The sequence below is a fragment of the Methanococcus vannielii SB genome, assembly GCF_000017165.1.
GTDB lineage: Archaea > AGJL01 > Methanococci > Methanococcales > Methanococcaceae > Methanococcus > Methanococcus vannielii.
The window spans coordinates 922747-979721 of the sequence record NC_009634.1; the positions used below are offsets into that span (position 1 = coordinate 922747).

Annotated in this window: 62 protein-coding genes and 6 tRNA genes (1 of these 68 running past the window's edge); 28 read left to right on the forward strand and 40 right to left on the reverse strand. The window is 30.7% G+C overall.

The features are described 5' to 3' along the window. Positions 1-64: 64 nt before the first annotated feature. Positions 65-853 carry an ExsB family transcriptional regulator gene (locus MEVAN_RS04600; RefSeq protein WP_011972708.1) on the forward strand — a complete coding sequence of 263 codons (789 nt, stop codon included), beginning with the start codon at positions 65-67 and terminating at the stop codon, positions 851-853. Here the strand turns inward: MEVAN_RS04600 and MEVAN_RS04605 are convergent. The 6 genes from MEVAN_RS04605 to MEVAN_RS04630 all read right to left on the reverse strand — a co-directional run bounded on the left by MEVAN_RS04605 (position 850) and on the right by MEVAN_RS04630 (position 6903). Beyond that, positions 850-1821 (reverse strand): cobalamin biosynthesis protein, encoded by a 972-nt coding sequence (locus MEVAN_RS04605; RefSeq protein ID WP_011972709.1) that lies wholly within the window; start codon positions 1819-1821, stop codon positions 850-852. The two genes, MEVAN_RS04600 and MEVAN_RS04605, sit on opposite strands and share 4 nt — an antisense overlap. 22 nt (positions 1822-1843) lie before the next feature. Further along, positions 1844-2920 (reverse strand): tryptophan--tRNA ligase, encoded by a 1077-nt coding sequence (locus MEVAN_RS04610; RefSeq protein ID WP_011972710.1) that lies wholly within the window; start codon positions 2918-2920, stop codon positions 1844-1846. 104 nt (positions 2921-3024) lie between these two features. Then, positions 3025-3930 carry a methanogenesis marker protein 11 gene (gene mmp11 / locus MEVAN_RS04615; RefSeq protein ID WP_011972711.1) on the reverse strand — a complete coding sequence of 302 codons (906 nt, stop codon included), beginning with the start codon at positions 3928-3930 and terminating at the stop codon, positions 3025-3027. Between the two features lie 35 nt (positions 3931-3965). Next, positions 3966-4529 (reverse strand): hypothetical protein, encoded by a 564-nt coding sequence (locus tag MEVAN_RS04620; protein ID WP_011972712.1) that lies wholly within the window; start codon positions 4527-4529, stop codon positions 3966-3968. 79 nt (positions 4530-4608) lie between these two features. Further along, positions 4609-6228 (reverse strand): archaeosine synthase subunit alpha, encoded by a 1620-nt coding sequence (gene arcS, locus MEVAN_RS04625; RefSeq protein ID WP_011972713.1) that lies wholly within the window; start codon positions 6226-6228, stop codon positions 4609-4611. A gap of 84 nt (positions 6229-6312) precedes the next feature. Next, positions 6313-6903, reverse strand: coding sequence for a stage II sporulation protein M (locus MEVAN_RS04630; protein ID WP_011972714.1), 591 nt, complete (start codon positions 6901-6903; stop codon positions 6313-6315). 19 nt (positions 6904-6922) lie between these two features. On the opposite strand from MEVAN_RS04630, the gene MEVAN_RS04635 reads away from it, so the two are divergent. The 3 genes from MEVAN_RS04635 to MEVAN_RS04645 all read left to right on the forward strand — a co-directional run bounded on the left by MEVAN_RS04635 (position 6923) and on the right by MEVAN_RS04645 (position 8753). Continuing rightward, a complete protein-coding gene (locus MEVAN_RS04635) occupies positions 6923-7411 on the forward strand; it encodes a phosphatidylglycerophosphatase A (RefSeq protein ID WP_011972715.1) in 489 nt (162 codons plus the stop codon). A 94-nt stretch (positions 7412-7505) separates the two neighbouring features. Next, positions 7506-8060, forward strand: coding sequence for a DUF483 domain-containing protein (locus tag MEVAN_RS04640; RefSeq protein WP_011972716.1), 555 nt, complete (start codon positions 7506-7508; stop codon positions 8058-8060). 27 nt (positions 8061-8087) lie between these two features. Continuing rightward, positions 8088-8753, forward strand: a complete 666-nt coding sequence (locus tag MEVAN_RS04645) for a potassium channel family protein (protein ID WP_011972717.1) — start codon at positions 8088-8090, stop codon at positions 8751-8753. 33 nt (positions 8754-8786) lie between these two features. On the opposite strand, the gene MEVAN_RS04650 is transcribed toward MEVAN_RS04645, so the two are convergent. Together MEVAN_RS04650 and MEVAN_RS04655 are read right to left on the reverse strand one after the other, a co-directional pair. After that, on the reverse strand, positions 8787-9602 hold the full coding sequence (locus tag MEVAN_RS04650) for an ATP-grasp domain-containing protein (protein ID WP_011972718.1): 816 nt from the start codon (positions 9600-9602) through the stop codon (positions 8787-8789). A gap of 8 nt (positions 9603-9610) precedes the next feature. Then, entirely contained in the window at positions 9611-10393 is a 783-nt protein-coding gene (locus MEVAN_RS04655; RefSeq protein WP_011972719.1) for a 50S ribosomal protein L11 methyltransferase, read from the reverse strand. Between the two features lie 123 nt (positions 10394-10516). Between MEVAN_RS04655 and MEVAN_RS04660 the strand changes: the two genes are divergently transcribed. Continuing rightward, the gene (locus tag MEVAN_RS04660; protein WP_011972720.1) at positions 10517-11683 is read left to right on the forward strand and encodes a methanogenesis marker 16 metalloprotein; all 1167 of its coding nucleotides are present in this window, start codon (positions 10517-10519) and stop codon (positions 11681-11683) included. A gap of 1 nt (position 11684) precedes the next feature. On the opposite strand, the gene MEVAN_RS04665 is transcribed toward MEVAN_RS04660, so the two are convergent. After that, on the reverse strand, positions 11685-12518 hold the full coding sequence (locus MEVAN_RS04665; RefSeq protein WP_011972721.1) for a DUF4013 domain-containing protein: 834 nt from the start codon (positions 12516-12518) through the stop codon (positions 11685-11687). Between the two features lie 111 nt (positions 12519-12629). On the opposite strand from MEVAN_RS04665, the gene pyk reads away from it, so the two are divergent. The 5 genes from pyk to MEVAN_RS04685 all read left to right on the forward strand — a co-directional run bounded on the left by pyk (position 12630) and on the right by MEVAN_RS04685 (position 17351). Next, positions 12630-13973, forward strand: coding sequence for a pyruvate kinase (pyk, locus tag MEVAN_RS04670; protein ID WP_011972722.1), 1344 nt, complete (start codon positions 12630-12632; stop codon positions 13971-13973). A gap of 27 nt (positions 13974-14000) precedes the next feature. Next, positions 14001-15197 (forward strand): bifunctional phosphopantothenoylcysteine decarboxylase/phosphopantothenate--cysteine ligase CoaBC, encoded by a 1197-nt coding sequence (gene coaBC / locus MEVAN_RS04675; RefSeq protein WP_011972723.1) that lies wholly within the window; start codon positions 14001-14003, stop codon positions 15195-15197. 178 nt (positions 15198-15375) lie between these two features. Then, complete coding sequence (locus tag MEVAN_RS09040; RefSeq protein ID WP_232179322.1) at positions 15376-15546, forward strand: endonuclease dU; 171 nt, start codon at positions 15376-15378, stop codon at positions 15544-15546. Positions 15547-15697: 151 nt separating this feature from the next. After that, positions 15698-16606 carry a formylmethanofuran--tetrahydromethanopterin N-formyltransferase gene (gene fhcD, locus MEVAN_RS04680; RefSeq protein WP_011972724.1) on the forward strand — a complete coding sequence of 303 codons (909 nt, stop codon included), beginning with the start codon at positions 15698-15700 and terminating at the stop codon, positions 16604-16606. 67 nt (positions 16607-16673) lie between these two features. Further along, the gene (locus MEVAN_RS04685) at positions 16674-17351 is read left to right on the forward strand and encodes a hypothetical protein (RefSeq protein ID WP_011972725.1); all 678 of its coding nucleotides are present in this window, start codon (positions 16674-16676) and stop codon (positions 17349-17351) included. Between the two features lie 35 nt (positions 17352-17386). Here MEVAN_RS04685 and MEVAN_RS04690 read toward each other — a convergent pair whose 3' ends face one another. Both MEVAN_RS04690 and MEVAN_RS04695 read right to left on the reverse strand, forming a co-directional pair. Further along, positions 17387-18142 (reverse strand): proteasome assembly chaperone family protein, encoded by a 756-nt coding sequence (locus MEVAN_RS04690; protein ID WP_012065754.1) that lies wholly within the window; start codon positions 18140-18142, stop codon positions 17387-17389. A 21-nt stretch (positions 18143-18163) separates the two neighbouring features. Beyond that, on the reverse strand, positions 18164-18841 hold the full coding sequence (locus MEVAN_RS04695) for an RIO1 family regulatory kinase/ATPase domain-containing protein (RefSeq protein WP_012065755.1): 678 nt from the start codon (positions 18839-18841) through the stop codon (positions 18164-18166). 115 nt (positions 18842-18956) lie between these two features. Between MEVAN_RS04695 and albA the strand changes: the two genes are divergently transcribed. Beyond that, on the forward strand, positions 18957-19226 hold the full coding sequence (albA, locus tag MEVAN_RS04700) for a DNA-binding protein Alba (protein WP_012065756.1): 270 nt from the start codon (positions 18957-18959) through the stop codon (positions 19224-19226). A 37-nt stretch (positions 19227-19263) separates the two neighbouring features. Here the strand turns inward: albA and hisS are convergent, their stop codons facing one another. The 4 genes from hisS to mtnA all read right to left on the reverse strand — a co-directional run bounded on the left by hisS (position 19264) and on the right by mtnA (position 23725). Then, a complete protein-coding gene (gene hisS / locus MEVAN_RS04705; protein WP_012065757.1) occupies positions 19264-20520 on the reverse strand; it encodes a histidine--tRNA ligase in 1257 nt (418 codons plus the stop codon). A 56-nt stretch (positions 20521-20576) separates the two neighbouring features. After that, complete coding sequence (locus tag MEVAN_RS04710; protein WP_012065758.1) at positions 20577-20876, reverse strand: metal-sulfur cluster assembly factor; 300 nt, start codon at positions 20874-20876, stop codon at positions 20577-20579. A gap of 126 nt (positions 20877-21002) precedes the next feature. Further along, positions 21003-22319, reverse strand: coding sequence for an aspartate--tRNA(Asn) ligase (gene aspS / locus MEVAN_RS04715; RefSeq protein WP_012065759.1), 1317 nt, complete (start codon positions 22317-22319; stop codon positions 21003-21005). A 434-nt stretch (positions 22320-22753) separates the two neighbouring features. Then, on the reverse strand, positions 22754-23725 hold the full coding sequence (gene mtnA / locus MEVAN_RS04720; protein WP_012065760.1) for an S-methyl-5-thioribose-1-phosphate isomerase: 972 nt from the start codon (positions 23723-23725) through the stop codon (positions 22754-22756). A 150-nt stretch (positions 23726-23875) separates the two neighbouring features. Here mtnA and MEVAN_RS04725 point away from each other — a divergent pair, with 150 nt between their 5' ends. Both MEVAN_RS04725 and MEVAN_RS04730 read left to right on the forward strand, forming a co-directional pair. Further along, complete coding sequence (locus MEVAN_RS04725) at positions 23876-25084, forward strand: molybdopterin molybdotransferase MoeA (RefSeq protein WP_012065761.1); 1209 nt, start codon at positions 23876-23878, stop codon at positions 25082-25084. A 13-nt stretch (positions 25085-25097) separates the two neighbouring features. Further along, complete coding sequence (locus MEVAN_RS04730) at positions 25098-25400, forward strand: hypothetical protein (protein WP_012065762.1); 303 nt, start codon at positions 25098-25100, stop codon at positions 25398-25400. A 55-nt stretch (positions 25401-25455) separates the two neighbouring features. On the opposite strand, the gene MEVAN_RS04735 is transcribed toward MEVAN_RS04730, so the two are convergent. From MEVAN_RS04735 to MEVAN_RS09060, 10 genes are all read right to left on the reverse strand, one after another. Continuing rightward, the gene (locus tag MEVAN_RS04735) at positions 25456-26451 is read right to left on the reverse strand and encodes a respiratory chain complex I subunit 1 family protein (protein WP_012065763.1); all 996 of its coding nucleotides are present in this window, start codon (positions 26449-26451) and stop codon (positions 25456-25458) included. Between the two features lie 10 nt (positions 26452-26461). Further along, positions 26462-26905: an NADH-quinone oxidoreductase subunit B family protein gene (locus MEVAN_RS04740; RefSeq protein WP_012065764.1), complete on the reverse strand. Its 444-nt coding sequence runs from the start codon at positions 26903-26905 to the stop codon at positions 26462-26464. 12 nt (positions 26906-26917) lie between these two features. Beyond that, positions 26918-27430: a 4Fe-4S binding protein gene (locus MEVAN_RS04745; protein WP_012065765.1), complete on the reverse strand. Its 513-nt coding sequence runs from the start codon at positions 27428-27430 to the stop codon at positions 26918-26920. 21 nt (positions 27431-27451) lie between these two features. Continuing rightward, positions 27452-28900 carry a 4Fe-4S binding protein gene (locus MEVAN_RS04750; RefSeq protein ID WP_012065766.1) on the reverse strand — a complete coding sequence of 483 codons (1449 nt, stop codon included), beginning with the start codon at positions 28898-28900 and terminating at the stop codon, positions 27452-27454. Position 28901: 1 nt separating this feature from the next. Further along, positions 28902-29162 carry a hypothetical protein gene (locus MEVAN_RS04755; protein ID WP_012065767.1) on the reverse strand — a complete coding sequence of 87 codons (261 nt, stop codon included), beginning with the start codon at positions 29160-29162 and terminating at the stop codon, positions 28902-28904. 11 nt (positions 29163-29173) lie between these two features. Continuing rightward, the gene (locus MEVAN_RS04760) at positions 29174-29938 is read right to left on the reverse strand and encodes a Na(+)/H(+) antiporter subunit B (RefSeq protein WP_012065768.1); all 765 of its coding nucleotides are present in this window, start codon (positions 29936-29938) and stop codon (positions 29174-29176) included. A gap of 9 nt (positions 29939-29947) precedes the next feature. Next, a complete protein-coding gene (locus MEVAN_RS04765; protein WP_012065769.1) occupies positions 29948-30256 on the reverse strand; it encodes a hypothetical protein in 309 nt (102 codons plus the stop codon). A gap of 16 nt (positions 30257-30272) precedes the next feature. Continuing rightward, positions 30273-31721 (reverse strand): energy conserving hydrogenase EhbF, encoded by a 1449-nt coding sequence (ehbF, locus tag MEVAN_RS04770; protein ID WP_012065770.1) that lies wholly within the window; start codon positions 31719-31721, stop codon positions 30273-30275. Between the two features lie 26 nt (positions 31722-31747). Continuing rightward, entirely contained in the window at positions 31748-32104 is a 357-nt protein-coding gene (locus MEVAN_RS04775) for a cation:proton antiporter subunit C (protein ID WP_012065771.1), read from the reverse strand. A gap of 227 nt (positions 32105-32331) precedes the next feature. Beyond that, the gene (locus MEVAN_RS09060; RefSeq protein WP_269479005.1) at positions 32332-32463 is read right to left on the reverse strand and encodes a hypothetical protein; all 132 of its coding nucleotides are present in this window, start codon (positions 32461-32463) and stop codon (positions 32332-32334) included. 225 nt (positions 32464-32688) lie between these two features. Here MEVAN_RS09060 and MEVAN_RS04780 point away from each other — a divergent pair, with 225 nt between their 5' ends. Beyond that, complete coding sequence (locus MEVAN_RS04780) at positions 32689-34338, forward strand: ATP-binding cassette domain-containing protein (protein ID WP_012065772.1); 1650 nt, start codon at positions 32689-32691, stop codon at positions 34336-34338. Between the two features lie 371 nt (positions 34339-34709). Here the strand turns inward: MEVAN_RS04780 and MEVAN_RS09115 are convergent, their stop codons facing one another. From MEVAN_RS09115 to MEVAN_RS04795, 3 genes are all read right to left on the reverse strand, one after another. Further along, complete coding sequence (locus MEVAN_RS09115; RefSeq protein WP_394295941.1) at positions 34710-34874, reverse strand: hypothetical protein; 165 nt, start codon at positions 34872-34874, stop codon at positions 34710-34712. Positions 34875-35324: 450 nt separating this feature from the next. Beyond that, positions 35325-35567, reverse strand: a complete 243-nt coding sequence (locus MEVAN_RS04790) for an MJ0307 family thioredoxin (protein ID WP_012065773.1) — start codon at positions 35565-35567, stop codon at positions 35325-35327. Positions 35568-35674: 107 nt separating this feature from the next. Then, positions 35675-36367, reverse strand: coding sequence for a DUF169 domain-containing protein (locus MEVAN_RS04795; protein WP_012065774.1), 693 nt, complete (start codon positions 36365-36367; stop codon positions 35675-35677). Positions 36368-36589: 222 nt separating this feature from the next. Here MEVAN_RS04795 and MEVAN_RS04800 point away from each other — a divergent pair, with 222 nt between their 5' ends. The 3 genes from MEVAN_RS04800 to MEVAN_RS04810 all read left to right on the forward strand — a co-directional run bounded on the left by MEVAN_RS04800 (position 36590) and on the right by MEVAN_RS04810 (position 40114). After that, a complete protein-coding gene (locus MEVAN_RS04800; protein ID WP_012065775.1) occupies positions 36590-37453 on the forward strand; it encodes a radical SAM protein in 864 nt (287 codons plus the stop codon). A 9-nt stretch (positions 37454-37462) separates the two neighbouring features. Further along, positions 37463-38770, forward strand: coding sequence for a bifunctional hydroxymethylpyrimidine kinase/phosphomethylpyrimidine kinase (locus MEVAN_RS04805; protein ID WP_012065776.1), 1308 nt, complete (start codon positions 37463-37465; stop codon positions 38768-38770). A gap of 129 nt (positions 38771-38899) precedes the next feature. Next, the gene (locus MEVAN_RS04810; protein ID WP_012065777.1) at positions 38900-40114 is read left to right on the forward strand and encodes a methionine adenosyltransferase; all 1215 of its coding nucleotides are present in this window, start codon (positions 38900-38902) and stop codon (positions 40112-40114) included. Here the strand turns inward: MEVAN_RS04810 and MEVAN_RS04815 are convergent. Then, positions 40104-40934 carry an HAD family hydrolase gene (locus MEVAN_RS04815; RefSeq protein ID WP_012065778.1) on the reverse strand — a complete coding sequence of 277 codons (831 nt, stop codon included), beginning with the start codon at positions 40932-40934 and terminating at the stop codon, positions 40104-40106. The two genes, MEVAN_RS04810 and MEVAN_RS04815, sit on opposite strands and share 11 nt — an antisense overlap. Before the next feature lie 110 nt (positions 40935-41044). Here MEVAN_RS04815 and MEVAN_RS04820 point away from each other — a divergent pair, with 110 nt between their 5' ends. Genes MEVAN_RS04820 through MEVAN_RS04835 form a run of 4 tightly spaced genes read left to right on the forward strand, consistent with a single transcriptional unit; the run spans position 41045 to position 43657 of the window. After that, a complete protein-coding gene (locus tag MEVAN_RS04820; RefSeq protein WP_012065779.1) occupies positions 41045-41599 on the forward strand; it encodes an Era-like GTP-binding protein in 555 nt (184 codons plus the stop codon). A 5-nt stretch (positions 41600-41604) separates the two neighbouring features. Next, on the forward strand, positions 41605-41988 hold the full coding sequence (locus MEVAN_RS04825; RefSeq protein WP_012065780.1) for a cell division protein SepF: 384 nt from the start codon (positions 41605-41607) through the stop codon (positions 41986-41988). 42 nt (positions 41989-42030) lie between these two features. Then, positions 42031-42861 carry a methanogenesis marker 8 protein gene (locus tag MEVAN_RS04830; RefSeq protein ID WP_048059240.1) on the forward strand — a complete coding sequence of 277 codons (831 nt, stop codon included), beginning with the start codon at positions 42031-42033 and terminating at the stop codon, positions 42859-42861. A gap of 22 nt (positions 42862-42883) precedes the next feature. Beyond that, complete coding sequence (locus MEVAN_RS04835; protein ID WP_012065782.1) at positions 42884-43657, forward strand: isopentenyl phosphate kinase; 774 nt, start codon at positions 42884-42886, stop codon at positions 43655-43657. A 16-nt stretch (positions 43658-43673) separates the two neighbouring features. On the opposite strand, the gene MEVAN_RS04840 is transcribed toward MEVAN_RS04835, so the two are convergent. Further along, positions 43674-44153, reverse strand: a complete 480-nt coding sequence (locus MEVAN_RS04840) for a multiprotein bridging factor aMBF1 (RefSeq protein WP_012065783.1) — start codon at positions 44151-44153, stop codon at positions 43674-43676. 280 nt (positions 44154-44433) lie between these two features. Between MEVAN_RS04840 and MEVAN_RS04845 the strand changes: the two genes are divergently transcribed. Together MEVAN_RS04845 and MEVAN_RS04850 are read left to right on the forward strand one after the other, a co-directional pair. Next, positions 44434-45657: a proteasome-activating nucleotidase gene (locus MEVAN_RS04845; RefSeq protein ID WP_012065784.1), complete on the forward strand. Its 1224-nt coding sequence runs from the start codon at positions 44434-44436 to the stop codon at positions 45655-45657. Positions 45658-45706: 49 nt separating this feature from the next. Continuing rightward, positions 45707-46906, forward strand: coding sequence for an NAD(P)-binding protein (locus tag MEVAN_RS04850; protein ID WP_012065785.1), 1200 nt, complete (start codon positions 45707-45709; stop codon positions 46904-46906). 24 nt (positions 46907-46930) lie between these two features. Here MEVAN_RS04850 and wtpA read toward each other — a convergent pair whose 3' ends face one another. Beyond that, positions 46931-47923, reverse strand: coding sequence for a tungstate ABC transporter substrate-binding protein WtpA (gene wtpA, locus MEVAN_RS04855; RefSeq protein ID WP_012065786.1), 993 nt, complete (start codon positions 47921-47923; stop codon positions 46931-46933). Positions 47924-48406: 483 nt separating this feature from the next. On the opposite strand from wtpA, the gene MEVAN_RS04860 reads away from it, so the two are divergent. After that, positions 48407-51490, forward strand: coding sequence for a hypothetical protein (locus MEVAN_RS04860; protein ID WP_012065787.1), 3084 nt, complete (start codon positions 48407-48409; stop codon positions 51488-51490). 11 nt (positions 51491-51501) lie between these two features. Here MEVAN_RS04860 and pdxT read toward each other — a convergent pair whose 3' ends face one another. From pdxT to MEVAN_RS04890, 6 genes are all read right to left on the reverse strand, one after another. Then, positions 51502-52065 (reverse strand): pyridoxal 5'-phosphate synthase glutaminase subunit PdxT, encoded by a 564-nt coding sequence (gene pdxT / locus MEVAN_RS04865; protein WP_012065788.1) that lies wholly within the window; start codon positions 52063-52065, stop codon positions 51502-51504. A gap of 262 nt (positions 52066-52327) precedes the next feature. Next, positions 52328-52402, reverse strand: a tRNA-His gene (locus MEVAN_RS04870). A gap of 51 nt (positions 52403-52453) precedes the next feature. Beyond that, positions 52454-52538 (reverse strand) — tRNA-Leu (locus MEVAN_RS04875). A gap of 14 nt (positions 52539-52552) precedes the next feature. After that, positions 52553-52627: transfer RNA gene (locus MEVAN_RS04880), tRNA-Glu, on the reverse strand. Positions 52628-52651: 24 nt separating this feature from the next. Continuing rightward, positions 52652-52726, reverse strand: a tRNA-Ile gene (locus tag MEVAN_RS04885). A 36-nt stretch (positions 52727-52762) separates the two neighbouring features. After that, positions 52763-52839 (reverse strand) — tRNA-Asn (locus MEVAN_RS04890). Positions 52840-52955: 116 nt separating this feature from the next. Between MEVAN_RS04890 and MEVAN_RS04895 the strand changes: the two genes are divergently transcribed. Together MEVAN_RS04895 and MEVAN_RS04900 are read left to right on the forward strand one after the other, a co-directional pair. Continuing rightward, positions 52956-53029 (forward strand) — tRNA-Phe (locus tag MEVAN_RS04895). A 180-nt stretch (positions 53030-53209) separates the two neighbouring features. Next, positions 53210-54400 (forward strand): bis-aminopropyl spermidine synthase family protein, encoded by a 1191-nt coding sequence (locus MEVAN_RS04900; protein ID WP_012065789.1) that lies wholly within the window; start codon positions 53210-53212, stop codon positions 54398-54400. A 112-nt stretch (positions 54401-54512) separates the two neighbouring features. On the opposite strand, the gene MEVAN_RS04905 is transcribed toward MEVAN_RS04900, so the two are convergent. Beyond that, complete coding sequence (locus MEVAN_RS04905) at positions 54513-54899, reverse strand: 30S ribosomal protein S8e (RefSeq protein ID WP_012065790.1); 387 nt, start codon at positions 54897-54899, stop codon at positions 54513-54515. 164 nt (positions 54900-55063) lie between these two features. Further along, entirely contained in the window at positions 55064-55972 is a 909-nt protein-coding gene (pyrB, locus tag MEVAN_RS04910) for an aspartate carbamoyltransferase (RefSeq protein WP_012065791.1), read from the reverse strand. An 81-nt stretch (positions 55973-56053) separates the two neighbouring features. Here pyrB and MEVAN_RS04915 point away from each other — a divergent pair, with 81 nt between their 5' ends. Continuing rightward, the gene (locus MEVAN_RS04915) at positions 56054-56407 is read left to right on the forward strand and encodes a DUF2304 domain-containing protein (RefSeq protein WP_012065792.1); all 354 of its coding nucleotides are present in this window, start codon (positions 56054-56056) and stop codon (positions 56405-56407) included. An 86-nt stretch (positions 56408-56493) separates the two neighbouring features. Then, entirely contained in the window at positions 56494-56694 is a 201-nt protein-coding gene (locus MEVAN_RS04920) for a hypothetical protein (protein ID WP_012065793.1), read from the forward strand. A 12-nt stretch (positions 56695-56706) separates the two neighbouring features. Here the strand turns inward: MEVAN_RS04920 and cobM are convergent, their stop codons facing one another. Beyond that, on the reverse strand, positions 56707-56975 hold the 3' end of the coding sequence (cobM, locus tag MEVAN_RS04925; RefSeq protein WP_012065794.1) for a precorrin-4 C(11)-methyltransferase. 496 nt of this gene lie beyond the right edge of the window; 269 of the gene's 765 nt are visible here — the last part of the coding sequence; the start codon falls outside the window, past its right edge — the gene reads right to left on this strand; its stop codon occupies positions 56707-56709.

Below are 56975 nucleotides of genomic sequence, written 5' to 3' on the forward strand. Positions count from 1 at the left end.
ATATCCAAATTTAAAATTTAATATGTTTAAAAAAATTTAAAGAGTTAAATACTGGGGAAAAACTGTGGATGAACAAATCAAATCTTCAGGAATGAACGCATCAAAAAATGCTCTTGATGGTCTTTTTAATGACGGTAGTATTTCAAAAGAAATTTATGAAAAATTATTGGAATTACATTTTGCTAAAAATAAGTGTTTTGATGAATTTATTCAGTACATAAAAAACAGTTTAATGAATGGAAATTATAAAAAAGAAAAAGCGCTAGTTGCATTTAGTGGTGGTGTCGATAGCACTGCCTCATCAATTATTGGAAGTGCGATTTTTCAAATAACGAGCGTTTCTGCACATTCTCCACATATTATAACTGATGAAACTAAAAAGAATATTATAAATCTCTCTGAAAAATTAAAAATTACGCACGAGTTTTTAGATGTTGACCTTGAAGACGTTTTAAATGACACTATTTCTGCAAAGTATCACCCTTGTGGAAGATGCCATGGTGCAGTTGAAGAAGTAATTTTAAATTATGCTAAAAAAAATAACATAAAATACATAATTTATGGCGACATGCTCTCTATTGGCCATTTGTCCATTAGAAAAGTAGATGAAAAAATAGTTAGAGTTAACATTCCTTCTTTTTTAACAATGACAAAAAATGAAAGTAGAGCTGTTTTAAGTGAATTTAATATAGATATAAGGCAGTCTTACGGATGTAAACTTCTTAAAAAAGCCCATAAACATGAACACATGCAAAAATACACCATACAGAGAATTTTAAGAGAAGTTCGAGCACAAGTAATTACTGCAGAAGAGGGCTTTAAAAATATTCTTGATGTTGTAAAAATAAATTAAACTATTGCAATTGAAACTGAAACTCCATTTTTTTTCATTTTCTTTAGAATTAAATCCACTTTATCGATATTTTTTTCATTTTTAAAACTTAGTGCACCTAAAATTGCACAAGGCTCTGAAACACCGTAAGCACCTATTGTATTATAGACAAATTCGGACTTTTTAAGTGGAAATTTAGAGTAAAGTTCATTTATTTCATTATTTTCAAAAATAATGATATTTTTTTTAAATTTTTCAGTTGTTTTTAAAATTCCATCCTCATTTTTCTTTGCATCTACTGTTGAAAATATATCTATCCTCCAAGAAGGAATATCCCTTAAATAAAGGGCTTTTTTTACTGCCCAGTATACTTTATTTTTTTCAATATTTCGTTTTGAGCCTATTCCTATACTAACAGTTTTTTGGAACAATTCAACGTTATCAACTAAAATGCTATTTTTATCGTGAAATGAAATGTTATAAGACTTATCCAAATTATTAATAGGTTTAAATGTGTTTGGAAGTACTAACTCAGGCTTATCAGATAGAAGTTTTTTGTTGATTAATAGTATGTCTTTTCGTTTTGGCACTTCTAAAAAATATATCCTTGAAAGTTCGTCAACCCCGACTTTGTTATTGGAATCTGTTGCAGTCGTTTTTACGATATTCAAACCCAATGAATTTCCGATTAACTCCGAAAAATAGTTACCTTTTCCAATGTGGTTTGAAAGAAGGGGAACTATATTATTTTTAGCCTCATCCATGATAATTACAAATGGGTCTTTTAATTTATCATTTTTTATTTCATCGATAAATTTTCTTAAAACAATTCCTGAGGCCATTATAAAGATATATCCGGATTCATTGCCGTCTTTTTTAAAATCAGATAATTTAACTAGTTTACTATCATACAAATAATAATCTAAAATAGTTTTAACATTTTCTGCAAGATTTTCAGCATTTTTAGTAAGATATACTATTTTTATCATAATTTCCCGAAAAATAAAAAAATTAAATGAGTTTTGATGCAATTTCTTTTGCTTGTTCACGTTTTTCATGAAGTTCTTTAAGGAATACTGACAATTTTTCAAAACATTCTTTTTTACATGTTCCACACGTTAATTCCCCACTTTTACAGCGTTCATAAAGTTTTTTAAGTTCGCTATCATCGTCTATCAGGTGGTACGTGTAAATTTCATAGACAACACATTCTTCGGGTTTTCCGCCAAATTGCTTCTGTTCTTCGAGAGTTTCCCTGCCCCCAGTTTTACATGACATAATTTTCTTTTTAAATGATTTATTGGGTTCATCAGAAAGGTAAATTGCAGTTTCAGGCTTTGAAGAGCTCATTTTCCCACCTAAAAGCCCAGTAATAAATCGATGGTATGTTGATGAAGGAGGGATAAATCCAAAATCCTTGTATCTTCCAGATATATCTCTTGTAAGCCGTATATGTGGGTCTTGGTCAATCCCAACTGGAACCAATACTGGAACTTTCTTTTCAAGTTGAGGATGAAGTATGTCTGCAACCTGAACTATGGGTGCAAAAACGTGTCCAATGTTTGTTTCACCGCTAAAACCGTAAATTCCCTTCATTTCCGAAAAATTAACCTTTTTTGAAAGAAACATTGCAAGGTCTTTTACTTTTTCATTTTTTGATTGAAGATATACGTTAATTTTTTCAGGGTCTAGCCCAAGTGCAATGTAATTTGTAATATATTCTTCGATTGCAATCTTTCTTGTCGCTTCAAAGGCCATACCTCTTGCCCAATAAGCTTCCAAATCTGCAATAGGAATATATATATCTGCACCTAATTTCTGATAATATAAAAGCTGGTCTACAACCATTTTATGCCCAAAATGCATTTTTCCAGAAGGCATCATTCCAGAAACTACGGTAAAATCTTTTCCATTGTTTATGGCATCTAAAATCCTTTGAAAGTCCCGATGTCCAAATACTATTCCCCGATTCATAAAATTATGAGGCTTTTTCAAATTTTTTACAACATCAAAAATGGAATTTACTCCAAATTGCTCCATTGTCTTTTTATAGTCGATGTCCTCTGAAACTTCCCAAGGAGTAATCAATATTTCACCCTTATTAATTAAATTTCATTAATGATAAAATCTAGCATAAAGTTTAAAGTGTAAATAAATTAAATAAATTAAATAAATATTAAAGGTTATTTTAATTATTCAAAGCTTTCATGGAGTTTTCCAGCTATTTTGTGACATTCTGAAAAACCAAGTGCTGCAACTGCACCAATAATTCCGCCTTCACCTGTAACTTCCATTATTTCAATATTATTTCTCATTGCAACCATTTTAGCATCGTGAATTGACACCATCTCTCTTTTAGCTTTTGAAGTGTAAATTTTCATACTCTGTGATGGAGTCAGCCCCTGATAAATTGCAATTGCCGTTTTTTTAGAAAGTGTTTTTTCTTTTAAAAGCTTTTTAATCGCTTTTCCAATTTCATATTTATATTTTGGATAAACTGCAAAGGTTAGTGCAATTGAAACGCAATTTTGTGTTTTATTCGGGTTTCCAGGGTATAACTGAGTTATAGTATGATCAATATAATATCCCATTTTGGTTTCTTCGATTAAGTGGCCTATTTCATTAGCCAAAACCCACGTAGCCCCTTCTTCCTTTGTATCAGTATCATCAATTCCAACGGTTATTTTTTCCATTTTTGGCGTTACAACTTTTCCTCGACCAAGTTTTGAACCGCCACCTTTTTCAAGTAATTCCACATTTAAAACGTTTTCAGCATTTCTTCTAAGTTCAATTCCAACACCTGCTCCCGCAAGTCCTGCATAAATAATACTTACATTACTTTCTTCAACATATAATTCCTCAATTCCTGCCGCAGAAAGTGAAGGAACTAGATTTAACTCGTGTTTTCCCGTTTTTAAAATAAAATGATGTTTATTTCCATTTCTCCACGCAGAAATTATTTTTGGAGAGGTTCTTTTGTACTGGTATATAAGCCATTCTGAACCGTTAGGGCACGGGTGTTCTTCAATAAGTTCAGTTAAACCAAGCTGTTCATCGACCATTGCAATAATTTTCTTGTAGGATACGTAATCATTCATATTTTCAAACCTTACTAGATTTTAACATTCTATATCTATTTTAAATTTTCAGCTTTATTTTCATTTTTTATTTCAAGATAGTTAATAACTTCTTCATAAATTAAATCAAAAAGATCTTTTTCATAAGCAGATATCTTTTTATCAATTTCAGTATTTGAAAGAGCATAGTTTAGTATTATAAACTCCAAATCCCGCTCAATTCTTCTTAATTTCCTGTCAAGGCCGACCATTCTATTATAGATATCCCATTTTAGGGAATTATCAACAGAAATATTTAAATTTTTTAGTTTATTAATGCAATTTATAAGCTCATCATAATTCGAAATTTTTTTGTGGGAGTGTAACTTTTGAAGGCGTTTTTCAAGCTCGTTTAACTTATAAGTATAAGTTTTAAGCTCACTATCTAAAAACTGTATTTCCCTAACATTTACAAGATCCCTATCTAAGTCCTGTAGAGTATCTTCTAAAATGCATATTTCGTTATACATTCCAACGTAGCTTTTAAAGACGTCTTTTAACTTTGAACTTTCTTCAAAGCGAGGATCTTTTAAAAGTATAAGTTCTGCAAGCTTTTTCAGTTTTTTATTAGACTCTGCCATTTTTTCATGACCTCTCGATATAACGAAATATTGCTACTGCAATTTTTAATTAAGGGCACATGAATAGTACATTCTAAATTTAAATAACATGCCTTATATTTACCAAAACTCCATGTTTTGCCTTTTTCATTTCGCTTCCACTCATTAATGCCCTCCCAACTCCTAAAACTTTGTTGTCTTTTAAAATAACAACTTCATCATTTACTGAAATCGAATCATCTGCATCTTTAAATCCTGGCGCAAAAAGTGAGCCTTTTTTAACATCGAAATTGACTTCTACCCATCGTTGTTTACCTAAAAGTTCCCCCCCTTGAGAAGTTAGAACGAATAGACCATTATTTTCATTTATTGAGGCTAATTGGGTTATTTTATTTCCCTCTTTTATGAAAAATTTCACGTGCCTTCCTTTTATAGTCACGTTGTTTGGTAAAAAGTTCTTTCCAAACTGGAATTTTGCAAGTTCTTTGTAATTATGAATCCTTTGTTCATGCCTTGAAAGGTTTAAATTAAAACGTTCATCGAGTTCTTTTAAAACTTTCCTCAAATTACTTAATGATGTATCTGAAGTAGGGTTCCCATCAGAAGTTATTATCATTTCATCTTCAATATCTAAAATTTCAAGATAATGTTTTGGAAGATGTGCTATTATCTTTACTTCTTCAAATTTAGATTTTGCGGTTTTTATGTAGTTTTTCAAGTGTTTATTTATAAACTCCATTTCTTCAAAACTCCATTCTCCAGTTACTGGAATGTCATAATCCACGGTACGTTCAAGAGATCTGGGCACTATGCCGTAAGGTGATGTAAGTACTAGTTCCTCTACAGGCATTTTTACCGTATTTATCGAATTTATAAATAGTTGGTGACTTTTTGAATAAGAATACGGCTTTTTAGACGAACAAGGCAATAAAACTATCACATTTGAGTAAGGTTCATAATTTTCGGCTCTTTCGATATATTTTTGGACTTCAGGAATTTTAGTCTCATCAATCGTAACAATAATTTTATTAACTTTTGAAATGGGCATGTTTGTAAGTTCAGGCTTAAACCTCCGGTAGTTTGACCGTAAATATGGGTCAGAAATAGTTGTTTCAACAACAAGGTTTCTAAGTGATCCTTCTTCAATACAAAATTTTACTTCATCTAGTACTTGGGCGATTATTGACTCGTTATATTTTTTCAAAATTTCAAAATCTTCATTTGAATTTATTAACCGGTTTTTACTAAATTTATACCCTAAAGAAGCATAATAAGTTGCAGAAGTGTAGTCAAAATAGTCTACCCCCATATAAACAAGTAACGGTATTTCAAAAGGCAATGCTCCTGGAACACATATTCCAGAGTTTGGAGAAACCTCTTTTCGTAACTTAGGAATTATTTCAAGAATTTCTTTTCGTTTTATCATTCTTGTAATATCTGAAACTATGTAGATATCAATATTTTTTTCAATATCCATTAATTCAAAATATTTTCCACAATTAATTATTTGAAATTTTATTCCGTCTTTTTCAAAAATAAAATTTTTATGGTTTAAATTAACTAGTTCTTCTGAAATTTCTTTTGGACAATCAAATGGAACTTTTAATGTAAAGGGCATTTTAAAGTCAACGTCAATTACTTTTGGCGTTAATTCTTTTAATGAAGTATCGCTTTTTTCCTTGCATATTCGTCCAATATCATAGCATACAGGTTCTAACATAAATACACCTTAAAATTAAAATCAAGTTTTAATATAATCAAGTTTTAAATCTAAATTTTTTACTTTTGAATATCTATTCGCTGATTATACTATATTAAGTGCAATATTGTAAGTTACTAAAACTTCAATTACCGCTGCAATTATAAATAGTAAAACTGAAACTCCAAAAATCCTGAGAGAATCTAAAAAAAACTCTTTATACCGGATATCTTTTTTAAATTTTAATATTACACTTTTAAATAGGATTATTGCGGAAGAGCCCGAAAGGATAAGTGCGGGAATTTCAAAAATTCCATGGGGTAGGATTAAAAGCCCAAATTTTAATGGTTCGGTTACATATAAAACATATGCTAAAAGATAAGAATTTAAAGCGATATTTATAAGTGCAAAAAACATGATAACATAAGTAAATAAGGCTACAAATAAATTATTTTTCAATATTAATATAATAAGGTCTAAAGACGATTTATCAGAAATAGAAAAGTCTTCAATCTTTAATTTAAAAGCTTCATAGATAAGATTTCCAAAGTGCCTAAATTCTAAAATATTATAGTAAATAAATACGTAAGAAAGTACAAATGTAACTAAAAATACTGCAAAAACCAAATTTATTGTGTTTTTGTGTCGTTTAAATGCGTATTCAATTTCCAAAATTTCATATGTTTTTCGACTCATACTATCAAGGGTGTTTTTTGTGAATGATTCCTTAAACAATAGTTGCGATTCATTAAATAAAAATATGTTGGAAAATGATGTTTTAAAACTTCTGTCCAATAAAGGGGTTAATTTTCAAAATATGGTAAAATGTGCTATGTATATGTGCATTTGTGAAGAATCCGAAAAAAAACAAATTGAAAAAAAGGTTTTAGAAATTATGAAGTTGCAGATTAAAAATCCAAATGTTTCAACATTATTAATTGCTGCAATTATCCTTGATGAAAGAGGAAAATTAGGGGGACTCCCATTTAATTATGAAGACGACCCTACATACGTTTATGCAGATGAAGTAATTGGAATGGCAATTGCAAATGAGATTGCTGGAACAAAAGCAACTTTCAATTTCAAATGGTACGATGCAAAAAAACCAGGCATTATTGGAAAGCTCGATAGGGACGGGTATATGTTTTTAGACGATGCAGTTGCAGGTTTTGTAAGTGGCTGTATGTCTAAAACATTTGAATAATATTTTTTTCAAATAATTATCGTAACTATTTTTAAATACGTCAATAGAATAATATTTTTAAGTATTTTAAAAGCTTAATTTAGGGGCGGGAAAAATGGATATTGAAAATTTCTATGAAAAAATTCTAAAGTTAAGAAACGGGGAAATTAAGGATTATAAAGTATTATCTAGTCATGTTAAAAGTATACCTGACGATATGTTTGACTACATTATTCAAAGGTTAATAATACAACTAAAAATCGTTCAAAAATATAATATAAGTGTAAGACCCGCAATAGACCCTTTTGTTTCATCCGAACTTGGAATTTATAAAAGATTGGACGATTTAGAACTTGGTAAACTTTTAGATTATCCAAATTGTTGTGTAGATTCATTTTCTGAAACTGCAAGATATGGAATAGATTCTAAACATTTGAAAGAAGTTGAAAACATGACTTTTGAAGATGAGGATTATGCAATTATTCTACCATCGGGGTTTATTCCTTGTAGTTTAAAATGCAATAAAGCTATAGAAAATAAGTTAATTGGAACTATCGATAAAGAAACTTACGAAAAGTTATTATCTTTAGAAGAAGAGCTTTTTAAAAAACTTCCTCACTACCATGGGGCTTATGACGAATATTTTGAAAAAATAATTTTAAAAAAGTAATTTTAAAAAGATGAAAAGGTTTATAACATGTATATTATAATTGCAGGAATAGGCAGAGTAGGAATTTCTCTTGCAAAATCGCTTTCAGGTAAGGGTCACGACCTTGTGCTTTTAGATGAAAATAAAAAAACTTGTGAAGAAGTTGCAAGTGAAATAGATGCACTTGTAATAAATGGCGACTGTACAAAAATTAAATCACTTGAAAATGCAGGAATTGAAGATGCAGATATGTTTATTGCAGTTACTGGAAATCAAGAAATAAATCTAATCAGTAGCCTTATTGCAAAAAAATCTAACGTTTCAAAAACAATTGCACGTGTTAGCGAGCCAGACTATAAAGAAGTATTCGAAAGCCTTGGAGTTGGCGTAGTAATAAGTCCGGAACTTGTTGCAGCAAACTATATCGAAAAATTAATTGAACGGCCCGGTGTAGTAGACCTTGCAATAGTTGGAAGGGGGGATGCAGAAATTTTAGAACTAATAATTCCACCAAATTCAAAAGTTGCGAACAAAAAAATTCGTGAACTTAAAAACACCAAAGATTATGTCATAATTGCAATTTATGAAGGAAACGAGTTAAAAATTCCAGATGGAAGTACTGAATTAAAAGAATACGATAGAATTATCATTCTTGCAAAAACACCTGCTTTAGAGGAGGTTAGAAAAGTATTTTCAAATGAGTCAAATGAATAAATAAAAAATTAATTTTTTAAGTCTTTTATTTTTTTATTCCATTAAGTCCATACAGTAATCGACTATTTTTCTTGAAACATTTACAAAATTCATCATTCCCCTAAACTGCGGAGTTATATTCATTTCCAAAATATAATTTTTAGTTTTTGAAACTAAAACGTCTACCCCTACAATATCTGCACCTACTTTTTTTACTGAGTCTAAAACCATATTTTTTACATCTTTTGAAAGTTCTATTTCTTTAATTTCTGCACCAAGCGAATAATTTGCCTTCCAGTTGTTTTTTGGAATTCTTTCCATTGCCCCAATTATCTCGTTATTTATTACAAAAACACGTATGTCGTGAAGATATTCGATATATTCTTGAATAAAAATTTCACTGTTATTTTTAGTTAATTCTTTAAAAGTATTTAAAAATTCATGTTTAGAATTTATTTTCAAAACCCCTTCCCCATATCCCCCATAAATTGGTTTTAAAACAAATGGGTAGCCAAATAATTTTTTTACGTTTGAAAAAACCGTATTAAAATCTTTTGAATACGTCATTATAGATTTAGGAGATACTTCCTTTAATTTTTGATACGTAAGGTATTTATTTTGACAGAGATTTACTGTTTCTGCACAATTTATCACTTTAAAATTATTTTGAAGTTCGGTTAATGCATAAAGCCCTTCATTTAAAAAAACCCTTTCTACACGAGATAATATCAGATCAAAGTTAAAATTTTCATTCCCGTTAATAATTTCAAGTGGGTCGATAAATTCGATTGAAACATTATTTTTTAAAAATTCCTCGTAAATCATCAAGTTTTCTGGAGTTTTTTTATGCGCAAGAATTCCTACTTTCATTTTTTCACTTATTTTAAAACTTGAACTTTTATTGATTCTAAATCCCCGCCCATTTTATAGGAAAGTTTTATTTTTACAGTTCCCGCATTTAAATTATTTTTTATAGGAATTACAAGGGGTGGATTTAGCATGGGGCTAGAGCCTGAAATTAATCCATCTTTTAGCAAAGTGTATGTATTTAACCTTATTGCAGGCTTTTTTACATCATTTGGTATTTCAAATTTTAGAATATATTCAACCTTTTCATCATTTACCTTGTAAAAATTTATTGTATCGTAAAGTACCTCATTCGAAGCTTTTTCTGACGTTACTTCCTCGTCATAGTAAATATGGTTCATTTTAGCCGCTACTATCTGTGCAGTATTATAAACTTCCTTTGGAATTATAATTCCGCCTTCTTTTAAAAGTCCTCGTTTTATAATTGAATTTAAAACCGGAACTTGCGGTTCGGTAATTAATCCTGTATCCAAAAGTTCGGCAATTACCAAATCTGCCTTTTCTTTAAATGGATAGTATGTAGCATCGCTTTCAATAACAATAATATTTTCAAAATTATTCGTAGTAATATTTCTCTTTGTATATTCTGTAGTTATCGGGTCAAGTTCTACTGCATATACTTTTTTAGCATCCTTTGCTGCAACCATTGCCAAAATGCCGCTTCCAGTTCCAAGGTCAAATACCGTATCTCCTTTCTTTACGCTTGTTTCAATCGCTTCTTTAAATACTGAAACTCTTTCATCGTCTAAAAGCATACTATAGTGCCATTGGGGTACCGATAATTTTAATTCCATAAATTTTGCCTCAACTACATTATATTATAAATTTTTAAACTACCAATGAATAAAAATACTTTTAAAATCAGACTAACTATTACTTTTTAGTATAAATATAAATTAGCCGTTCTGGTGTTTAAAATGGAAAAAGTTGTTATTACTATTGAAGAATTAAAAAAAATGATAAGAAATAATGAAGAAAGTAAAATTGACGAAATTGATATTGTAACTTCTGGAACTTGTGGAATAATGTCTGGAACTTTAGGAATATTTCACATTCCATTTTCTGAAAAATTTAAAAAAGCTGAAAAAATCTACCTAAATGGTATTAAAGGCCATCCTGGCCCATGTCCAAATGAATTTTTAGGAAGTGTTGATTGTACGGTGTATGGAACTTGTCACGATGGAAACTATGGCGGAGGATTTTTATTTAAAGACTTAATTTCTGGAAAAAGTATTGATGTTGTTACCGTATCTGAAAATAAAGAATATAGTAAAACATTTACTCTTGAAGAAATTCCAACTGCAAAGCTTATTGGAACTAGAACCGCCTTTAAAAATTACGTTGCAATCACGAACACGGGTAACCCCCTAAATACCATATTTCATCGAAAAATGATTAAAAGCGGTGAAGCTTCTTTTTCAGGTTGTGGGGAATTTAACCCGTTACAGAACATGAATTCTTGTGAAAAATATATTACTGGAAAAAAAATACTTGTAAACGGAGCGGAAGGTATTATACTAGGATACGGTACACGATCGTCTGAATTAAAACCTAATATAATGGTTTCTGCAAGTATGCATGAAATGGATAGTTACTATATTGGTGGATTTATAACTTCAAATGGCCCTGAAATTTTTAATACAATTGCAGTTCCAATCAGCGTTAATGAACAAAATAAAGAGTATTTAAAAACCCTTGATGAAAATATTGAATTACCCTTAACTAATGTAATTGGAAGAACCGTAATTGGAACGGGCAATTACTCTGAAGTTTGGAAAGATGCACAATTAAGGCCCAATATTGACATAAATCGCTGTAGGGCATGTGATAGCTGTGAAGCTCAAAAAATGTGTCCAACAAACGCAATAATTAGAATGGATTCTTTTGGAAAAAGAACGCTTCCAAATGAAGACTGTTTTGGATGCGGAGTTTGTGTTGATTCATGTAACTATGGAGTATACAAAATGAATAGAAAAAGTATTTTGGATATTAAAATAACCTGTAGGCAGTCGGATAGAGTTAGGGCATTAAAACTTTCAAAAGAACTTAAAAAAAGAATTCAAAAAGAAGAATTTATATTTTAATTTAATATTTATTTTTTCTCTCAATGTAGTAATTAGTGTAACTCCTATAACCAAAAGCCGTTAAAAACATTTGTAAAAATGGCATTGTGAGTACCATGATACCCATTGCGACTGCCATTAATATGGGCGATATTATCGCACCCATAATTATTGGAATCATTGTAACCAAAATTACAGGAACCACTAATATAAATGACACGATACCGACTAAAAGTAATACAAGTACGTATTCAAGAGATATTTTTGAAACAATTTCTTTTAAATCAAAAAATCCGCTAAATTTATCTTTGTCTACATATGTAATCATTGCAAGCGTTAAATATAATGCTTGAAATATAGAAATTACAAAGGAAATTAAATTTAAAGCTAAATCTATTGCTATTGAGTTCATTGCAGATTCATTTAAAATGCTTAATATAATAAATGGTGACGAAATAATAACACTTATTATTCCAAAAGCTAACTGTAAAACAAACATTCCCATTAAAAGAGTTGCACCTTTTTTAAGAAGTTCTTTAAAATCCCCCCATTCTGGAAGTTCCATTTTTCCATCAATAGTTTCTCGAATAATTTTTACATAGTATCCAGAAACTACTGCAAGTACTAAAACTCCAATTATAGAAATTAATAGCCCTAAGACGATTCCAACTATTGATGTTATTATTGCTAAATTCATCATACCCATTATTGAAGGAATAACTCCTGCAACCATTAAAAATAGCCCTAAAATTATTGTAAAAATTGAAACAAGTTGCAGTACTCCTCCAACAAATATTTTTTTGAAGTCTGATGAGGCGTAAATTAGTGGTTCTTTTATGTATTTTTCAAAAAACATTTTTTCATCACTCTTGATAGGTTATTATATAAAAATACTGATATAATTATTAATATTATTTTGGGATATAAATTTGTTAGTTGAATTTTTAAGTTTTTAAGGGGGAAAGACATGGAAGACATTTCAAAATACCGTAAAACTAAGATTCTTGTCACAATGGGGCCGTCCATTGAAAGGGACTTTTCAAAAATTTCTGATATTATAGATGGCGTAAGATTTAACATGTCTCATGCACCAAAAGCGGAAATTTTAGAATTTCTAGAAATTTTGAACAAAAAGAATATTTCAAAGTTAATGGATTTAAAAGGAAACAAAATACGGATAAAAGAAGTAAATCGGGATAAGTTATTTGAAAACGAGAGAGTTATTTTTGGAAAGGATATAGTTCCAAATTACATGCCAAAGTGTATTGAAAAGGGGCATAGAATACTAATAAATGATGGAAAGGTAGTTTTAATTGTTGAAAATATAGAAAACGACCAAATAATTGCAAAAGTAATAGTTGGTGGAATATTAATCAAAAATATGGGCGTAAATCTTCCAGAAAGCTGTTTTCCAAGTACAATTTCTAAAGAGGATATTGAAAACATTAAATTTGCAATCGAAAACGATTTTGAATATCTTGCACTTTCTTTTGTGAGGACTAAAGAGGAAATAGAAAACTTAAAAGACGTTATAAGATTTTATGGCGGAAAATGTTCGGTTATTGCAAAAATAGAAACTAAAGAAGGTTTAAAAAATATTTCAGAAATATTAGATGTTTCAGATGGGGTAATGATTGCAAGAGGGGATTTAGGTGTCGAAATACCGATAGAATACCTCCCAACGATACAAAAAGATATAATAAAACTTGCAAATGAAAAGGGAAAACTTGTAATTACTGCAACACAAATGCTTGATTCAATGGTAAATAATCCATATCCTACAAGAGCAGAAGTAACGGATATTGCAAATGCAATATTTGACGGTACAGACTGTTTAATGCTTTCAAACGAAACTACAATTGGGAAATACCCTATTGAGTCAGTAAAAACACTTGATAGAGTTTCAAGAGTTTCGGAATGCGACATTTCAAAACATAGAAAAGAATTCCATTTTGAAAAGAAAACAGTATATGCCGGAATTGCTTATGCGGTTGATGCACTTTATAGAAACTTGAATCCAAAAATAGTAATTACTCCAACAACATCCGGCAAAACTCCTTTAAGAATTTCAAAATTCCGGTTCAATTCCCCAATTATTGCACTTGCACCAACACAAATCGTTTTTAGAAAATTGAGGTTAATATGGGGAGTAATCCCTCATAAAATAGACGAAATAGGTGATGTTGACGAGGTATTATTGATATCACGAGAAATTGCAAAAGAACTTGTAAAAAGCGGAATTTATATAGTAACTCTTGGCCACCCTAAAGGGGAGAAAAAAACTAACGTAATAAAGGTTGAAAATATATAAATAGTAAAAAAAATGGATGGAGATTAAATGCACCCTACAAAATCATTAAAAGGATTGAAATCAGACCTTTTATTAAATAAAAAAATTGTTGTTGCAGTTACTTCATCGATTGCCGCAATAGAAGCACCAAAATTAATGAGGGAATTAATTAGGCATGGTGCAGAAGTTCACTGCATAATGACGGAAGAAACAAAGGATATTATTGGAAAATATGCCCTTGAATTTGGATGCGGAAATGAAGTAATTGATAAAATAACGGGAAAAATCGAACATGTTTCTATTTATAACGAGTGCGATGGAATGATAATTTTTCCTGCAACTGCAAATATAATAAGTAAAGTATCGCTAAATATAGCAGATAATATCGTAAATACGACTGCAATGATGTTTTTAGAGAAAAAACCAATTATTATTGCACCGTCAATGCACCAGAATATGCTTGATACAGTTAAAGGACATTTGAAAAATCTCTCTGAAAAAAGAAATGTTCATGTAATGAATTCAAAACTTGAAGAAGAAAAAGCTAAAGCAATATCTATTGAAGAAGTAGTGAATCTTACAATTTTGGTATTTTCCGATAAAAAAGCTGAAAAAGAACGAAAAAAGGTACTCATTTTAGGCGGGGGAACTGTTGAGCCAATTGATAAAGTAAGAGTAATTACGAATCTTTCTTCTGGAAAAACGTGTTTTTCGCTTTCAGAAAGCTTTTGTAAAGCTGGGTACCATGTAGAAGTTATAAAAGGTCTTGGAAAAGATGTTCCATACTATATAAAATCTTACGAAGTTCTAACTGCTAATTCAATGTTAAAAAAGGCACTTGAAGTTGGAAAAGATTTTGATATAATTATTTCATGTGCTGCAATTTCGGATTATACGCCAGAAATAACGATTGATGGAAAAATTGATTCTGAAATTTCAGAACAGACTTTAAAACTAGTTAAAACCCCAAAAGTATTAAATGAACTAAGAAAAAAGTTTCCCAAAAAAATTATCATAGGTTACAAAGCAGAATATGGACTAAATAATGAAGAATTAACGGAAAAAGCATTGGATAGACTTAATAAATATAATCTTAACTTAATAATCGCAAACGACCTTTCAAAGCATTATTTTGGGGACGACTCAACCGAAGTATTTTTTATAACCAAAAAAAGTATCGAACGAGAATATGGGTCAAAAAATAAAATTTCTGAAAAAATAGTTGAAATCGTGAATAAATTATAATTTAGGATATTATTGGATTTTAAAGATTAAATTGGAGTTATTGGAATTGGCGATGCCCTATTTAATAAATTGGATAAAATAGTAGATGGCATAACGTTTAAAATAATAGAAAAGGACGAATTTAACGGAAAAAATTATTGAAGTTGTATCTGGAAAGCATTCTGAAAAAATAGAAGTTTTGAATTCATTTTCAAAACCAGTAAGGCTTAAAAATATATACGTTCAGGTTATTGGAATAAAGTTATGTGACGTTGAAAAAATTATTGAAAAATCACGGCTAAAAAGTAAAATATCAGAGTTTTTAAGAATTTCGCATATTATAGGGAGGGGATTTTTAAATATGCGATAATAATTTTTATTTTTTTAATTAAATAAGGTTATAATCTGTTATTTTTGTTTTGAAAAGCCACTATCTGCCTAATTTTTAGAATCAAATAACAACATATTAATAATAGTTTTTTCATATTTTTTCTGTCTATATAAGAATAAGGAGGAATAAAATGGAGTTAAACGGTGTAGTAATAGAAGATACTTTCGCAGAAGGATTTTCAATTTGGGTCTCAAGAGTATTAATCACGGCTGCAACAGAAAGATTGGCAAAAGCTGCTGCAACAGAAGCAACAGGATTTGCATGTTCAGTTATCATGTGCCCTGCTGAAGCAGGAATTGAAAAATACGTATCCCCAATGGAAACCCCTGATGGAAGACCTGGATACATTATTGAAATTTGCCACCCTAAAAAAGCAGAATTAGAACACCAGTTATTAGAAAGAATTGGACAGTGTGTTTTAACAGCCCCTACAACAGCAGTATTTGATGCAATGGGCGAAGATGCAACTGAACAGTTGAAAGTAGGATTCAAGCTAAAATTCTTTGGTGACGGTTACGAGAAAAAAGTAAATTGTGAAGAATGTGGAAAAACACTATATTCAGTTCCAATAATGGGCGGGGACTTCCTTATCGAGGGCAATTTTGGGATTAAAAAAGGAGTTGCAGGAGGTAACTTCTTTATCATGGCCGAAAATAATACGGCTGCATTAGTTGCTGCAGAAGTTGCAGTTGACGCAATTTCAATGGTTGAAAAAACAATTACTCCATTTACAGGAGGTATTGTTGCTTCAGGAAGTAAAGTAGGATATACAAATCCCAAATACAGCTTCATGGCCGCTACAACAAATGAAAAAATGTGCCCTACATTAAAAGGAAAAGTAGAAGGTTCAGAAATCCCTGAAGATGTAAATGGCGTTTATGAAATCGTTATCGATGGTGTTGACGAAGCTTCAGTTAAAGCAGCTATGAAAGCAGGTATTTCTGCTGCTGTAAAAATACCTGGAGTTAAAAAAATCACTGCAGGAAACTACGGTGGAAAATTAGGCCCATTCCAAATGAAACTTCAAGAATTATTCTAATTATTTTTTATTTTTACTTTTCATTACAATTTACACTGATTTATCATTATTTAAGGGGGTTTTATTTTTGAAACCAAAAAAAGCACTCTGTAAGGACGTTCTTACAGAATTTACACTGAATAAATCCTTTAATACCTATCGGGGAAAAATCGTAAAATGCGATTTTAACGGGCTTATTGAAGGAGTAGTAATGTTAAATAAAAAAAATCACCATTATTTTTATCCTTTAAATGCACTGCATATGGTAAAGCCCCTTGAGTGTATGCCTACAAATATTTTACCAAAAACATCACTTCCAACAAACCCTAAAGATATTACTTCAAAAGAGGCACTTTCAAGAATAGTTGGAAGAACTTTAAAAGTATGTTACAATAACCCAAAAACATCTTATCTTGGAAGACTTTTAGGATTTACAAGAGGAATTTTTTCTTGGACTCTCGTTCTTGAAATTTACGGAGAAGTTTTTGTTTTAATAAATCCTGATTACATTTCTTATTACGGAACTAAATGGAAACTACCAAAAAATAATCCCCCATTTAAAAATCCTTCGCTTATGAATCTTACAAAAACAGCTATGCACCTTAAAAAGTGTCTTTTAGAAGAAGTAACTCTTGAACTCGAATATCCAAGAATAAATATTGATAATAAGGCGTTTGTTTATCCCCAAGGTATTAAATCACAGGATGAACATTTAAAAAGACAGATAAGCGGTTTTTTAAGGGAACAGGGCTTAAGATTTAGTTAAAGTCAAAAATTAAAATATTTAAAAATAATTGTAATTTATCCAATGTAGCTTAAATCTTCAGTTGACTGTGAACCGGGTTGCATTCCTTCTTCATACTTTTGTACTTTTTCCAAGAACTTTTCCATTTCTTTTGCTCGTTCATCAAGTTTTTTCATATCTATTTCAAACCCTATCGATTTTGAAAGCATTTCAAGTACGTTTGCAGCAGATTTTGGGTCAACCAAATAGCCTGGAGTTTCACCCATTAGACAAATTCCCTCAATGCCTTTTAATTTTGAAAATTTAAGCATTAAACCTGCAGCTCCGATGATACTCCCCCCATCAGTCCTAAATTCTGCCCCAAATTCCTTATGTTTTTCTGAAATTTCTTTTGAAGTTGAAGCAACGTAAACTTTTAATTGCTCCACAATTTTTCCGATTCCAAAGCCGCCAAGTGTATACGTTTTTTTAGCCCCATATTTTATTCCAATATCTATTAATCTTTCAGAAAGAGCATATTGGCCTTCAGGGGATAAAGCTTGGGTATTTCCAAGTACAATTACCATTGGAACTGGCTCCTTTACTAAATAAAACTCATTTTTCATGTATTCAATCGTTCCATCGTCATTTACCAAAATTTGGGGTGGAAAGTCGTCGCAGTAAATTTCAAGAATTTTTTCCCCATTAAACTCTTCAATTATATGTTCCGCTGCAACCCTTCCAACATGCCCAATTCCGGGAAGTCCCTCTATTAATACTGCATCAGTTAAGGGTTCTGCATCCTTTACTACGTTTTCAATAATTTTTACCATTTTATCGCCATTTTTTTCTTATTACTCTTTAAATAAAATTTTATAATCTTTTGCAAGTTTTCTAAAGATTTTCATGTCATTATCGGAAATATTTAATAAATCCCTTGTTTTCTTTGATATATAGTTTTCCCCAAAAAGTAAAGACATTGCACTTGTAAAGTTTTTTGGGCTGTGTTCTCTTGCTTTGTCAAAATCTATAATGTAAACTTTGTCTTTTGAAAACATGACATGTTTTCCACCCTGTATTTCAGTGTGGTCTATTTTATGAAGGTCAAGTTTTAAACACTGCCTTAGTGTTTCTTGAATTATATATAATAACTCATTAGGAGTTATTTCATCCATACAATCTTTTAACATTTTTCCATCAATGTATTCCATCACCAAGTGATTTTTTGAATATTCGTAAACTTTTGGCCCGACTCCAAATTTATTTGTTTTTTCAAGAATTCTACCTTCGTGAATAATCGTATTTTTTGGGCCGTCAATTCTTGGAATTTTAACTGCTAACTGCATAAAATTTCCATTTTTATCAATATATTCCCTAGAAATTGCTTTAAAAACTACTCCCCTATGTCCTTTACCAACATATCTTGTAAAATCCATATTTTTTGCCAGTTCTAAAACTATACTCCAGTCAAAGAGTTTGGAAGATATATTATCTAAATCAGTTATTTCAATTTCCATTTTTGAATTGGCCATGTTTATGCACCATACTAATTATTTAAAACCCTATAATGTTTAAGTTCTTTAAATGGGGTTTAATTAACAAACTATATATATTAAAATTAATATGATAAATTTAAGGAGGGATACGATGGATAATATTGTTTATGTCGGCAGTAAAGGCGTAATGAATTACGTTCTTGCGGTGATTACCCAATTTAAGTCAGGGGACGTTAGTGAAGTCAGCATTAAAGCACGTGGTAAAGCAATAAGTAGGGCCGTTGACGTTGAAGAAATGGTCAGAAATAGATTCATGCCCGAAGTTGACATTAAAAACATAATTCTTGGAACCGAACAAGTTCAAAGTGATGAAGGAAAATCCATAAACATATCCACTATCGAAATAATTCTTAAAAAATAATTTTTAAATGCCAGTTAAAAATTATAACATTTAAAATTTAACATGGGAAATTTTTAAGGTCTTTTACGTCAATTAAAACCTGTTCTCCTGTTTCCATATTTTTTAAAGGTATTTTTCCGGAAAAAATGTCGTTTTCCCCAATAATAATTACTCTTTTGATATTTTTGGAGTTTGCATAGTTTAAAGCTTTATTCAATTTTCTGCCCATGAGATCAATTTCAACAGGGTTTCCAAAATCCCTTAAAGTTTTTGCTATTTTTAAACATTCCTTAAGTAAAAAAATGTCATTTTTGACCGGAATTATAAATATTGAATCGTCCTGAACTTCAAAATCATCGATATTTAATATAATCCTATCAAAACCATATGCAAATCCTACAGCAGGTGATTTTTCCCCTTCAAAAAGTTCTATTAGGTTGTCGTATCTTCCACCGCCACATACCTGTCGTGCACCTTCTTTTTTCCCATATATCTCAAAAACCATGCCTGTATAATAATCTAAGCCTCTTGCAATGCCAAAATTTACAACATAATCGTGTGGAACAAGTTCTAAAATTTCATCTAGGTTATTTAGCGCGTCTAACGACTTTTCAAAGTCCGTAAGTTTTTCTTTTAATTTAGAAATTACTTCCTTTCCACCTTTTAATGTAAGAACTTCAAACACTTTTTTTGAAATTTCGATATTTTTTTCTTCCTCGATTTTCAATAAAACTTGTTTTAACCCTTCAGTATCCTCTTTATCTATTAAACGGCGAATTAAAGTTTCATCCTCCTCTGAAAGAGAATATTTCTCAAAAACACCTTTTAAAACACCCAAATGGCCAATATTAATTTCAAAGTCCATGTTAATTGATTTCAATCCTTCAATAGCCATGTTAAGTACTTCTGCATCCGAAATTGACTTGTTACTACCAATTAATTCTGCACCCATTTGCCAAAATTCTCGGTATCTACCTGCTTGGGGGTTTTCATACCTAAAACAATTCCCAAAATAATACATTTTAACCGGTTTTGGGGTATTTTTAAACTCGTTTATGTAAAATCTTGCAACTGATGATGTAAATTCTGGCCTTAAACCCATTTCCCTATTCCCGTGGTCGTTAAACACAAACAACTGATTCCTTATTTCTTCGCCAGTTTTTTTGGAAAGGAGTTCAAAACTTTCAAATGTGGGCGTATTTATTTCAGAAAAATTGTAAGAATCAAAGATATTTCGCAATTTTTTTTCTATTAATTTTCGCTTCTTCATTTCTACAGGTAAAAAATCCCGTGTACCTTTGGGTTTTTGAAACATTTTAATCACTCTATCTATACTAAACGTGTGTAAATTTTATTAAAAAAAGTAAAAAGTTATTTTTTTTCAATTGGCTCATCGCCCAATATCTTGTTAATGTCATCTTCCATCATATGACCCTTAACAGTAACATTAACTTTTTTAACGCCTTCAAGTTCGGATACAACGTGTTTTGCACCGCCTGCCATATGAATTACGCTCATACATCCTGGATTTGTTGGCGTAAGGGTAAATGAAACGTTTCCGTCTTCACCCACCTCTACATCATTTATTAAACCCATATCTACTATGCTAATGCCCATGTGGGGATCTGCAACTCTTTTTAAAGCATTTAATACGTCGTCTTTAGAAACCATTTATGTCACCTTTTTTATGAAATAAGATTAGTTACATTTCTTTTTATATAAATCCGCATTGTTTAGATTTTATTAAGTTTACCAGTTTAAAAAAATGGCGCCAATAAATAATTAAAAATAAGGTAATTATGGAGTTAATCTCTGTCTATCTCTTGGAAATAGCACACATTCTCGAATATTTTCTTGATTAGTTAAAATCATTGTAAATCTGTCAGCACCAAGTCCCCATCCTGCGTGTGGGGGCATCCCATATCTAAATGCTTCAAGGTATGTTTCAAAGGAATCTGGATTCATACCTCTTTTGGCAATATTTTGAACTAAACTGTCATATTTATGAATTCTTTGTGCCCCTGATGAAATTTCAAGTTCTTTATACATTAAATCAAATGCTTTACAGATTTTATTATCATTCTCATCAGGAAGTGTATAAAATGGCCTTGTTTGTGTTGGCCATTCTGTAATAAAGTATAGGCCACCCATTTCATCACCGATTGCTTTTTCAGCAGCCCTTGATAGATCTTCTCCCCATTCTATTTCAACACCCTTTGAAACTGCAACATCAACTGCTTCAGAATAGGTTACCTTAGGGAATGTTTTTTCAGGAATTTCAAAATTTAACTCTAAAGTTTCTATTTCAGAAGGCCTATTATACTCAATATCTGTATAGCAGTTGTGAACTACTTTTTCAAGCATTGCCATTGCATCTTTTTCATTTACAAAAGACATTTCTGTATCAATTGAAATAGCCTCGTTTAAATGTCTTCTCGTGTTGTGCTCTTCTGCCCTAAATATCTGTGCAATTTCAAATACCTTATCAAATCCACCTGCCATCATCATCTGTTTATAAAGTTGTGGACTTTGCCCTAAAAATGCTTCTTTTTCAAAGTATGATATAGGGAATAATTCAGTTCCACCTTCAGTAGCACTTGCAACAAGTTTTGGCGTGTTTACTTCAATAAAACCTTCTTCTGAAAACGTTTTCCTAATTGATTTCAACATTTCAGACCTTATTTTAAATATTGCCTGAATTTTTGGTCGCCTAATATCTAAAAATCTCCTGTCAAGTCTTGTATCGATTTCTGCAGGTACTTTTTCTGAAGGATCTAATGGAAGAGGTGCGTCTGCTTTATTCAATATTCTAATTTCCATCGGAATTACTTCAAAGCCTTTTGGGGCCTTTTCATTTGCAACTACTTTTCCACGAATTGTAATTACATCTTCTTTTCCCAATTTTTTAGCTAGTTCAAATGTTTCTTCGTCCACCTTTTGTTTTGGAACAACCATCTGAATTAAGCCTTCCCTATCTCTTAAAATAATAAATGCAAGTTTTCCTAAAGCCCTTATTGAATGAACCCACCCCATTAATATTACTTCTTGGCCATCCATTTCTGGAATTACCTGTTCTGAATAGTGGGTTCTCCTCCAGTCTGCAATTATATACACTTTTTCACCTTATAGCTAGTATTCTTTAATCCATTACATTCGTAAAACGGTTATCAAAACTAATAGTTTTATGGTATTTATAGTATTATAAAATGCTTTTGAAAATGCTTTTGAAAATTTAATTTTAAAGCCATACTTAAATTAGTTAAATCTTTTTTATTCACTAGTTAACTTCTAATTATGGATAAATAATCATAAAAAGTTAAACTAAAAATAAAGAACTAGACAACTTTATTTTAAAACTAAATCGCTAATTATATATATTATACTAATTAGTAGATTAAAAGCCGGTATTTTTATTATACTGGCGAACATTGTGGGACACAATCCTCAAAAAGCTGAAAACATTCAAAAATCCATTCGGACAGGAGAAATCCTGTCCATAAATTTATAAATTTATTTATGAATTAGCATATTTACAAAATATTTACTAATTATTTTCCCAAATTTGGATAAATTATCTCTTTTTCAGTAATTATTCCAGTAATTAATTCTGGAGGCGTACAGTCAAATGCAAAGTTGTATGCAGAAACTCCTTCTGAAACAACTCTTACGCCATCAATATAGGTTACTTCTACATCATCTCGTTCTTCAACTACAATATCTACAAGCTTACTTTTAAAGTCAAACGTAGAATAGGGTGCTGCAACATAAAATGGAACATTGTGATATTTTGCAAGTATTGCTAGCGAATAAGTTCCAATTTTGTTAAAAACATGATAGTCAGAAAGAATCCGGTCTGCACCAACAATTATTTTATCAATCATACCTTTACTCATCAAATATCCTGCAGTATTATCACATATTGCTTTTACAGGGATTTTTTCATAATTTAGTTCAAAACAGGTCAATTTCGCACCCTGTAATCTTGGTCTTGTTTCATCAGATATAACATTTATTTTTTTACCGGAATAATGTGCAAATCTAATAATACTTAATGCAGTTCCGTATGCTGATGTTGCTAGTGCTCCCGCATTGCAATGTGTTAAAATTGTATCGCCGTCTTTAATTAACGTTTCACCGATTTTTCCAATTTTTTTGCATAATTCAACATCTTCGTCATGGATTAGTTTAGCTTCATCTAAAATCGATTTTCCATTTATTTTTGCATTCATAGCCTTATCAAGGGCCCAAAATAAATTTACCGCAGTTGGCCTTGTTTCTTTCAATTCCATATATGCATTTTCAATGTTATTTCCGTTTAATTCCGCTAATGCCAACCCATATGCTGCGGAAACACCAATTGCAGGAGCCCCTCTTACAACCATATCTTTTATTGCATAACATACATCAGTATAAGTTTTACATTCAAAATACTCAAGCTTATTTGGAAGTTTTCGCTGATCTACTAGTATAAGTTTTTTTTCTTCATCATTCCAAAAAATAGGCCTCAAATCTCTATCCATATATCTCACCAACTCCAACATAAATCGAAGGTACTAAAAATAAGTAACTGTAAAAACAGTATTTAATTTATACGGTACAATCAAACGATTTGTATTAATATAAATCTGGCCTTTAGTAATTTTCAATTTTATTTTGATTAGGTGTTTAGAATGAAATATGTAAAAGAGCTTATAAGTTACAATAACGCTAAAAAAATAGTTTTTAATAAACTTGAGGAATTTTTAAGTGATAAGTTTTTAGAAGTTGATATTTTTAAAGCACTTGGAAAAATATGTTTTGAAGATATTTATTCCCCCTGTAACCTTCCAATGTTTAATAAGTCCGCAATGGATGGTTATGCAGTGATTGCAGAAGATACATTTGGTGCATCCGAAACTAATCCAATCATATTAAACTTGGTTAAGGAAGGGCACCTAAATGAAGAAGAAGCATTTAGACTTTCAACTGGAATGAAATTGCCAAAAAATTCAAATGCTGTTGTAATGAAAGAGTATACCAAAGACCATGAAACATTTGTGGAAGTCATATCTGGTGTTTATCCAAATGAAAACGTTTCAAAAATAGGGGAAGACTTAAAAAAAGGAGATATTGTTTTAAAAAAAGGGGAAACAATTACGCCTTACCATATTGCACTACTTTCCTCCATTGGAATGAAGAAAATAAAGTGCTACAGCTTGAATATAGGGATTATTTCAACCGGAGATGAATTACTCGACATTGAAGACTTAATAGACTTAAAACAGCTTGAAGAAAATGAAATGATTGTTAATTCAAATGTTCTCATGCTTTCAGATCTTGTAAGGGAGTTAGGATTAACTGTAAAGCCATATAAAAAAGCCCCCGATAATCCTGAATTTATCGAAAAAGCTATTAAATTGGCACTTTTAGAAAACGATATTGTAGTTACAACTGGAGGCACTTCTGTTGGAGATAGGGACTACACGATAGAAAAAATAAGTGAAATGGGAAACTTATTATTTCACGGAGTACAGTTAAGGCCAGGTAGGCCTGCAGGATTTTTGGAATGCGAATTTAATGGAAAAAAAAGATTAATATTTGTTCTTTCAGGGTATCCTGTTGCTTCAGGAATTCAATTTGAATTATTTATTAGGAGTTACTTTAAACCTCGTAAATCGATTAATTTACCACTAAATAGGAATATTGCTTCTTCGTTAGGTAGAACCGATATTTTAAGGGTAAAGATTGTTGAAGAAGATGGTATCTCCAAAATAGAACCTTTAAGAATATCTGGAAGTGGGATTCTTTCATCAATGACTCTTGCTAGCGGGTACATTATTATTGAAGAAAACCTTGAAGGTTATGAAAAAGAAGACATTGTGAAAGTTTACTTATTATAAATTGGGGTTAAAAATGAGGGGAAAAATGGAATATGAAATTATATTGCTATTTTTTGTAATCGGACTTTTTTCTGGTTTTTTTAGTATTTCAAATAAAATAATACATATATTTCCAATTATAGCAGTCTTTAACATAATACTCTATGAAATATACTTAATATATATTTTAAACGTTAAAGGATCTTCAAATCTACCTATTGAAAATATGCTTGGCTTTATTTTAATTGATGCAGTTGCAACTGTTTTAATAACTGCAATTGGATTTTCGATAGGATTATTTTTGAAAATTGCAAAAGGAAAGTCATACGGACGCTGATTGATAAATATAACTTTGGTAGTAACTAAATTGAAAAATATTAAAACGAAAAATATTAAATTCCAATAAGTGCTAAGAGTGCACCAATAATTCCTAAAACTGTTGCAAATAGTGAAACAGGGTATATTTGTCTAAAGGTGAACACTGGCGTATATGCACTAACTATTGCCGAAATTATGGGGAATATAAGTGCTACTGAAAAATTCAAGACTATTGTTATCGGATTTAGTATGTCTGGAGCTATTCCAAGGTATAATGTTGCAAATAAGCTACCGAGTGTTATCATCATTAATTCTTTAACGCTTAAATAAAGTGCACGATATTTTCCAGAATATTCCATTGTAGGACCTTCTAAAACATCCGCTTTAGTGTGCATTATGGAGAAAGGATAGTCTTTTGTCATGATTATATATCCTATTATATACGTTATTGCCCCAAATAATCCCCCTAATGTAAATAAAAAGTTATTTCCAACTAAGTGCGATAAAAATATCGATTTATGAGGGATAAACGGTAGTATTGTGGCCAAATAAAAGGGAAATGACCCAATAGTTATTAATTTAAATGCCCTCACTGCTGAAAGCTGTTCTAACGTCATTTTTATCTGCCCAATAAATGAACTGCCCTTACATTCATCTTCGATTGGCATTCTAATGCCCATTACTGTCGAAGCTAGGGAGCCCATTATAATATAAACCATTTCTTCAATTTTTAAAAGGCCAATAATTGTAATCTCATTTGGAAGAATATGGAATTTTATAACGGTTGTGAGGGCCAATATTGACCATAAAACTGCAAAACTCAAAACTGGTAAAAATTTATAGAGTTTTGGTAGTTTTGAAACAGGTTCTTTTGTTTCTTTTGCTAAGTATTTAAATATCGCCCAAAAACCAGGGGATGAAATTGAAGGGCCCTTTCTTTGCTGAATCCTTGCCTGAATTTTTCTTTGAATTCCCGGAATCCAAGTTGAAATTGCAAAAGCTATTAATGGAACCCCCATTATTGAAAGAATAATTTCAAACGATTCTAATGTTAAAATGCTTTCAAACATGACTATCTCCTCATCCATTTAAGATTTTGGGAAGAGCCTTTACTATCCCAGTAATCACGTCTTCAGGTCTTGGAGGGCAGCCTGGAACCTTAACGTCTACTGGAATTATTTTTTCAACCGGCCCGTCAACAAAAGTGGATGTTCCAAGATCTGCACCTATATTATTATAAACTCCACCCATAAGCGCACATGCTCCAACTGACACTACTGCTTTTGGGTTTGGAATTTCTTCGTATATCTTTTTTAAAGATTTTGTAACAGATTTTGTAACGCAGCCCGTAACAACTAAAATGTCTGCTTCCCTTGGATTCCATGTTAAAAATACGTTGTACTGTTCCGCATCATAAAATGGAGATAGTACGCAGTTTACCACTTCAATATCACAGCCGTTACAGCCCCCAGTATAAACAAGCATTATATGAATATTTTTTTTTCTTGAAAGCTCTTTTAACATCTTAAGACACCTTTAAATTTTTGTGCTAGCTTTCTTTTCCCGATTTACTATTCCTGACATATTTATTGAAAGAATTTTTGCAATTTTTCTAAGCTGTTCATCAGGTATTTCAACTGGTTTTTCGAGCAATTTTGTTAAATCTACTTTTATAAATTCTTCTCCAACGTGCCTTGGATGAATTGGGGATACTTCATTAAATAATGAAAATACAGGACAAAAATCATGACAGTAAAAGCAGTAAACACATTTTTCATAATCTATTTTTGGAACATATTCTTTTGAATAGTTTTCGGTTATTTTAACTGGTTTAACACTTTTCATTGTAATCGCTCCAGTAGGGCATGCATTTTTACAACCGCTACAACCGATACATAAATCGTTGAAAACTGCTTTTGGAAGTTCAATTCCCCTTAAAATTTCTGCTGTCATTTCTTTTGACGTGTAACTATCCGTTCCAAGAATTATTCTTTCTAAATTCTCGTAGAAACCAGAAATAAATACTTTTGCAAGTCCCTTAAATGTCATGAGTATCCCTTCTGCCTAATTTTAGTCTATTTTTTCATTCCATGTTCTATAGATATGTAGTGCATGTGTTGGACAAATATTTACACAAGCTGAACAATATTCGCATTTTTTAGTATCCACTTCACCTTTATCTACGGCATCATTTGGGCATATAATATTACAAAGCCCGCATTTAACACAGTAGTCAAAATCTGCCCGTATATATGAATTTTCAATATCCACGATTTTTTTGTAGCCTGTTGTATTTTCAATTACATCCCTAGGGCAGTGTATTGCACAATTTTCACACATTACACAATTTTCATTAAATATTACTTCTGAATGGACTGGATTTCCATTCATATTTAAACTGTTTATTTTTACAACAATTGCATTATTTGGACAGACTTTTGAACACGTACCGCATGCAATACATTCTTTTTTATCAATTTTAGTAAATTTTGAAACTTCTTTAACGACTATTGCATTATTTGGACAATTATTTATACAAATCTCACATAGAACGCATGCGCCATCAATATGGTCACCTTTATTTATTCTAACTTTTTTGGGGCATTCTTTAACACATAAATTACACAGTATGCAGGTGTTTGGATCGTATAAAATTTTTCCGGCATTAAATCGCAAAGCACCAGTTGGACACTTATCTACACATAATCCACAATTTATGCAATGTTTTACGGGTTTTATTGCCATTTCTTCCTTTGTTTTTGATATTTTAAAGTTTTCAATTTTTAAAACATCTTTTGGACATTTTAAAATACAATTCCCACATAGTACACAGTTTTCATTTACTTTACCAAACTCGATAGCATTTACTGGACATGCATCACTGCATAAATTACACCTAGTGCATGCATCTACCATTTTTCCCTCAATTATTGTATTTTTGGGGCATAAATATATGCACTTTCCACATTCATTGCATTCATTATGGTTTATATTGATAGATTTTCTAATAGTTCTTTCGGCAGGATTTTTTATAGTTACATCTGTTTTTGGCACCTTAAACTCATAAGTTTTTCCCATTAGTTTAAAAATTGCAGAATATCGTTCCATGAGCATTTTGTTCTTGGAATTTTTAAGTTTACTTGGGTCAAAATATATTCTAGCATCATATGGGCATGCAGTTGTACAAAGGCCGCACATTACGCATATTCCATCAGGGTAACTTTTTTTATTTTCTGTTTCTTTTATTTCAATTATATTTATTGGACAGACATTTTTACATATTCCGCAACCAGTACATTTTTTCCTGTTAACGTAGTATCCGCCATATTCATTCTTTTTTATGGCACCTGTTGGACACTCTTTTTCGCAAGTTCCACAGGTAATACATGAAAATGCCTTTCCATCAAGCAATTTTATGGCACCTGTTGGACATGCCTCCATGCATTTTGAAATATCCGTATTTGGACATTTTTCGCAATTTTCATAGCTCCTGCAATTTTTAATATTCGTTACAATCATTTTATCGCCTTAATAGACCTTTAAATCCATTCCCAATAAGTATTCCAACAATTCCTGAAAAAAATACGTGTGAAAATGGTATTTTATCGTAATAAGGTGTTGGCCCTATTAAGTAAGAAATAAATAAAGCTCCAAGTAACCAAAAAAACACGTTGTTTTTATTCTCTATTTTGATTCCAAGTACCAATCCAAGTAATATTCCAATAACTGCAACAAAATTCAAGTTTAAAGTCATAAATTCGTTTAATATGATATTATACATGTTATCACCGACTACTTACCGATAATATAGTCTTTAACTACTTTTTCACCGGTTAATAGGAATGTAATTGTTGAAAGGCCCGCTAAAACTTTTAAACCTACTGCAATATTTAAATAAGGAATTATTCCCGTATTTTCAAGCCCTAAAGGCCCAAAAAACAAAGGATATCCTGAAAAACTGGTTAAGTTTAAAAGATAATATCCTGAAGCCAAAATTCCTAAAAATCCAAGTGACATAAATAGTAATGCCCCAAAAGATTCAAGTTTTTCTAAAAAATGGTGTTTAAATTTAATTGGAGATTTGCACCCAAATGCAACGATACTAAGTATATAAGATGCTGCAATCAATGAACCACCTTGAAATCCTCCGCCTGGAGTTATATGTCCACCAAGAATAATTGAAATTCCAAGAGCCATCAGTATTATGCTAAAAGGCATTGCAAGTACTTTTACTAATGATGTAAATTCATCTTCAGTATCCGTAGTTTTAACTTGCTCTTTTTCGTAAGTGTCTTTTAAAAATTCAAACCCAAATAACCCCCTTCCAAAAACCATTCCTGTAACTAAAACTGAAGTTACTAATATCATACATTCTCCAAGAGTGTCAAATGCCCTCCAATCAAAAAGTACTGCTGTAACCAAGTTTGGAACCACGTAATTTTGAGTGTAGATATAATTTACTCCCCCCACCACGTTTATATTAAGTAGTGAATAAATTATTGCAGATCCAAAAAATACAAATGACAATGCTACTGCAATTTCTCGTTTTTGTGTCATTTTATCACCTTATCGAGCAAAATAAATAACCATTGCCAAAATTCCAGAAAACATCGAAAGCCAAAACATCTGGTTACCTATATCGTTTGAATTTTCTTTTTGAAACTTAAATATTAAGGGCGCCAATGAATAAGTTAAACCAATTACTAAGAGTCCGATTAATACCAGTAATAAATCCCCGTATATTCTTAAAATTAAAAAAATTGACAGTATTAAAAATCCAAATAAAGTAAATTCTGCGGTTAAAACTGCTCCAAGTGAAATACCGTCCCCGTGATTTTGTTTATCCATTTCTTTTTTAAAGTCCTTGTAAGACATTTTATCACCGAATTAATTATAACGTCCACATTCTTCCAAATTCGTTTGCGAAGGGGTATATTAAATCCGTTGCAAGATTTGGGTATACGCCTAATAAAATACAGAGAACTGTTAAAACCGCAAGTGAAAATATCCCAAATTTCGAAGGTTTCACTTTTTTATATTCATTTAGCTGATCTTCACTGCAGGGTTTTAGATATATCAAATAAAACGCTTTCATCATGGATACAAAAGTCCCAATACTTACCATTATCATTATAATTGCAAGTTCGGGCATATTCACATTCATTGCAGCTTCTGCCAGTAGTAATTTACTCTGAAATCCATTAAATGGCGGAACGCCACTAATTGCGAGTTTTGCACATAAAACCATCAGTGCAGTTGTGGGAATTACGGGTAAAAGACCACCAAGTGCATTTAAATTTCCAACCTTTTTTCTTTCCACAAGGTGGGCTCCAATGAAAAGAGCACTCTTATATATAACGTGATTTATTGCGTGAAAAATTCCTGCAACAATTCCTAAAGGTGTTCCAAGTGCAATACCTGCTGCAACATAACCTCCCTGACTTATTGCGTGGTATGCAAGCAATTTTCTATAATCTGTCTGTAAAAGAGCCATTACTACACCAAATACCATTCCAAGAATTGATATTGCAATTAAAGCCCCGTGTGCATTTGTAAAATATGAAAGTCCACCAAATATTTTAAAAATTACAAGCATTAATGCTACAAGAACAAATTTTGAGTATGTTTGGAGCATTGCGGCTATAAATGGTTTTGCACGTGCATAAATGTCCGCTTTTACAGTGTGAAAAGGAGGAAGGCCACTATCATAACATAAACCTATTATGATCATTAAAAGTCCGCCATAAATTGTTGGAGTTACCGGATTATTTATTAAAAAATTGTGCATGTCTGAAATATTTAACGTTCCTGTTGCAGAAAGTAAAAAAGCTACGCCAAGTAGTAAAATTGAACCTGCAAAATTTCCTAAAAGTAAGTATCTAAATGCTGAACGATAAGCTTTTTCAGTTCCAGAAGCAATAACTAATCCCGTTTGGGCAATTGCCGCTATTTCATAGAATACGTATATATTGAATAAATCATCTGCTAAAATAACTGCTGAAACACTTGCTAAACCCATTAACATTAATGCAACTGTTAATCCACTCGATTTTTTTTCATCAAGCCCCGTAATCAAAACTAATGAGCCGATTAACATTAAAACGGTGATTATAAGCTGTTTCATTGGGCTATATATGTAAGAAATACCTGAAGCAAGTCCACTTTCTAAGCCATGGGCTCCAAAATTATAAATTCCATAGTTTCCAATAAATGGAAGTACAAGTAGTAAAAGGGCCATTAAAAATGCCATAGGTCGAATTAATTTATCCTTCCCATTTAAATAATTGAATATGATGGCCACGAACATTGGAAAAACTACTATCAAAGGAAGTAAGTTCATTAAGCTCACCGTTTAAAGTTAAATCGTTAATCGTCTTTTAAAAGTTCTGATGACTTTAGTGTTTTGTATTTTTTGTAAAAAACTATTGAAAGTCCAAGCATTATTGCAAGCATTGACGCTTCAATAACTATATTGGTTAAAACGAGGGCTTGTGGAAGAGGATAGCTTGCACTCATTGAAAAGAGTGCCAATTCCATTTCCTGAGCTTTTATAGGCACTATTCCGCCAGTATACCCTATTGCAATTAGCGTTAAATTAACGCCGTTTCCAAGTGCGGAAAGTGCAATGATTTTTTTTATAACATTATCAACAAAGAAAGTCCCATATAACCCTATAACGATTAAAATTCCTGCAGTTATAAAGGATGCAAGTTGTAAGTCCATATTACCACCAATCGGGACTAAAAATTTGGATCAAAGACACTAACTAAGAATTCCTCTTAATCTATCATTAATTATAATGATAAATACCTTTAAAAAACTAGATATAAATAAGTTATGGTACTTGAAAAATCTACTAAAACTCAAAATAATGCCAAATCATTTAAGGATGCCTTTTTTTTATGAAATAATTTAAAAATAGAAATATGGTAAAAATAAGATAATAACTCCTACTTTTTGTGGGCCCATTCTTTTTTCTTTAATTCTTCACTCTTTCTCTGTTTTGATTGTCGTTCCTGATTAGCCTGTTTTTGGTAACTTTCTTTTTTCTTTTGTTCAGCCCTTCTTTTTTCGTCTGCCATTATTTTTTCACCTCGTTTATATATTAATAGTATATTGATAGGCGTATTTATTCGTTAAATGGCATAAAACCCCCCATTTTTAGATTAAACGTTAAAAAGAGTTTTAAAAAATTATTAGAAAAATAGGGTTAAAGATTTAGAACATCAGTTTTATATTTTTATACGCCATTATTCTTGGCATATTCAATTTTTTGGCATTACAAAAATCCCTTTTGTGTGATAGACATGAGCGTTAGAGTCCAGAATTTAACAAAAAAATACGGTGAAAAGGTAGCTTTAGATAATCTCGATTTTGAAATTAAAAAAGGCGAGATTTTTGGAATTATTGGTCGATCAGGAGCTGGAAAAACAACGCTAATAAGAATTTTGAGGGGAGTTGAAAATTTTGATAGCGGAAATATCGAAGTTTTAGGAAGAAATGAAGATTTAAGGGAAATTACTGCAATTCACATTCAAAGAAATTTCGCATTATGGGCAGAACCTGTAATTTATAACATTATAAGAAAGTTATACGCAATAAGAACTAATTCTGACGAAGGGCTTCCTACCGAAGATGAAATGGAAGATTATAAAAAAGATGCTGAGGAAATTTTGAAGCTTGTTGGTTTAGAACACAAAAAAAATGCTTATTCAAATATACTTAGTGGCGGAGAAAAACAGAGGCTTATTCTTGGAAGACAGATTGCAAAAATATATGAAAAAGGTGGAGATGGCGTACTTTTACTTGATGAACCTGCAACGATGGCTTGTCCTGCATCAAAACAGTTACTTTTAGATGTTTTAAAAAATATAAATGAAAAACTTGGTGTAACCATAATAGTAACTTCCCATCTGCCGGAAATCCATAAATACCTTTGTAATACCTGCATATTACTTGAAAATGGTAAATTAAAAATAAAAGGTAATCCAGAATTGGTTATAAACGAATTTTTAAAAGAAATACCTGAAAAATATGCTAAAAAGACTGGCCCACTTGAAGAGGATGTTATCGAAGTTTCCGGCATTTCAAAAAGATACTACGTTGTAAATGGGGGCGAAACTCTTAATTTAAAAGATATTTCGTTTAACGTTAAAAAAAAGGAAATTATTTCAATAATAGGGCCCAGTGGAACTGGTAAATCCGTTATATTAAGATTACTTGCAGGATTAGACGTTCCTGACTCTGGAACCATTAAACTTGAAGGTCTTGATTTAAAAGAATTTGGCTGGAATAGAATGGAGTTAAGGAGAAGAATTGGAATTATGCATCAAGAATTTTCATTGGCACACTATCTGACAGTAAAAGAGCTTTTAAATTATAGGGTAGGCATAAAAAGTATGGAAACCTTGGAAAAAGCAAAAGAAAAAGCCGAAGAAATTGGAATTTCGCCAAAAGTTGTTGATGGACTATACCAACTTTTAGACCTTCCAGAAACTGAAATGAAAAACAAGCTTGAAAAAATGAATATACCTGAATCAGTTGTTAGAACATTATTTCCTCCAAAAGATATTGAATTTGATTCATTAGACATTTTAGATGCACTTGATTTAAATAGGGAAGCATTATTAAAAAAACCTACAGAATTAAGTGGCGGGGAAAGAGTAAGAGTCGCTTTAGCACTTCAGCTGGCATTGAAACCAGATATACTGTTATTAGACGAACCTTTTGGAGATTTAGACCCTATAACTCTAAGAGACGTTTCAAATTACATTAAAAAAATAAATGACATAGCAGAAACTACAATCGTAATGATAAGTCACCATATTAATTTAATAAAAGAAATAAGCGACAGGGCAGTATTAATTGATGAGGGAAAACTTTTAATTGTTGGGAATACTAATGACGTCTGTGAAAAGTTCATTGAAAGGAGCAATTCAAAATTCATGAGTTCCTAAATTTATTTTAAATTATTTTTAAAACTAAAAGTTAAAACTTGGTTTTTGATTCCTATTCAGTATACAAGTAAACAATTCCTGTTTTTTTGAAAAAATAGCATATTCTTCACTTTTTGACATTCTATCACCCAAAAATTACAACCATACTGGCCTTACATTTGGTTTAAATATATACCTAAAAAAGTAGGGGCTCCTGCAATTCCAATTCCATCCCCTAATTTGTTGTTAAATCCTCAAATTCAGAGCTCATGTCACAAACGTATATTTTTACATCATTTAGAACATTTTAAGTTTTTCACCCAATTTTGGAAATGCAAGGCGTTTTACCTTATCACATCCTCCTTTTAATGCAAGGCTTACACCATCAAGCATTAAAAATATTGTGGATTTAACTTCATATTTTTAGCAACTTCTGCCATCATAAAAGTAGCGTATGCTTTTTCGACGTTTCCTGTTCCCGTTGTATTTATGATAAATACCTCGCCAATAAAAACTGAAACTTTAGATTCTTTTTTTCGTTCTTCTTTCTTAATCAAAATTCAGTAATTTCCATCGTCTGTTTTTTCAGTTGAGATAACTTCCCAAGTATTCATTCCTCCTAAAAATTCCTCAAACCTTAAAATTAGGCCTGGACAGCTTGCACAACTACATTTTCGATTTATTTAACGAAATTTCGCCAATGATGACCTTTACCGTATTTCCTTCAATTTCCATTTTGTAGAACATTTTCTTTATGAATTCTTCGATTTCTTTTATTTAGGAATAACCGTCAGTTTAACTATTAAACTTCCTTTGTCCGTCTTTTCAATAACTTTTTCAACGAGAATTAATGTACTTCTAAGCAATTTTACAGATATTTCTTTTATCATTAATACACTTGAAAATTTAATAATATGTCACTATTATGCACAACTAAATATATTTAAAGGAATAGAATTTTTTTAACTTCTTTAAAAATAAGTTAAAAGTAGAAAGGATAAGATCAATTATTTCGTAAGTTCAACCCTTAAAGCATCTTTTGAAGGGGCCCCAACAAATTTGATTTCCCCGTTAATTGCAATTGTGGGTACTGCCATAATTCCAAGTTCTGCTGCTTTTTCAGGATTATCCATAACATTTACTAGAACAATTTCTACACCAGATACTTCTTTTGCAACTTCCTCAACAACTCGTTTAGCTGCAGGGCAGTGTGGGCACATTGGAGACGTGAATACTTCAACTTTTACCATAAATGTCACCTTAAAGGTTTTATCTAAATATATAACTATTATCATACCATATTATATATTTGGCGATTTGAATGCATTTTGAAATTTTTAATTGAAGTTTTGAAAAGTTAGTTCCACTTTTCTTTAAAGTATTCTAATGCATTAACTACATTTTCTAAATCACTTAGCGGAAATGAAAATACGAGTTCTTCATCTTTAATATGTGCATAAGCTCTTGAACCATTACATCCAAGTGTTAAGTTTGCAACGCCCCTAGTTTTAACAGCGGCTACTGCGTCCGCACATAAAGACTGAATTCCCGCAAAATCTGCTTGAAATCTCCCGCCTAAACTGTAGTTTAACGCTTGTGTAAGCATTAATCCTTTTTTAGGGGTTACTAGTACGATAATTGCATCAGGTTCAAAATCAGTTTCAGTTAAGGGGGCGTAAATTCCTGCATACATGAGTTCTTTAACTTTCGGGATTGCCTGAACCGTTTTAATTGCAGCTTCTTCGGTTTCAAAATTTCCCAATTTATAATATAAGGCTCCTGTTTTTAATGCTTCAGGCGGATTTTGTAATATCCCAATTGCATAAGCTCCCCCTTTACAGGCTTGTTTTTCAAGTGTTGCATAAAATTTTTTACCATAAGTTCGTGCATTTTGAATCATTTCGCAGTGCCTTACTGGATTTTCAACTTCAGTATAGTTGTTTGGAATCTCTTCTTTTGATTTTACAAGTTTTACCGCTGTTGCTGGCTTTTCGAGCCCCAAAATTTCTTGAAGTTTTAATCCAAGTTCTTTAATTTTTTGAATTTCCATCCCTATCACCATAATTTACCTTGATAAGACAACTGTGTATAATATCTACACAATTATAATTACCTGTATTATATATAAACATTATTATTTGTGTTAAAATATTACACAATCAATTTTTAATATTTTTAATATTTTTAATATACCAGTTTAACTATAGCTACTATCTATTATAGATTTTAATTATAAAAAAATAAATATTTTTCGAAATAGTCTGGTGATATTTTGAAAATAACGTTAAGAAACCCGATTTGTGATGAATTAGAAAATATTGTAAAAGATTTAAAGGTTATAAAGCATTGTATTGGTTGTGAAGGACTAAATTTAAAAAATGACGACCCGCATCACCATCCAACAATCGAAATTACTACTGAATGTAATCACGACTGCATATTTTGCTATTCTAAATTAACAAGTGTAAAAGCTGGACTTTACGGGGATTTAGAAAAATTTAAAGCAGTAACAATAAGCCAGTATGGTGAACCACTAATATATCCTGAAAAGGTAAAAAATGCAATAAAATTTGTAAAATCAAAAAATTTAAGGTGTGATTTACAAACTAACGGGTCTCTTCTAACAGAAAGCCTTTTAAAAGAATTTAAAGAATTAGGTTTAGATATTTTAATGATAAGTCTAAGTTCAGATAATAAAAAAAGCCATTCAATCCTTTCAAAGGAAGTTAATTTTGACAAAATACTTGAAAATGTAAAAATATCTTCAAACTATTTCCATACAATCGTTAGAAGCGTTTATATTCCTGGATTTAATGATGATGAACTAGTAAACCTTGGAAGAATATTAAATGAAACTAATGTAAAAGAGATGATGATACACCAGCTTGTAATACATCCTGAAAATTTAAAAGAATTAGAGACTACTGGAAATTTAAATGAAGTTGGAAAAATAAAAGATTTACTTTTACTTATTCAAAAAATAAAAAACGTAGCTCCAAACTTAAACGTTACTATAAAAGGATGTTTATTGGTTTATCTAAAAACAATGGATGGATTTATATTAAATTCAATAAATAGCGACTGCATATCGGAAGTTCCAACAATTAAAAGAGAATATAATCCCATTTTATTTTAGGTGATATTCATGAATATTCTTTCGGTTGGAGGTTTTGACCCAAGTGGAGGTGCAGGAATAATTGCTGACGTAAAAACGATAAAAGAATTAAATAAAAACCCGATTTCAATAATTTCTTCAATAATTCCCCAAAATAATAATAAAGTTTATTTAAAAAGAGATTTGCCAAAAAAAGAAATAAAATCACAGTTTGAGGCAGTTTTTGAAGATTTTAATATTGAATATGTAAAAACGGGAGTAATGACTCGAGAATGTATTGATGTTCTTTTAAATTTTTTGAAAGAATATGATTTAAAAATAATTTGTGATCCGGTTTTAAAGTCAACCACCAATTTTGAATTTGTAGATTCCAAACTATTTAAAAAATACGTAAAATTTTTTGAAAAATGCTACCTAATTACACCAAATGCGGGAGAATTTGAAATTTTAAAAAGATTCCCTGAAAACGGTTTGAAATTAAATTTAGATAAATTAAATATTCTTATTACTGGACAAACTGACGTTTTAAAAGTAAATAATATTGAAAATAAAAAAGGAGCTAAAGAGACTAAAATTCCTGGTGAATATGTAAAAAAAGAAGTTCATGGAACAGGATGTGTTTATTCTTCTGCAATAACTTGTTTTTTATCGGAAAGAAACTCTTTTGAAGAATCCATTAAAAAAGCAAAAGAATTTGTGCTTGGTTCAGTTATATATGCTGAAAAAACCAAATACGGGTACAGTTCAAATCCAGTGTGGATAAATAAGGATTCGGTTGAAAAAAGTGTTTTAAATGCAGTAAATCTGATTAAAAAAATGGATTTTTCACTAATTCCTGAAGTTGGTTCAAATATTGCAGAAAGTACGCTTTTACCAAAGAGTTATCTTGATGTATGTGCAATATCTGGCAAGATTATAAAAAACAGGCTTGGTGGCCACAGTATTGTTGGAAACGTCCATTTTGGAGCATCAAAACATCTTTCACGGATAATTCTTTCTGCAAAAGAATTCAATCCTAAAATCAGGGCCTGTATGAATATAAAATACGATAAACCACTTTTAAAATATTTAAAAGAAAATCATGCATCAGAATTTAAAATTTCTTCTTTTAATAGGAAAGATGAACTAAAAAATATTTCTATGGAATTAGAGATTACAGAAGCATTTCAAAAATACCTTATGAAAATACCTTATGAAAATCATTTCGATACATCTTTAGATATAATATATGATTTAGGTGAAAATGGTAATGAACCAATGATTAGAATATTGGGTCAAAATTCATTAGAAATTGTTGAAAAGCTCTTAAAAATAGAAAAAATAAGTAAAAATCTTTAAAATCATAAAATTTAAGTTATAAATCGAAATTTTAAGGTTTTTCAATTAAAAGGTAAGTTTAAATAATATTAACTCAATTATGGTTTTAGTATTTTTATCGCAATTACTGAAATAAAATGGTGATGTTATTTGGCAAATATTGTAGTTAAAAAATTAGAACGAACCCCAATTGACGAAACCCCTGTAGAAATCGTAGAAAGAAAGGGAATCGGGCACCCTGACAGTATCTGCGATGGCATTGCAGAAAGTGTTAGCGTTGCATTGTGTAAGATGTACAAAGAAAAACTAGGTGTAGTTTTACACCACAATACTGATCAAGTTGAGCTTGTTGGAGGTTATGCATACCCAAAACTTGGTGGCGGCTGTATGATAAACCCAATTTACGTTTTACTTTCCGGAAGAGCTACTGCGGAAGTATTGGATAAAGAAACTGGAAAAATTGTTAAATTGCCTGTTAACACTACTGCAGTAAATGCTGCAAGAGAGTATTTAAAAAAAGCTTTAAGAAATATTGACCTTGAAAAAGACGTTGTTGTAGATTGTAGAATTGGACAAGGCTCAGTTGACTTAGTTGAAGTATTTGATAGAAAAAGAAGTGAAATTCCACACGCAAATGATACTTCATTTGGCGTAGGTCATGCTCCACTTAGTACTACTGAAAAAATCGTTTTAGAAACTGAAAAGTTATTAAATAGTGCTGAATTGAAAGCAATTGTCCCCGGAGTTGGTGAAGATATCAAAGTCATGGGACTTAGGGAAGGTAAAAAAATTACATTAACTATTGCAATGGCAGTTGTAGATAAATACGCAGACTCCCTTGAAGAATATGAAAAAGTAAAAGAAATGGCCCACAAAAAAGTTGTTGAAAATGCTCAAAAATACTTAAACGGTCATGAGTTAGAAGTATTTATAAACACTGCGGATGATGAAGAGTGTATTTTCCTAACAGTCACTGGAACTTCTGCAGAAATGGGTGACGATGGATCCGTGGGTAGAGGAAACCGAGCTAATGGACTTATTACTCCATTTAGGCCTATGAGTATGGAAGCTACAAGTGGTAAAAACCCGATAAATCATATTGGAAAAATCTACAATATTTTATCAAATATCATCGCATCAGACGTTGCAGAACTTGAAGAAGTAAAAGAATGCCAGATAAGGATTTTAAGCCAAATCGGTAAACCAATTACTGAACCAAAAATCTTAAGTATTGAAGTTATTCCAGAAAACGGATTTACATTAGACGACGTTACTAAAAAAGCTACAGAAGTAGCAGAAAAATGGCTTGACAATATTCAAAACGTAACTGAAAAAATTGTCGAAGGAAAAGTAACTACCTTTTAACATTTTTATTTTTTAATACTTTTTGTTTGTTAAATTTTTTTTCTAAAAAATTTTTTGTAATTGGAATAATTTCTGAAATATTTTCAATCTTTACTTTTGCGGTTTCCAGCGCTATTTTAGATACATTTCCATTTTGTAAAGTTACAACGGATAAATCACTCTCAATCATTGCTGGAACGTCGTTTGAAGCATCCCCCACCATTATAACTTTGTACCCTTCATTTTTCAAGTTTATAACAAAGTCTTTTTTCAAATTATGGTGAGCTTCAGAAACCAAGCAACTGTTTTCAACCCCAATTGCATTTCCAAGCTTTTCAATAAATAATTTACTGTCCCCTGAAGCGATAAATGTACTTACACCCATTTCTTCAAGTTTTTTTATGGTATCGTAAGCTTCAGAAAATACATATCCTCCAGTTGCAATAGTATATTCGATATTTCCACGAATAGTGTCTACAATAATTGCAGAACCGTAATCCGTTTCTATTTCAAATCTTTTTAATACATTTAAGGGGTCTTGAAGTTCTTTTACTTTGGTAGTCACATCATTAAGAACTCCATTCTTATTTATTGGGGGATTACAGTAGGATATTCCCCATTTAACACCATTTAAAAAATCGGAAATTAATTTATCTGGATTTTCAGACTGTAAAACTTTTAGCGGATTTTCCTTTAAAATTATGAGGCTTCTCCCCTTTTTCATGTCTACAATATCAACGGTCTGGCAGTTACATAGAAATTTCTGCGTTTTAACATTTTTTACGATTCTTTTTATACCTAAAAGGGTTCCAGATGCATCAAACACGACTGCTGTTTTCATAAAAATCACATAATTCATAAAATCTAGCATATATTTTATAGAGGATTATTAATATGTAAAAACTATAATTTATAATTTAACAATTAATAGTGAAAAATATAGTGAGAAGTATGGAAGAAAATAATTTTAAAATAGTACTTGTCGGGCCTGAAAACTCTGGAAAATCATCACTTGTAAACTCAATTTTTGGAAAAAACATTTCAGAAGTTTCGGAAGTAGGCGGGACTACAAAAATGCCTGTTAAAAAGTTTTGGGGAAAAATAAAAATAGGTAAACAAAAGATTAACCCTGATTTTGCAAATATTACATTTGTGGACCTTGGGGGACTTTATTTTGGTGAAAAAAAGTCTGTAATAATGGTTGGAAGCGTGCTTGAAAAAACTTATGAAGAAATTGATACTTCAGACTTAATAATCCATGTAGTGGATGCAAGCACGGAATTATTCAAAAGTTTCGAAAAATTGCACCACTTATTGAAATTTAGATATCGAAAACCTATTATAGTAGTAATTAATAAATGTGATTTAATAGATATTACCAAGCGACAAGAATTGCAGAAATACGTGGGGGAAAGATTAGATAACAAGGTCTTTTTTACCTCCTCGACCACTTATGAAGGCATTAGTGAGCTTGTAGGCACGATTACAGAAATATTAAAAAGGTGATTTCGGTGTTCAAAAAAATAAAAAAAATGATTTCGGGCGGAGATACACTAAAAACAAATAATCCTGTGCCAATTGAGGAATACGTGGACATTCCAGTAAGGGGATATGAAGGATCCAATGTAATTAAAATAAAAGTATGTGACTTAGAAGATTTTAAAGATGCAACTGACATAGCTGTTTTAACTGAAGCAGGCTACTTAGTTATAGCAAACACGATAAACTTAGAAAGAGACTTAGACGATGATTATGCTAAAGTTCTTGCAAGTTTAAAGGAAAAAGTTGGAAAAGTTGGCGGGAAAATAGTAAGACTTTGTGAAAGTAAAGTTATGGCTGTTCCATCAAACACGATAATTGAAAAAGTTGTAAGAGACGATGCATCTAAAAAATAATGCAATAGGTGTTATTAATTGAATAAAGAAGATATACACGTAATGGAAGCATTAGGTAATGCCACCGTACTTGTAAAAAATGGAAAAATTATAGATATAAGCGACCCTCAAATTTCGTATTGTCCTCTTTTTGCAAAGCTTCGAGGGATTGAAAAACTAACAAAAGACTCAATTTTTGAAAACATTGAATTTAGGATAAAGAGTTTCGGGTTATTTACAAAAGATCGGGTTGTTTTAGATAGTACACAACTTATTGGTTTTGGAACCTCTGAAATTTTTATGACTGCATTAAATAAAGGATTTTTAGATGCAGTAGTTATCGTATCAGACTGTGCTGGAACGGTTATTACTAATAATCCAGAACTTGTTCAGGGACTTTGTGGGAGAATTTCAGGGATTATCAAAACTACACCAATTCCAGAAGTAATTAAAAAAATTGAAAATGCTGGCGGAATCGTACTTTCAAAGGAAGACGCTGAAATTAACCAAATAAAAGGCGTAAAACTTGCAATTAAACAGGGATTTAAAAAAATAGGCGTTTCTGTTTCAAATTTAAATGATGCTCCCAAAATAAAAGAATTAGAAACCGAATCTATAAATATTATAACTTTTGGTGTCCATACAACTAAAAACAGTGTTTTAGAGTATGATAACTATCTAAAATATATTGACTTGATTTCAGCATGTGCTTCAAAAAATCTTTTAAAATCAAAGGAACTTAAAATAAAAGCACAAGCTGGAAGCAGTGTTCCAATATTTGCACTTAGCAGTATTGGAAAAGATTTAATTTTGGAAAAAATGAAGGAAATTGAAAAATCTATTTTAATAACAATTAATGAAGACTTGCCGTACTTTACAAGAAAACCCGAATAATCTATTTTTTTTGGTATAAACTATGTTTGCAATTTTAAAACTTGGCGGAAGTATCCTTTGCGATAAAAATGTTCCATATTCAATTAATTGGGAAAATTTACAGAATATTGGAATCGAAATAAAAGAAGCCCTTGAATATTACAGAAAAGAAGAAATAAACCTAAAATTAATTATTGTTCACGGAGGAGGCTCTTTTGGCCATCCTGTTGCTAAAAAATATTTAAAAAATGGAAAATTTGTAGATATGGGCAAAGGATACTGGGAAATTCAAAAAGCAATGAGAAAATTCAACAATATCGTAATTGATGAACTACAAAATTTTGAAATTCCGGTAGTTTCAATACAGCCCTCCTCATTTATCACTTTTGACAAAGATTTAAACTTACGTTTTGACACAAATGCTATTGAAAAGATGCTTGAAAAAGATTTAATTCCCGTAATTCACGGGGATATTGTAATTGATGAAAGGGAAAATAATTTCAAGATATTTTCTGGAGACCATGCACTCCCCCACCTTTCAAAAAAACTAAATCCTGATCTGAGTCTTCATGCATCCGACGTTGATGGTGTATGGGATACTAAATTTAAGGTAATTGAAAAAATAGATTCATCAAATATTAATAAAGTGCTAGAATCGTTAAAACCTTCAAACAAAGAAGATGTAACCGGAGGAATGCACTTAAAAGTAATGGAATGTTATAATTTAGGCGTTAAAACCATAATTTTTAATGGAAGTAAAAAAAGAAATATATATAATGCCCTTTTAAAAAATGTAAAAGGAACTTCAATAAATTAATTACATTTAAAATTAATTACCTTTTTTTGATTTTTACAAAGTCCCCAAGTGTAAAATCAGCATTTTCATCTTTTGATTCGTAATTATAAGTTCCTTCTTCGTAAAGTGATATTTTAAGCTCTCTTTCAAGAATATTAACGTATTTTTCTTCCGGTTCAATTTCATTTCTTTCGATTTTGTGAAGGAGTGATTCTTTAATGCCGGCTGTTCTTGCAAGGCCTTCTAGCGTCATATTTCTTTTTTCCCTTGCTTCCCTTATTAATGTGCCGTAGTCCTCGACAATCGTTTTTAAGCTATCAAACATGTCTTTTTTAGGCTTCTTTGAAGTTTTTTCTTTTTTGTCCGAAGTGACATTGAATACTGCCTTTGGCATTCTAGAATATCCTTTTGGAGTAATTCCAAACTTTGCACAAGTTTCGCAAACATTCATATCTACTCCTTCTATCCTTGTTTTAAAGATATCCTTAACCTCTTTCCCGCAGAGTTCACATTGCATACATACACCTTAGTATATTAAATTTAAAGATATTTTTAGCCTATTTATCGAGATTCTGTAGCATTAGATTCGCAAATGCTTCATTAGACAATCTCATTTCAATTATTTAATAGTATCTATTTTATCTCTTAAATACTATATCAATAAATTTATATAGTCTGAATAAATTATAAACATATGCGAATACCAATTTACAAAAAGATAATTAAACTAATGACTTATTTTGCGAGAACTCTTATACTCATGTCGGACTATTTTACACAATTATCGGAGGTAAAGTATGACTTACCCAGACGATTATTCTACTGACGTTCAAAAAAATGAAATGGATTTAAAAGAATTTAAAGAAAAAGCATACCTTGCAGAGCTTGAAAGTAAAGTTTTAAGGTTAGAATTAAAAAATAAAGACATTACTAGAGAGAATGTTCAAATTAAAAAAGAAAATGAAATATTAAAGCGAGAACTTGATAAATTAAGAATTCCGCCATTGATACTTGGAACAGTTCTTGATAGAGTTAATGAAAGAAAAGCAGTTGTAAAAAGTTCTACAGGCCCAAATTTCCTTGTAAACCTTTCACAATTTGTTGAGCCAGATGACATAGTTCCGGGTGCACGGGTTTGTTTAAACCAGCAAACTCTCGCAGTTGTTGAAGTACTTCCAAAAGAAAAAGACTATCGTGCAATGGCAATGGAACTCGAAGAAAAGCCAGATATATTATTTGGAGATATCGGTGGATTGAATAATCAAATAAGGGATATTAAAGAAGTAGTTGAGCTTCCACTTAAAAATCCAGAACTTTTTGAAAAAGTAGGAATTGTTCCTCCAAAAGGGGTGCTTCTTTATGGGCCACCCGGAACTGGAAAAACACTGCTTGCAAAAGCTGTTGCTCGTGAAACCAATGCTTCATTTGTAAGGGTAGTTGGTTCAGAACTTGTTAAAAAGTTCATTGGAGAAGGGGCAAAACTTGTAAGGGACGTATTCAAACTTGCAAAAGAAAAGTCACCTTGTATCATCTTTATTGATGAAATCGATGCAGTTGCAAGTAAAAGAACGGAATCTTTAACAGGCGGAGATAGGGAAGTTCAAAGAACCTTGATGCAGCTTCTTGCTGAAATGGATGGCTTTGATTCAAGAGGCGATGTAAAAATAATTGCTGCAACGAATAGGCCTGATATTTTAGACCCTGCAATCCTTAGACCTGGGAGATTTGATAGAATTATAGAAATAGCTGCTCCTGATGAAGATGGAAGACTTGAAATATTCAAAATACACACCGATAAAATGAACATTAAATCCGTTGACTTAAGAGAAATTGCAAAAATGGCTGAAAATATGGTCGGTGCAGACATTAAAGCAGTATGTACTGAAGCAGGTATGTTTGCGATACGGGAAGGAAGGGAATACGTAACAACAAAAGACTTTAAAGAAGCGCTTTTAAAGGTTACAGGTAAAAAAGAAAAATCCGAAGAAGGAATTGCCCACTTAACCACGATGTATGGTTAAATAATACTTTTTTAAATCCTATATTTTTTAACGTTTTTAAGTGATTTTTATGAGAATCGGAATTATTGGTGCGGGACTTGGCGGGCTTTTGTGTGGGGCAGAACTATCAAAAACACACGATGTTACAATCTATGAACGTCTCCCTTTTATTGGTGGAAGGTTTACAAATATCCCTTATAAAGGATTTCAGATAACTACTGGAGCCCTACATATGATACCCCATGGAAATGACGGATACCTTGCGCAAGCTTTAAAAAATATTGGAAGTAACGTAAAAATAGTAAATGCAGAACCGGAAGGTTATTTTAGATTAAATGGAAAAAATCACATCTATAAAGACCTTTTTAAGACGGTAACTACTAAAGAAAAACTAAACGCATTAAAACTTGCTGCAAATTTAAAATTTGGACGGGTAGATAAAAATATATCGTTTGGCGAGTTCTTAGAAGGGTGCCCAACTGCACTTTTAGTTGGAAATTCATTTACAGGCTGGGCACTAAGTTTAAATGCATATGAAACGCCGATGTCTGAAATTTTGGAGATACAAAAGCTCCATAGTAAATTTGGAGGCCCCGGAATTCCGATTGGGGGATGCAAAGGAGTAATTGATAGTTTAGTTGAAATAATTAATAAAAATAATGGTAAAATACTGTTAAACCATGAAGTTTCAAAAATAGAAATTGAAGAGAATAAAGGATACATTGATTCTAAAGAGTTTGATATAATTATTAGTAATGCTTCTCCAACTGAAACTGAGAAAATGTCAAATATTAATTTCATTCAAAAAAAGCCGGTTCCTTCAAAAGGAATAAAAGTAAATGTAGCAACTAAATCTAATATGGTAAATGGCGCAAGCGTAATTTTTACCGCCGATTCAGAACGAATAAATGGATTAAACCAGCCTTCAAATGTAGATAAAAGTCTTGCAAAAGAGGGCCATAACTTAATAATGCTCCATGCAACACAACTTAAAAGTAACACTAAATCTGAAATAGATATTGTTTTAGAGGATATTGAAAATCTTTTTATTGATAAAGATTACGAAATATTATCCATTCAAAGTTACAACAATGGTTGGCCAGTAAACCATGCTTCAAATGGGACTGATTTAAACCCGATAATCAAAGATAATTTTTTCCTAGTTGGCGATGGGGTAAAAGGGGTTGGTGGAATTGAAGTTGAAGGGGTTGCAATGAGTGCAATAAAAGTTCTTGAACATATAAAAACAGTGAATTTCAAAATAAATTAAAAAATTATTTAAAAGAATTTATATTTAACCCATTGTTACAAGGGATTTTAATTCATCTGGAACATTTCCAACCCCGATTGCAGGGTTAATTGCAGGTTGTCCTGCATTTTCAAATACTTCTGGATGGTTTAGCACAAGTTTAACAAAACTAATTCCTAAATCCCTATCTTCTGCATTTTTAGGAACCGTTAACCCGTAAACTATTGGTGTTGCCATGTAAGTCGCATTTTGGCCTTCTAACGTTATACTTACTTTCGAATAAAATTCTTCACTTTTGTAGTCCCCTAAATTTATTTCATTTGGTAATTCAACGTATTTTAAACCGTGCTGGTCTGCTACACTCTTATATATAAACAGGTAATCATATGCGTAAGCTTGAAGCGGGCCTAAGAGGTCTACTTCTTTACTTCTTAAAAATACCCGTTCCTCATTTACAGTGATTGACTTGGGACTTCTTATAAGATACGTACCATCGTCATTTTCATCAACTTTAAAGTTAGTATTAGCAAGTATTAATTCGTCATATATTGTTGAATCATTATAGTAAAGTTCTGACAACTGGATTATCATTTGAGTTCGGTACCCGCAAGGATCGTCATTTGGACTTGAAAATCCGTATTTTACACCGTCTCTTTTAAAAATTTCGTACCAGTTTTCACCATTAATTTCATTATTATACTTACTCATTTCAGTATATGCAATAACAATTTCATTTTTTGAGACCATTACATACCAATCTGCATATTCTGGCATCATCATTTCAGGAATTACTTTATAATCCGCAGATGCAAGTACATGTGCATTTCTATTTAAATCAGTTATTTTCCTAACGCATGCAACACTACCTGCAGCTTCCCTTTGAACATCAACATTTTTATTCTGTTCTTCGTACATTTTTTCATATTCTTCAAATGGGACTGCTAAACTTCCAGCATGAAATATTTTCAATACTTTTGTTTCTTCAGATCCAAAATCAATACAGCCACTAAATGATAGGACTAAAAGTAATCCGATCATGCTCGAAGCTAAAAAGAGTTTTCTATTCAATATACCACCTTTTAAAGATTACACTAAACTTTTACATAAAAACGGTATATATAAATTACGTTATGAATTTAAAAGTAATTTAGTAAAGTTTAACATATTTCAAAATAAATTTTAGTAAGTATATAATATTACGTTCAAAATTAGCTTTTATTCAAATTAATTTGTTATGTATTTAACATTAAATTAACATGTGATTAAAATGTATAATAATCGATATATAGAGTAAAAAAGATATTATTTCATGAAAATCGTACAATAAAAGTAGGTAAAAAATTTTAAGAATTTAATTGGAAAAATAAAAAAATTTCATGAATAATTTGTACGGATAAATCGGAATTTTTCGGTAAAATTAATAAGGTATCAAAAAATTTTCAAGGTTTATAAAAAACATATAATTATTAATTATTAATTAAATAATGCCTAAATAACTAACTAGTCATTTAAAGGGGAAAAATGTACAAAGAAATGGACTCAAAAGAGCTTTTAGAATTATTTAATAAATACGCTAGCTCAAATAATTATAAAGAAAGGGTTGAAGCTTCAAAAATTGTAAGTTACCTTGGGGAAATCGATATTAAAAATATTCTCCAAAAAATTATTTACTTAAATAATGACCAAAATATTGCTGTTAGTTTAAGCCTATTAAACTCGCTAAAATTAGTATTTTCAAAATATCCCAATATTACAAAGTATTTATTAGTTTATATATACATAAATGCACAGTTTTCAAATAATATCATAAAAGAAGTTTCAGAACAGATTATAGAATCCCTTGACCCAAAAATAATCGATAATATTGTTGTTAAAAACACATCTAATCTATATTCAAAAAATGGCCTTGAAGCTATGCGTTCACTACTTAGTTTAGGATTCATTTCCCTTTCATCGCCAGAATATCTTAAAAATTCCCTTCTTGAACTTTCAATGATTTCTATAAACTCAAAATACAAGCTTTTAAAAGTAGTCTCACAAGGAATTATAGATGGATTTGAAAATATTGATAGATCAATTTTAAAAGACTTAAAATTCTTACTAGAAGATTTAAATTGTGAATATACTGTTTTAGACGTAAATTCATTTAATAACCTTGCAGTTTTTAGTTTAAAGAATAAAATAAATAAAGAAGATGCAATCAAACTATTAAATAATCTTAAAAGTCCAGATAAAAAAATAAGGTTTATTTCTGCAATTACTCTTAAAGAAAATTCAAAAATATTAGTTGAAATACTAAATAATGATATTGAACTTTCAAAATATTATTGTTTAGAAATTATTAAAAATATCGAAGAATTGTCTAAAGAAGATATATATGATGCAGTTTTGCTTTCTAGTTATTCAAAAATAATTTCAATTTTTAACGTGGATACATCTAAAGCTTCAAAAATTATTAAAAATAATATTATAACCTCATTAACGTTTAAAAATTACATTACAAGTTACTATTGCCTTGAATCACTTTATTTTTTTTCATTAATGGGGAAAAATGAGTTAAATTTAAGAATTAAAGAAGTAATGAATTCAAAAGATGTAAAAGCGTTAATGAAATATAATTCTATTTGTTATTATACTACAATTAATGTATTGTGTTCAATAGGTGAATATGATAATTTTAAAGTTGAATTGAATCCTTATTTTAATGAAGAATTAATAAAAGACTTTTTAAATCTTGACGAAGGTATAAGATATAGTCAATTTAAGGATTTTGAAAAATACCTTAAATCAAAAGATTGGTTTGAAAGATATAATTACGGGATAAAGATTGGAAATTTATTATACGTAATTCCAAAAAATACAAATTTTACTTATAACGTTATTAAAAAATTACTTAATGACAAATCTTATCTTGTTAGAACAGTTGGAATTTGGGCACTTTTAATAATTCTTGATAGGCGTAGTGATATTTCAAAAAAAATTATTTTAGAAATACTACCAAATTTTGATGACTTCCATTTTGAAGTTAGAATTCTTTATTCTATATTTTATAATAAATTAATTAAAAAATATCCTGAAATTTTAGAAAATTACGAATTACAAAATAAATTAAAAAAAGAACTTATTACTAAGTATATTACAGATAAATTTCAAACAGTTCGAAAAATATCGAAAAATACACTTGAAAAATTCCCTGATTCAAAATATTTACTTGATTATGAGAAAAATAGTATTGATGAAAGATACCAAATCTTAAAAAAAGCAGTATCTGAACAGGGGATGACTAAACCTGCAATTTTACGTTTAAAATTAAAATTAAGGCATTTTATTTCTGAAAATGATGAAGAAAATATTTTAAAGTTACTTGAGTTTTTAAAAAGTAATACTGTAAATGAGGATTACTTTTACATATTTTCAGACTTAAAAAAAATAGAAAATAAATACCCTCTTGCAAGAGAAATTATTGATTTAATGCGTAATAATTTTGAAAAAGTTCCAGAAATTAGGGAAAAAGCCATTTATTCTGATTTAAAAGAATTAATGATTCCAAGGCGTATTTATAGATTAAAAGAAGTTTTAAGTTATATTTCTGAAGGATTTACATTAAATTCTAAAATAATGAAGGTAGTAAATGAATTTTTAATATATCCTCAAGCAGATGATAAAATTACGGAGCTTTCAATGGAAATATTAATGCATGTGAAAAATTCCAGTGCAGTTAGAATTTTAGCTGAGAAAAAAGAACTTATTGAATATCTTAAGAGTAAAAAAGATGAATTACCAAAAAAAATTGACGTTAAAACACAGAACTGGAAAGAAATATATTCTTCATTAAATTACCTTATAACTCAAGATTACAGAACTGATACTTATGTAAAAGTAAATTTTTCAGATTTTTTACGATTTAACCCCCTTGAAACTAAAAATTCCCTGATTATTGGAATTTCAATGCTGTATATAATGAACAGTAATTTAAAAGAGGGCGATTTTGAACTTTTAGATGAAATAAATAAAAATAAATTTGAAGTTTTAAAAGTTATTTCAGAAATGATTTACTCTGAAAAAGACTATCCATTACTTTCACATGACGCTAAAAGATTTTTAAGAACAATAATGAATACTAATCAGTCATGGTTTACTGAAACTATACTTTTAAGTGGTGAAAAAGAATTTTATTTACCATTAATCTCAAAGCTTTTAGATTCAAAGGACATTAGTATACAAATTCAGGTTCTTGAATTATTAAAGGAAATTATAAAACTTGACTTTGATTGTTCAAGTAATTTAGAAATTCGTGAAAAGGTTTTAGGACTTATAAAAGATGATGAAAAATGGATAGTATTTAAAAAGGCACTTGAAGTATTATATATTTGTAAACTTGAAGAAAATCCTAAATTACTTGAAGAAGTGGGAACTAAGCTTATAGATTACTTAAAAACTGCACATGACGATTCAAAACTTTTCTTAATAAAGTTCTTTAAAATAAAAGGTATTGGAAAAATAAGCGATGAACTATTTGAAAAGCTTATGATGTATAAAGATAGTTCAAATCCGTATGTTAGTTCCGAATTAAATGAATTATTTGAAAAACGGAAAGGAAAATAAATAGAATTATTTTAATTTTTTTCAACGAAATTTTTTAAAAAATATTCATAAAGTATAATACCATCATTTGAAAGTTCAGGGTGAAATGATATTGCCATTATATTTCCTTCCCGTACTCCAACAATACTTTCACCATCTTTTGAAATAATTTCAACTGTTTTTTCTAAAATTTTATCGACCATTGGTGCCCTTATAAATACTGCATTTAGTTTTTTACCATCTAAAATTATTTCCTTTTCAAAGCTATCTTTTTGACTACCATATGCATTCCTTTTAATTGTTACGTTTAATATTTTTAAAAGAGGTTGTTCTTTTCCGGTTCCCTTTGATAAAAGAACCATTCCTGCACAGGTTCCAAGTATTGGAATATCTAAATTTCTAATTTTCTCGATAAATCCATATTTTACCATTAATTTTCCAATTGTAGTGCTTTCCCCACCCGGAATAATTAAAGCATCAATTTCATCTAAATCACTTACTGACCGTATTCTCTTTGGAATGCAGTTTATTTTTTTAACAGCTATTTCATGTTCTTCAATATCTCCTTGAATTCCAAGTATTCCAATAATTTTCATGTTTTTCACCGTTTTTTAAATATGCTAAATTAAATATGCTAAATTAAATATGCTAAATTAAATATGCTAAATTAAATATGCTAAATTAAATATGCTAAAATAATTTTTTTAAATTGATTGTCTTTTTAGAAAAAATAGTTTTGTTAATTATTTAAAAATTATGTTCAAAAATAATCAATCGAATATATGCCTAATTACTATAACTATTACTAATATATATTTATTGATTTAAATTAATAAATTAATATGCCCATAATAAAAATGGGGCCGAGACCGGGAATTGAACCCGGGTCGAAGGATCCACAGTCCTTCAGGATAGCCACTACCCTACCTCGGCCACAGATGTGAAGGTATTATATTTGTGGGTATCTGCCCCGTTAATATATAATGCAGGGGCAGGGATTTGAACCCTGGAACCACTACTGGACAGGATTCTAAGTCCTGCATCTTTGACCAGGCTCGACAACCCCTGCACTTAAAAATAAAATGCTCCGGCCGGGATTTGAACCCGAGTCGCTGGCTCGAAAGGCCAGCATGATTGGCCGGACTACACCACCGGAGCAAGTTTAACTTTTCATTCATTGTATGGGCCCGATGGGATTTGAACCCATGACCACTCGGTTATGAGCCGAGCACTCTAACCAGCCTGAGCTACGAGCCCACAACTCGATTAATCTGGTTTAAATGTTTAGAAAAATGGCGCCTCCTGCAGGGCTCGAACCTGCGACCTATGGATTAACAGTCCATCGCTGCTACCTACTGAGCTAAGGAGGCTCGCTGTCTTACTACTTGACCGCACAATAACAATTAACATTCTACTATATAAACCTTTTTACAAAAAGTATATATACTAAGAAAGATATGCTTAATTGTGGATTTAATTAAAGATAGCCAAGGTAGTTCAGCCTGGGAGAACGCTGGACTGAAGATCCAGTTGTCGGGTGTTCGAATCACCCCCTTGGCACGTTTTTCATTTAGGGCAAATTAATTTATAAATTTAAATATATTATTTTATAGGTTACCACTTACTGTAAAAGTTTTTTACCAATATTTTACTAATATATATCTTACTTTTTTAATAGTATTTTATAGTATTATTAATAATATAACCGCTACGTTAAAATTATCGTCAAAATGGTGAATTATGAAAGTTATCGGCAGTATGGGTAAACCTACGGAAAAAACAGATATTAGTGCTAAAAAAACTATTTTAAAAAGAATAGCCAGAAATGTAAGTGTTTCAGAGGGTGAAAGAGCTATTGAAGATATAATTCGATGTATATATCGAAACCAGCCAATTTCAACGAAGAAAATAGGGCAATATGTCAAGTTACCGCTCCCAATTGTTTCTAAAGTTCGTACCATTCTTGAAAGGGAAGGATTATTGAAAAGGGGTGAAAGGGGAGCCATTTTTTCAAAAGAAGGAATTGATTTTGTTGAAACGCAGTTGGGATTAAAACTTAAATCAGACCTTAAATGCCCAGTTTGTAGCGGGGGAAACATAGTATTTGATGAAAAATTTGAAAAAATATTAAAAAGGCATGAAAACTATGCTAAATTAAGGCCCCAAGTAAATACGATGATAGACCAGTCCTTTGCAACACCTGAAACAGCAGTTAAAAGAGCATGTATCATGGCTGACCGGGGTGATTTAGAAGGAAAAAGGGTTTTATTTATTGGGGACGATGATTTAGCGTCAATTCCAACTGCAATGACTAAACTTTGTAAGGAAGTTGTTGTTTTAGATATCGATGAAAGGTTACTTAATCTTATTTTAGAAGTTTCAAAAAAAGAAAATTTAAATATTAAAACAATTCACTGGGATTTTAAAAACGAGCTTCCAAAAGAGCTGCATGAAAAATTTGATACCGTATTTACCGATCCACCCTACACGTTAAACGGTGCAGTGTTATTTATGTCAAGAGGAATTGAGGCACTTGGAAATGATGGTGTTTTATACCTTGCATTTTCCCATAAACCCGTTGAAGAATACATTGAACTTCAAAAGTCAATTAACAATATGAACTTTCTAATTTATGAATTAATTCCAGGATTTAACTTCTATGAAGGAACCGAAATTATTGGAAACACTACATTTTTAGCACGACTTATCGGGAAAAATTTAAAAAAAATTGAAGTGGATTTTAAAAAAATATACACTGGAGAATTAAAACCAACTTTAAGATATTATAGGTGTATGAAATGCGAAAAAATCCATGAAGTCGGGGATAAAATTAAAAGAATCGAGGAGTTAACCTGTGAATGCGGTGGAAAAAAATTTTCGATGGTTAAAAGGTTAAAAGTAAAGGAAAATACTGAATTAAATAATTATTAACTTAAAAATATAACAATAAAACATCTATTTTTTTAAATTGAAATAATTTAAAATGAATATATAAAAAATAAAAAAATTAAGAGTAATATAAAAAATAAAGATAAAAATTAGATTATTCGGATAATAAAACAGCGTTTACAACGCCATCTTGTCCAGGTCTTGAGGTAACTTTTGCTTTACCCATTTCTGTTTCGATTATTGCGCCTTTTGTAATTACGTTTCTTCTAATATAGTGTTTGTTTGCCTTGTTGTCGATAACTTTTGTTACTAAAACTTTTTTACAAACTTTGTTTACCTGATCAAAGACGTTTGCGTAGTTAGTTTTTTCTAACTTAACTTTTAAGTTTGCGCCCCTACATCTTACAATTTTCCTTTTGATTACTGCTGAAATGTGTGTTTCTACTGCAGGCCTTCCCATTTCTCTTTTATGCTTTTTAGTGACAAGCCTTAATTTAGCGCCTGTTGATTTTCTTTTACTTGTTCCTTGCCATATTGCCATAATTACACCTTATTTATTGATTTTTCAAAAAAATAGTGATTTTCCTTTGTATTATACTATGTTTTGAGAGAGTATGCGAGTATAATATGTGATTGACATAATAGTATAAAAAATTAACTGCTTTTAAAAGTTATAAATTACCAAAATAAACATATAAAATCAGATTATTTTTGCAAATCTTTTGATAAAAGGCTTAAAATCGCCATTCTAACCGGAACTCCGTAAAAAGACTGTTTGAAATACTTTGCTTGATTTAAACTATCGACTTTTGAATCGATTTCATCTACCCTTGGAAGCGGGTGCATTATTATTAAATTTTTTTCCAAAACGTGCTCTTTTAAAAGCCTGTAGGTACCTTTTACTTTTTGATATTCGTTTAAATCAATAAATCTCTCTTTTTGAATTCTTGTCATGTAAACTACATCAACATCTTCAATATTAATTTCACTAGTTTCACTCAGTAAAACTTTTCCATCAATATATTCTAAAACTTCCCTTGGTATTTTTAATTCATCTGGAGAAATAAGGCGTAGTTCCACATTTTTAAACAGAGATAACGCTTGGCATAATGAATGAACAGTTCTACCATATTTTAAGTCGCCAATAAATGCAATTTTTAAGCCGTCAATTTTACCAACTTCTCGCTTTATAGTATATAAGTCAAGAAGTGTTTGTGTTGGATGCTGGTTTGAGCCATCGCCTGCATTTATTACTGGAACACCTGAAACCTCACTTGAAAGTCTTGCAGCACCTTCTGAAGGGTGCCGGATAACAATTAAATCGCTGTATCCACTTATTACTTTTATAGTATCAGTTAAAGACTCGCCTTTTGTTACCGAAGTATTTGAAATATCTGTAAAACCAATAACATTTCCACCAAGCCTTTTCATTGCAGTTTCGAAAGACAATCTCGTTCTTGTAGACGGCTCATAAAAAAGAGTTGCTAAAATTTTGCCGTTTAATATATCAGAATGCCCCTTTTCATTTAAAACAGCTTCCATTTTTTCAGATTCTTCCAAAATACGAAGAATATCATCTCGCCCGATGTCCCTCATTGAAATCAGATGTCTCATTAAACCACCGGCATTTTTCATTAGTTATAAATTAAATATATATAAAATTATTGTAGAAATAAATATATCGAGGTGTAATTAATGGAACTTGTTCAAAATATTGGAATATTTTTAGGTATTTTAGCAATATTAAAATTAATAAAACAGGCTAAAAAAAGTTCAATTTCCCCATTCGTAGCTATTTTATGGGCAATTTTTGGGATTACCATACTTTTTATGATAGTGTTTCCAAAATATTTATCGTATATTGCAAAACCGCTTGGAATTGATAGAGGAATTGATGTATTAGTATACTTTGGAATAATTGCACTGTTTTTTTTACTATATAAAACATACGTTAAAACAGAACATCTGGAAAGAGAAATTACAGGAATTATTTCAGAAATTGCAATAAGAGATAGGTTTGAAGGAAAATCTAAAAGAAAGGTTGAATAACTGAAAATATTGTTATAAAGTACTAAAACTACTATAAATTATTATAAAATATTATAATACCGTAATGGTATTTAAGAGGTGAAAAAATGATAAATAACGAATTAATATTAGAAACAGCACCTTATGTTCAGGATTTAGAATATATAAAAGAATTAATTGAAAATTCAAAGGATATAACTGACTTAGTAATTCTTTTAAATAAATTAATAGCAGATGAAAAAGAAATTTCAAAAAAAACCGATTTAAAAATTTTAATGGAAAAAATAGAAGAATTAAAATTGATTTAATTTTTAAATATCTTACTGTTTTACACCCCTATATTCGTGTTCAAAATCTTTGTCATAAAGTTTTGAATATTCGTAAAATTTCGGATTCATTGCATTTCCAACTATGATTAGGGCCGTTTTTGTAATTTTTTCTTCCTTAACCTTTTTTGAAATATCAGTTAAAGTTCCAGTTATTTTTTTTTCATCAGGCCATGATGCATGATATACAACCGAAACTGCTGTATCTTTATTGTATCCTCCTTCAATTAATTCTTCACATACTTTTTCTATCATTCCTGTTC

Excerpts from the sequence above, each read along its gene's own strand:
- MEVAN_RS04605 (WP_011972709.1), bottom strand. The coding sequence starts at position 1,821 with ATGATAAAAATAGTATATCTTACTAAAAATGCTGAAAATCTTGCAGAA.
- mmp11 (WP_011972711.1), bottom strand. The coding sequence starts at position 3,930 with ATGAATGATTACGTATCCTACAAGAAAATTATTGCAATGGTCGATGAA.
- MEVAN_RS04620 (WP_011972712.1), bottom strand. The coding sequence starts at position 4,529 with ATGGCAGAGTCTAATAAAAAACTGAAAAAGCTTGCAGAACTTATACTT.
- arcS (WP_011972713.1), bottom strand. The coding sequence starts at position 6,228 with ATGTTAGAACCTGTATGCTATGATATTGGACGAATATGCAAGGAAAAA.
- MEVAN_RS04630 (WP_011972714.1), bottom strand. The coding sequence starts at position 6,903 with ATGAGTCGAAAAACATATGAAATTTTGGAAATTGAATACGCATTTAAA.
- MEVAN_RS04640 (WP_011972716.1), top strand. The coding sequence starts at position 7,506 with ATGGATATTGAAAATTTCTATGAAAAAATTCTAAAGTTAAGAAACGGG.
- MEVAN_RS04645 (WP_011972717.1), top strand. The coding sequence starts at position 8,088 with ATGTATATTATAATTGCAGGAATAGGCAGAGTAGGAATTTCTCTTGCA.
- MEVAN_RS04650 (WP_011972718.1), bottom strand. The coding sequence starts at position 9,602 with ATGAAAGTAGGAATTCTTGCGCATAAAAAAACTCCAGAAAACTTGATG.
- MEVAN_RS04655 (WP_011972719.1), bottom strand. The coding sequence starts at position 10,393 with ATGGAATTAAAATTATCGGTACCCCAATGGCACTATAGTATGCTTTTA.
- MEVAN_RS04660 (WP_011972720.1), top strand. The coding sequence starts at position 10,517 with ATGGAAAAAGTTGTTATTACTATTGAAGAATTAAAAAAAATGATAAGA.
- MEVAN_RS04665 (WP_011972721.1), bottom strand. The coding sequence starts at position 12,518 with ATGTTTTTTGAAAAATACATAAAAGAACCACTAATTTACGCCTCATCA.
- pyk (WP_011972722.1), top strand. The coding sequence starts at position 12,630 with ATGGAAGACATTTCAAAATACCGTAAAACTAAGATTCTTGTCACAATG.
- coaBC (WP_011972723.1), top strand. The coding sequence starts at position 14,001 with ATGCACCCTACAAAATCATTAAAAGGATTGAAATCAGACCTTTTATTA.
- fhcD (WP_011972724.1), top strand. The coding sequence starts at position 15,698 with ATGGAGTTAAACGGTGTAGTAATAGAAGATACTTTCGCAGAAGGATTT.
- MEVAN_RS04690 (WP_012065754.1), bottom strand. The coding sequence starts at position 18,142 with ATGGTAAAAATTATTGAAAACGTAGTAAAGGATGCAGAACCCTTAACT.
- MEVAN_RS04695 (WP_012065755.1), bottom strand. The coding sequence starts at position 18,841 with ATGGCCAATTCAAAAATGGAAATTGAAATAACTGATTTAGATAATATA.
- albA (WP_012065756.1), top strand. The coding sequence starts at position 18,957 with ATGGATAATATTGTTTATGTCGGCAGTAAAGGCGTAATGAATTACGTT.
- hisS (WP_012065757.1), bottom strand. The coding sequence starts at position 20,520 with ATGTTTCAAAAACCCAAAGGTACACGGGATTTTTTACCTGTAGAAATG.
- MEVAN_RS04710 (WP_012065758.1), bottom strand. The coding sequence starts at position 20,876 with ATGGTTTCTAAAGACGACGTATTAAATGCTTTAAAAAGAGTTGCAGAT.
- mtnA (WP_012065760.1), bottom strand. The coding sequence starts at position 23,725 with ATGGATAGAGATTTGAGGCCTATTTTTTGGAATGATGAAGAAAAAAAA.
- MEVAN_RS04725 (WP_012065761.1), top strand. The coding sequence starts at position 23,876 with ATGAAATATGTAAAAGAGCTTATAAGTTACAATAACGCTAAAAAAATA.
- MEVAN_RS04730 (WP_012065762.1), top strand. The coding sequence starts at position 25,098 with ATGAGGGGAAAAATGGAATATGAAATTATATTGCTATTTTTTGTAATC.
- MEVAN_RS04735 (WP_012065763.1), bottom strand. The coding sequence starts at position 26,451 with ATGTTTGAAAGCATTTTAACATTAGAATCGTTTGAAATTATTCTTTCA.
- MEVAN_RS04740 (WP_012065764.1), bottom strand. The coding sequence starts at position 26,905 with ATGTTAAAAGAGCTTTCAAGAAAAAAAAATATTCATATAATGCTTGTT.
- MEVAN_RS04745 (WP_012065765.1), bottom strand. The coding sequence starts at position 27,430 with ATGACATTTAAGGGACTTGCAAAAGTATTTATTTCTGGTTTCTACGAG.
- MEVAN_RS04750 (WP_012065766.1), bottom strand. The coding sequence starts at position 28,900 with ATGATTGTAACGAATATTAAAAATTGCAGGAGCTATGAAAATTGCGAA.
- MEVAN_RS04755 (WP_012065767.1), bottom strand. The coding sequence starts at position 29,162 with ATGTATAATATCATATTAAACGAATTTATGACTTTAAACTTGAATTTT.
- MEVAN_RS04760 (WP_012065768.1), bottom strand. The coding sequence starts at position 29,938 with ATGACACAAAAACGAGAAATTGCAGTAGCATTGTCATTTGTATTTTTT.
- MEVAN_RS04765 (WP_012065769.1), bottom strand. The coding sequence starts at position 30,256 with ATGTCTTACAAGGACTTTAAAAAAGAAATGGATAAACAAAATCACGGG.
- ehbF (WP_012065770.1), bottom strand. The coding sequence starts at position 31,721 with ATGAACTTACTTCCTTTGATAGTAGTTTTTCCAATGTTCGTGGCCATC.
- MEVAN_RS04775 (WP_012065771.1), bottom strand. The coding sequence starts at position 32,104 with ATGGACTTACAACTTGCATCCTTTATAACTGCAGGAATTTTAATCGTT.
- MEVAN_RS09060 (WP_269479005.1), bottom strand. The coding sequence starts at position 32,463 with ATGGCAGACGAAAAAAGAAGGGCTGAACAAAAGAAAAAAGAAAGTTAC.
- MEVAN_RS04780 (WP_012065772.1), top strand. The coding sequence starts at position 32,689 with ATGAGCGTTAGAGTCCAGAATTTAACAAAAAAATACGGTGAAAAGGTA.
- MEVAN_RS04790 (WP_012065773.1), bottom strand. The coding sequence starts at position 35,567 with ATGGTAAAAGTTGAAGTATTCACGTCTCCAATGTGCCCACACTGCCCT.
- MEVAN_RS04795 (WP_012065774.1), bottom strand. The coding sequence starts at position 36,367 with ATGGAAATTCAAAAAATTAAAGAACTTGGATTAAAACTTCAAGAAATT.
- MEVAN_RS04805 (WP_012065776.1), top strand. The coding sequence starts at position 37,463 with ATGAATATTCTTTCGGTTGGAGGTTTTGACCCAAGTGGAGGTGCAGGA.
- MEVAN_RS04815 (WP_012065778.1), bottom strand. The coding sequence starts at position 40,934 with ATGAAAACAGCAGTCGTGTTTGATGCATCTGGAACCCTTTTAGGTATA.
- MEVAN_RS04820 (WP_012065779.1), top strand. The coding sequence starts at position 41,045 with ATGGAAGAAAATAATTTTAAAATAGTACTTGTCGGGCCTGAAAACTCT.
- MEVAN_RS04830 (WP_048059240.1), top strand. The coding sequence starts at position 42,031 with ATGGAAGCATTAGGTAATGCCACCGTACTTGTAAAAAATGGAAAAATT.
- MEVAN_RS04835 (WP_012065782.1), top strand. The coding sequence starts at position 42,884 with ATGTTTGCAATTTTAAAACTTGGCGGAAGTATCCTTTGCGATAAAAAT.
- MEVAN_RS04840 (WP_012065783.1), bottom strand. The coding sequence starts at position 44,153 with ATGCAATGTGAACTCTGCGGGAAAGAGGTTAAGGATATCTTTAAAACA.
- MEVAN_RS04845 (WP_012065784.1), top strand. The coding sequence starts at position 44,434 with ATGACTTACCCAGACGATTATTCTACTGACGTTCAAAAAAATGAAATG.
- MEVAN_RS04850 (WP_012065785.1), top strand. The coding sequence starts at position 45,707 with ATGAGAATCGGAATTATTGGTGCGGGACTTGGCGGGCTTTTGTGTGGG.
- wtpA (WP_012065786.1), bottom strand. The coding sequence starts at position 47,923 with ATGATCGGATTACTTTTAGTCCTATCATTTAGTGGCTGTATTGATTTT.
- MEVAN_RS04860 (WP_012065787.1), top strand. The coding sequence starts at position 48,407 with ATGTACAAAGAAATGGACTCAAAAGAGCTTTTAGAATTATTTAATAAA.
- pdxT (WP_012065788.1), bottom strand. The coding sequence starts at position 52,065 with ATGAAAATTATTGGAATACTTGGAATTCAAGGAGATATTGAAGAACAT.
- MEVAN_RS04900 (WP_012065789.1), top strand. The coding sequence starts at position 53,210 with ATGAAAGTTATCGGCAGTATGGGTAAACCTACGGAAAAAACAGATATT.
- MEVAN_RS04905 (WP_012065790.1), bottom strand. The coding sequence starts at position 54,899 with ATGGCAATATGGCAAGGAACAAGTAAAAGAAAATCAACAGGCGCTAAA.
- pyrB (WP_012065791.1), bottom strand. The coding sequence starts at position 55,972 with ATGAGACATCTGATTTCAATGAGGGACATCGGGCGAGATGATATTCTT.
- MEVAN_RS04915 (WP_012065792.1), top strand. The coding sequence starts at position 56,054 with ATGGAACTTGTTCAAAATATTGGAATATTTTTAGGTATTTTAGCAATA.
- MEVAN_RS04920 (WP_012065793.1), top strand. The coding sequence starts at position 56,494 with ATGATAAATAACGAATTAATATTAGAAACAGCACCTTATGTTCAGGAT.